Origin of the sequence: Leucobacter luti (assembly GCF_004217175.1) — a bacterium.
GTDB lineage: Bacteria > Actinomycetota > Actinomycetes > Actinomycetales > Microbacteriaceae > Leucobacter > Leucobacter luti.
The window spans coordinates 177,000-233,463 of sequence record NZ_SHKI01000002.1 but is presented as its reverse complement, the minus strand read 5'-3'; the positions used below and the strand labels follow the sequence as shown (position 1 = coordinate 233,463).

The 56,464-nt window shown below is 70.8% G+C and carries 51 protein-coding genes (1 of these 51 running past the window's edge); 27 read left to right on the top strand and 24 right to left on the bottom strand.

Annotated elements, in window-relative coordinates; all coding sequences use genetic code 11:
* The 3 genes from ftsH to tilS all read right to left on the bottom strand — a co-directional run.
* Positions 1-1,775, bottom strand: the 5' portion of a protein-coding gene (ftsH, locus tag EV139_RS01055) for an ATP-dependent zinc metalloprotease FtsH (protein ID WP_130452468.1). Its footprint begins 454 nt before the window's first position; the window shows 1,775 of its 2,229 coding nt (coding positions 1-1,775); it begins with the start codon at positions 1,773-1,775; the stop codon falls past the left edge of the window.
* 143 nt (positions 1,776-1,918) lie between these two features.
* Complete coding sequence (gene hpt / locus EV139_RS01050) at positions 1,919-2,479, bottom strand: hypoxanthine phosphoribosyltransferase (protein WP_130452467.1); 561 nt, start codon at positions 2,477-2,479, stop codon at positions 1,919-1,921.
* 34 nt (positions 2,480-2,513) lie between these two features.
* Positions 2,514-3,665, bottom strand: a complete 1,152-nt coding sequence (gene tilS / locus EV139_RS01045; RefSeq protein ID WP_130452466.1) for a tRNA lysidine(34) synthetase TilS — start codon at positions 3,663-3,665, stop codon at positions 2,514-2,516.
* 118 nt (positions 3,666-3,783) lie between these two features.
* Between tilS and ppa the strand changes: the two genes are divergently transcribed.
* Positions 3,784-4,278 (top strand): inorganic diphosphatase, encoded by a 495-nt coding sequence (gene ppa, locus EV139_RS01040; RefSeq protein WP_130452465.1) that lies wholly within the window; start codon positions 3,784-3,786, stop codon positions 4,276-4,278.
* 82 nt (positions 4,279-4,360) lie between these two features.
* Here the strand turns inward: ppa and EV139_RS01035 are convergent, their stop codons facing one another.
* Positions 4,361-5,749 carry a M23 family metallopeptidase gene (locus EV139_RS01035; protein WP_130452464.1) on the bottom strand — a complete coding sequence of 463 codons (1,389 nt, stop codon included), beginning with the start codon at positions 5,747-5,749 and terminating at the stop codon, positions 4,361-4,363.
* Positions 5,750-5,915: 166 nt separating this feature from the next.
* Positions 5,916-6,368 (bottom strand): MarR family winged helix-turn-helix transcriptional regulator, encoded by a 453-nt coding sequence (locus EV139_RS01030; protein ID WP_130452463.1) that lies wholly within the window; start codon positions 6,366-6,368, stop codon positions 5,916-5,918.
* Between the two features lie 84 nt (positions 6,369-6,452).
* Between EV139_RS01030 and EV139_RS01025 the strand changes: the two genes are divergently transcribed.
* Positions 6,453-6,743 carry a hypothetical protein gene (locus EV139_RS01025; RefSeq protein ID WP_130452462.1) on the top strand — a complete coding sequence of 97 codons (291 nt, stop codon included), beginning with the start codon at positions 6,453-6,455 and terminating at the stop codon, positions 6,741-6,743.
* Between the two features lie 31 nt (positions 6,744-6,774).
* Here the strand turns inward: EV139_RS01025 and EV139_RS01020 are convergent, their stop codons facing one another.
* Positions 6,775-7,950 (bottom strand): acyl-CoA dehydrogenase family protein, encoded by a 1,176-nt coding sequence (locus tag EV139_RS01020; protein ID WP_130452461.1) that lies wholly within the window; start codon positions 7,948-7,950, stop codon positions 6,775-6,777.
* A 120-nt stretch (positions 7,951-8,070) separates the two neighbouring features.
* Between EV139_RS01020 and EV139_RS01015 the strand changes: the two genes are divergently transcribed.
* Positions 8,071-8,985, top strand: a complete 915-nt coding sequence (locus EV139_RS01015) for a carbonic anhydrase (RefSeq protein WP_198677402.1) — start codon at positions 8,071-8,073, stop codon at positions 8,983-8,985.
* Here the strand turns inward: EV139_RS01015 and EV139_RS01010 are convergent.
* The 3 genes from EV139_RS01010 to EV139_RS01000 all read right to left on the bottom strand — a co-directional run bounded on the left by EV139_RS01010 (position 8,913) and on the right by EV139_RS01000 (position 11,513).
* Positions 8,913-9,431 carry an aminoacyl-tRNA deacylase gene (locus EV139_RS01010; protein WP_130452459.1) on the bottom strand — a complete coding sequence of 173 codons (519 nt, stop codon included), beginning with the start codon at positions 9,429-9,431 and terminating at the stop codon, positions 8,913-8,915. The two genes, EV139_RS01015 and EV139_RS01010, sit on opposite strands and share 73 nt — an antisense overlap.
* 179 nt (positions 9,432-9,610) lie before the next feature.
* A complete protein-coding gene (locus tag EV139_RS01005; RefSeq protein ID WP_130452458.1) occupies positions 9,611-10,966 on the bottom strand; it encodes an MFS transporter in 1,356 nt (451 codons plus the stop codon).
* Positions 10,967-11,069: 103 nt separating this feature from the next.
* Positions 11,070-11,513: an Lrp/AsnC family transcriptional regulator gene (locus EV139_RS01000; protein ID WP_241988930.1), complete on the bottom strand. Its 444-nt coding sequence runs from the start codon at positions 11,511-11,513 to the stop codon at positions 11,070-11,072.
* A 172-nt stretch (positions 11,514-11,685) separates the two neighbouring features.
* On the opposite strand from EV139_RS01000, the gene pdhA reads away from it, so the two are divergent.
* The 7 genes from pdhA to paaZ all read left to right on the top strand — a co-directional run bounded on the left by pdhA (position 11,686) and on the right by paaZ (position 20,399).
* A complete protein-coding gene (gene pdhA, locus EV139_RS00995; protein ID WP_130452457.1) occupies positions 11,686-12,795 on the top strand; it encodes a pyruvate dehydrogenase (acetyl-transferring) E1 component subunit alpha in 1,110 nt (369 codons plus the stop codon).
* Between the two features lie 122 nt (positions 12,796-12,917).
* Positions 12,918-13,889, top strand: coding sequence for an alpha-ketoacid dehydrogenase subunit beta (locus EV139_RS00990; RefSeq protein WP_130452858.1), 972 nt, complete (start codon positions 12,918-12,920; stop codon positions 13,887-13,889).
* Positions 13,886-15,346, top strand: a complete 1,461-nt coding sequence (locus EV139_RS00985; RefSeq protein WP_130452456.1) for a dihydrolipoamide acetyltransferase family protein — start codon at positions 13,886-13,888, stop codon at positions 15,344-15,346. Before EV139_RS00990 ends, EV139_RS00985 begins: the two co-directional genes overlap by 4 nt.
* Before the next feature lie 139 nt (positions 15,347-15,485).
* On the top strand, positions 15,486-16,703 hold the full coding sequence (locus EV139_RS00980; RefSeq protein ID WP_130452455.1) for a thiolase family protein: 1,218 nt from the start codon (positions 15,486-15,488) through the stop codon (positions 16,701-16,703).
* A complete protein-coding gene (locus EV139_RS00975) occupies positions 16,700-17,452 on the top strand; it encodes an enoyl-CoA hydratase/isomerase family protein (protein ID WP_130452454.1) in 753 nt (250 codons plus the stop codon). The genes EV139_RS00980 and EV139_RS00975 overlap by 4 nt, the downstream gene beginning before the upstream one ends.
* Positions 17,449-18,330, top strand: coding sequence for a 3-hydroxyacyl-CoA dehydrogenase family protein (locus EV139_RS00970; RefSeq protein ID WP_130452453.1), 882 nt, complete (start codon positions 17,449-17,451; stop codon positions 18,328-18,330). The genes EV139_RS00975 and EV139_RS00970 overlap by 4 nt, the downstream gene beginning before the upstream one ends.
* Before the next feature lie 11 nt (positions 18,331-18,341).
* Positions 18,342-20,399 (top strand): phenylacetic acid degradation bifunctional protein PaaZ, encoded by a 2,058-nt coding sequence (gene paaZ / locus EV139_RS00965; RefSeq protein WP_130452857.1) that lies wholly within the window; start codon positions 18,342-18,344, stop codon positions 20,397-20,399.
* A 222-nt stretch (positions 20,400-20,621) separates the two neighbouring features.
* Here the strand turns inward: paaZ and EV139_RS00960 are convergent, their stop codons facing one another.
* From EV139_RS00960 to paaI, 3 genes are all read right to left on the bottom strand, one after another.
* Positions 20,622-21,248: a TetR/AcrR family transcriptional regulator gene (locus EV139_RS00960; RefSeq protein WP_237465647.1), complete on the bottom strand. Its 627-nt coding sequence runs from the start codon at positions 21,246-21,248 to the stop codon at positions 20,622-20,624.
* A gap of 78 nt (positions 21,249-21,326) precedes the next feature.
* Complete coding sequence (gene paaK, locus EV139_RS00955; RefSeq protein WP_130452452.1) at positions 21,327-22,631, bottom strand: phenylacetate--CoA ligase PaaK; 1,305 nt, start codon at positions 22,629-22,631, stop codon at positions 21,327-21,329.
* Positions 22,632-22,719: 88 nt separating this feature from the next.
* Positions 22,720-23,190, bottom strand: coding sequence for a hydroxyphenylacetyl-CoA thioesterase PaaI (gene paaI / locus EV139_RS00950; RefSeq protein ID WP_130452451.1), 471 nt, complete (start codon positions 23,188-23,190; stop codon positions 22,720-22,722).
* A 184-nt stretch (positions 23,191-23,374) separates the two neighbouring features.
* Here paaI and paaA point away from each other — a divergent pair, with 184 nt between their 5' ends.
* From paaA to EV139_RS00915, 7 genes are all read left to right on the top strand, one after another.
* Entirely contained in the window at positions 23,375-24,361 is a 987-nt protein-coding gene (gene paaA / locus EV139_RS00945) for a 1,2-phenylacetyl-CoA epoxidase subunit PaaA (protein WP_130452450.1), read from the top strand.
* A 44-nt stretch (positions 24,362-24,405) separates the two neighbouring features.
* The gene (gene paaB / locus EV139_RS00940; RefSeq protein WP_130452449.1) at positions 24,406-24,711 is read left to right on the top strand and encodes a 1,2-phenylacetyl-CoA epoxidase subunit PaaB; all 306 of its coding nucleotides are present in this window, start codon (positions 24,406-24,408) and stop codon (positions 24,709-24,711) included.
* Positions 24,708-25,550 (top strand): 1,2-phenylacetyl-CoA epoxidase subunit PaaC, encoded by an 843-nt coding sequence (gene paaC / locus EV139_RS00935; RefSeq protein ID WP_130452448.1) that lies wholly within the window; start codon positions 24,708-24,710, stop codon positions 25,548-25,550. The genes paaB and paaC overlap by 4 nt, the downstream gene beginning before the upstream one ends.
* Positions 25,544-26,053 (top strand): 1,2-phenylacetyl-CoA epoxidase subunit PaaD, encoded by a 510-nt coding sequence (gene paaD / locus EV139_RS00930; protein WP_130452447.1) that lies wholly within the window; start codon positions 25,544-25,546, stop codon positions 26,051-26,053. The genes paaC and paaD overlap by 7 nt, the downstream gene beginning before the upstream one ends.
* A gap of 55 nt (positions 26,054-26,108) precedes the next feature.
* Positions 26,109-27,212, top strand: coding sequence for a 1,2-phenylacetyl-CoA epoxidase subunit PaaE (gene paaE / locus EV139_RS00925; RefSeq protein ID WP_130452446.1), 1,104 nt, complete (start codon positions 26,109-26,111; stop codon positions 27,210-27,212).
* A 31-nt stretch (positions 27,213-27,243) separates the two neighbouring features.
* A complete protein-coding gene (locus EV139_RS00920) occupies positions 27,244-28,065 on the top strand; it encodes an enoyl-CoA hydratase/isomerase family protein (RefSeq protein ID WP_130452445.1) in 822 nt (273 codons plus the stop codon).
* 149 nt (positions 28,066-28,214) lie between these two features.
* A complete protein-coding gene (locus EV139_RS00915) occupies positions 28,215-28,571 on the top strand; it encodes a hotdog fold thioesterase (protein WP_130452855.1) in 357 nt (118 codons plus the stop codon).
* An 84-nt stretch (positions 28,572-28,655) separates the two neighbouring features.
* On the opposite strand, the gene EV139_RS00910 is transcribed toward EV139_RS00915, so the two are convergent.
* Positions 28,656-29,867, bottom strand: coding sequence for a serine hydrolase domain-containing protein (locus EV139_RS00910; protein WP_157992959.1), 1,212 nt, complete (start codon positions 29,865-29,867; stop codon positions 28,656-28,658).
* A 503-nt stretch (positions 29,868-30,370) separates the two neighbouring features.
* On the opposite strand from EV139_RS00910, the gene EV139_RS00905 reads away from it, so the two are divergent.
* The 3 genes from EV139_RS00905 to EV139_RS00895 all read left to right on the top strand — a co-directional run bounded on the left by EV139_RS00905 (position 30,371) and on the right by EV139_RS00895 (position 33,896).
* Complete coding sequence (locus EV139_RS00905; RefSeq protein ID WP_130452443.1) at positions 30,371-32,050, top strand: ABC-F family ATP-binding cassette domain-containing protein; 1,680 nt, start codon at positions 30,371-30,373, stop codon at positions 32,048-32,050.
* Positions 32,051-32,256: 206 nt separating this feature from the next.
* Positions 32,257-32,997 carry an SDR family NAD(P)-dependent oxidoreductase gene (locus EV139_RS00900; RefSeq protein ID WP_130452442.1) on the top strand — a complete coding sequence of 247 codons (741 nt, stop codon included), beginning with the start codon at positions 32,257-32,259 and terminating at the stop codon, positions 32,995-32,997.
* 11 nt (positions 32,998-33,008) lie between these two features.
* Positions 33,009-33,896: an NAD(P)-dependent oxidoreductase gene (locus tag EV139_RS00895; RefSeq protein ID WP_130452441.1), complete on the top strand. Its 888-nt coding sequence runs from the start codon at positions 33,009-33,011 to the stop codon at positions 33,894-33,896.
* Between the two features lie 108 nt (positions 33,897-34,004).
* Here EV139_RS00895 and EV139_RS00890 read toward each other — a convergent pair whose 3' ends face one another.
* A complete protein-coding gene (locus EV139_RS00890) occupies positions 34,005-34,931 on the bottom strand; it encodes an NAD(P)-dependent oxidoreductase (RefSeq protein ID WP_130452440.1) in 927 nt (308 codons plus the stop codon).
* A 164-nt stretch (positions 34,932-35,095) separates the two neighbouring features.
* On the opposite strand from EV139_RS00890, the gene EV139_RS00885 reads away from it, so the two are divergent.
* The 6 genes from EV139_RS00885 to EV139_RS00860 all read left to right on the top strand — a co-directional run bounded on the left by EV139_RS00885 (position 35,096) and on the right by EV139_RS00860 (position 40,733).
* Positions 35,096-36,841 carry a dihydroxy-acid dehydratase gene (locus EV139_RS00885; RefSeq protein ID WP_130452439.1) on the top strand — a complete coding sequence of 582 codons (1,746 nt, stop codon included), beginning with the start codon at positions 35,096-35,098 and terminating at the stop codon, positions 36,839-36,841.
* The gene (locus tag EV139_RS00880; protein WP_130452438.1) at positions 36,838-37,608 is read left to right on the top strand and encodes an amino acid ABC transporter ATP-binding protein; all 771 of its coding nucleotides are present in this window, start codon (positions 36,838-36,840) and stop codon (positions 37,606-37,608) included. Before EV139_RS00885 ends, EV139_RS00880 begins: the two co-directional genes overlap by 4 nt.
* On the top strand, positions 37,608-38,246 hold the full coding sequence (locus EV139_RS00875; RefSeq protein ID WP_130452437.1) for an amino acid ABC transporter permease: 639 nt from the start codon (positions 37,608-37,610) through the stop codon (positions 38,244-38,246). The genes EV139_RS00880 and EV139_RS00875 overlap by 1 nt, the downstream gene beginning before the upstream one ends.
* On the top strand, positions 38,246-39,031 hold the full coding sequence (locus EV139_RS00870) for an amino acid ABC transporter permease (protein WP_130452436.1): 786 nt from the start codon (positions 38,246-38,248) through the stop codon (positions 39,029-39,031). The genes EV139_RS00875 and EV139_RS00870 overlap by 1 nt, the downstream gene beginning before the upstream one ends.
* Before the next feature lie 12 nt (positions 39,032-39,043).
* Complete coding sequence (locus EV139_RS00865) at positions 39,044-39,943, top strand: substrate-binding periplasmic protein (RefSeq protein WP_130452435.1); 900 nt, start codon at positions 39,044-39,046, stop codon at positions 39,941-39,943.
* 106 nt (positions 39,944-40,049) lie between these two features.
* Entirely contained in the window at positions 40,050-40,733 is a 684-nt protein-coding gene (locus EV139_RS00860) for a GntR family transcriptional regulator (RefSeq protein ID WP_130452434.1), read from the top strand.
* A 27-nt stretch (positions 40,734-40,760) separates the two neighbouring features.
* Here EV139_RS00860 and EV139_RS00855 read toward each other — a convergent pair whose 3' ends face one another.
* Positions 40,761-41,447, bottom strand: coding sequence for a TetR/AcrR family transcriptional regulator (locus tag EV139_RS00855; protein ID WP_198677400.1), 687 nt, complete (start codon positions 41,445-41,447; stop codon positions 40,761-40,763).
* A gap of 143 nt (positions 41,448-41,590) precedes the next feature.
* Between EV139_RS00855 and EV139_RS00850 the strand changes: the two genes are divergently transcribed.
* Positions 41,591-43,009, top strand: coding sequence for an MFS transporter (locus EV139_RS00850; protein ID WP_198677399.1), 1,419 nt, complete (start codon positions 41,591-41,593; stop codon positions 43,007-43,009).
* A gap of 43 nt (positions 43,010-43,052) precedes the next feature.
* Here EV139_RS00850 and EV139_RS00845 read toward each other — a convergent pair whose 3' ends face one another.
* The 9 genes from EV139_RS00845 to EV139_RS00800 all read right to left on the bottom strand — a co-directional run.
* A complete protein-coding gene (locus EV139_RS00845; RefSeq protein WP_130452432.1) occupies positions 43,053-43,943 on the bottom strand; it encodes a siderophore-interacting protein in 891 nt (296 codons plus the stop codon).
* Entirely contained in the window at positions 43,940-45,751 is a 1,812-nt protein-coding gene (locus tag EV139_RS00840; RefSeq protein ID WP_130452431.1) for an ABC transporter ATP-binding protein, read from the bottom strand. The genes EV139_RS00845 and EV139_RS00840 overlap by 4 nt, the downstream gene beginning before the upstream one ends.
* Positions 45,744-47,432 (bottom strand): ABC transporter transmembrane domain-containing protein, encoded by a 1,689-nt coding sequence (locus tag EV139_RS00835; RefSeq protein ID WP_130452430.1) that lies wholly within the window; start codon positions 47,430-47,432, stop codon positions 45,744-45,746. Before EV139_RS00835 ends, EV139_RS00840 begins: the two co-directional genes overlap by 8 nt.
* Positions 47,429-48,217: an ABC transporter ATP-binding protein gene (locus tag EV139_RS00830; protein WP_130452429.1), complete on the bottom strand. Its 789-nt coding sequence runs from the start codon at positions 48,215-48,217 to the stop codon at positions 47,429-47,431. Before EV139_RS00830 ends, EV139_RS00835 begins: the two co-directional genes overlap by 4 nt.
* A gap of 11 nt (positions 48,218-48,228) precedes the next feature.
* On the bottom strand, positions 48,229-49,317 hold the full coding sequence (locus EV139_RS00825; protein WP_241988929.1) for a FecCD family ABC transporter permease: 1,089 nt from the start codon (positions 49,315-49,317) through the stop codon (positions 48,229-48,231).
* Entirely contained in the window at positions 49,314-50,582 is a 1,269-nt protein-coding gene (locus EV139_RS00820) for a FecCD family ABC transporter permease (protein WP_237465649.1), read from the bottom strand. The genes EV139_RS00825 and EV139_RS00820 overlap by 4 nt, the downstream gene beginning before the upstream one ends.
* 8 nt (positions 50,583-50,590) lie before the next feature.
* Complete coding sequence (locus EV139_RS00810) at positions 50,591-51,649, bottom strand: ABC transporter substrate-binding protein (RefSeq protein WP_130452428.1); 1,059 nt, start codon at positions 51,647-51,649, stop codon at positions 50,591-50,593.
* 214 nt (positions 51,650-51,863) lie between these two features.
* Positions 51,864-52,718 (bottom strand): AraC family transcriptional regulator, encoded by an 855-nt coding sequence (locus EV139_RS00805; protein WP_130452427.1) that lies wholly within the window; start codon positions 52,716-52,718, stop codon positions 51,864-51,866.
* 237 nt (positions 52,719-52,955) lie between these two features.
* The coding region (locus EV139_RS00800; protein ID WP_206750804.1) for an Ig-like domain-containing protein at positions 52,956-56,464 on the bottom strand (3,509 nt) is incomplete at its 5' end.

The window sequence follows — 56,464 nt, the reverse complement described above, 5'->3', positions numbered from 1 at the left end:
CGGTCGAGGACGTCGCGGTTCTTGACGAGCGCGTCATAGGCCTCGTTGTGCGCCTGTTCGAGCAGCGCGCGCACCTCGGTGTCGACAGACACGGCGACGCCCTCGGAGTAGTCGCGGCTCTGGCCGAACTCGCCCATGAACGCGCCGGGCTGCGCCTGACCGAGCTTCACGGGGCCCACCTTGGCGGACATGCCGTACTCGGTGACCATCTTGCGCGCCGTGCTCGTGGCCTTCTCGATGTCGTTCCCCGCGCCGGTGGTCGGGTCGTGGAACACGAGCTCCTCAGCAACGCGGCCGCCGAGCGCGTAGGCGAGCTGATCGAGCAGCTCGTTGCGAGACACCGAGTACTTGTCTTCGAGCGGGATCACCATTGTGTACCCGAGCGCGCGGCCGCGGGGCAGGATCGTGATCTTGGTGACCGGATCCGTGTGGTTGAGGGCCGCGGCGACGAGCGCGTGACCGCCCTCGTGGTAGGCGGTGATGAGCTTCTCGTGGTCCTTCATCACGCGCGTGCGGCGTTGCGGACCGGCGATCACGCGGTCGATCGCCTCGTCGAGCGCGCGGTTGTCGATCAGCTGCGCGTTCGAGCGGGCCGTGAGCAGCGCGGCCTCGTTCAGCACGTTCGCGAGATCGGCGCCCGAGAACCCGGGGGTCTTGCGCGCGACCACGGCGAGATCCACGTTTTTCGAGAGCGGCTTGCCCTTCGCGTGCACCTCGAGAATCTTGAGTCGGCCCGGCATGTCGGGTGCGTCGACACCGATCTGCCGGTCGAAGCGGCCCGGGCGCAGCAGCGCCGGGTCGAGCATGTCGGCGCGGTTGGTCGCCGCGATCATGATCACATTGGTCTTCGGATCGAAGCCGTCCATTTCGACGAGCAGCTGGTTGAGCGTCTGCTCGCGCTCGTCGTGGCCGCCGCCCATGCCCTGACCGCGGCGCTGACCGACCGCGTCGATCTCGTCGATGAAGATGATGGCGGGCGCGTTCGCCTTCGCCTCCTTGAAGAGGTCACGGACGCGGCTCGCGCCAACACCCACGAACATCTCCACGAAGTCAGAGCCCGAAATCGTGTAGAACGGGACGCCGGCCTCGCCCGCGACAGCGCGCGCGAGCAGGGTCTTGCCGGTGCCGGGCGGGCCGTAGAGCAGCACGCCCTTGGGGATCCGGGCCCCCACCGCCTGGAAGCGGGTGGCGTCCTGTAGGAAGTCCTTGATCTCGTGCAGTTCCTCGACAGCCTCGTCTGCGCCCGCCACGTCGGCGAAGGTGACCTGCGGGGTCTCCTTCGAGACGAGCTTCGCCTTCGACTTGCCAAACTGCATCACCCCGCGGCCGCCGCCCTGCATGGACGAGAGCATCCACCACAGCAGCAGGCCGATGAGGAGCAGCGGAAGCAGGAAGCCGAGCAGCGACCACAGCGGGTTCGGCTGCGGCACTTTGTCGGTAAAGCCGTCCTTCAGTTTCGCGTCGGTGACCGCCTCGACCACTGATTCGCCGCGCTGCGAAACGTAGTAGAAGTAGACCTCGTCGGCCCCGGCCTTCTTGTCCATCTTGGTGAGCGTGAGATTGACGCGCTGATCGCCGTCGATGATCTCAGCCTGCTTCACCTTGCCGTCGGCGAGCATCTCGAGGCCCTGCTGCGTGGTGACCTCGCGCACGTTGCCGCCGGAGAGCAGCGACCAGCCGAGGAGCACGATCAGCGGAGCGAGGATCAAGTAGAGAAGCGGGCCGCGGAACAGCTTCTTGCTCTTCGACGCGCTCTTCGGTGAATTCTCTGCCAAGTCAGGGCCTTTCGAGATAGGCGTGCCAGGGAACCCCGGCCGTTGCAAGCGTAGCCAATACCTCTGACTTCGCCCTGTACACACTCGCTTGTCCGCTCAGGGCGCAGGCGAGAATCGGCCCGGGTGGCCCCGGGCCGAGCGCGCTACTCCCCCGCGCCGTACACGTGCGGTGCGAGCACCGCGACGTCGCGCAGGTTGCGGTAGTTCTCCGCGTAGTCGAGCCCGTAGCCGACCACGAACTCCACCGGGATATCGAATCCGACGTACGCGACGTCGACCTCGACCTTGAGGGCCTCGGGCTTGCGAAGCATGGTGCAGATCCGCACCGACTTCGCACCGCGGGTCTCGAGGTTGTCCTTCAGCCACGACAGGGTGAGCCCGGAGTCGATGATGTCCTCGACGATCAGCACGTCGCGGCCAGAGATGTCGGCGTCAAGGTCCTTAAGGATCTTGACCACGCCGCTCGACTTCGTGCCTGCCCCGTACGAGGACACGGCCATCCAGTCCATCTGCGCGTGGAAGCGGAGCTCGCGGGCCAGATCGGCCATCACCATCACCGCACCCTTGAGCACACCGACAAGCAGCGGCGGCTCGGTCGGGTAGTCGGCCTCGATCTCGCGGGCCATTTCCGCGAGTCGGGCGAGCAGTTCTGCTTCGGTGTGCAGTACAACGGTGAGGTCATCCCCCAGGTGTGTGGCGTCCATGCAGCTATTTTAGACCTGACTACTGGACGAACACTCACTCCCCGGGGGAAGCGACGCCCGGCTCGTCCGTGCGACCCCGACGCGGCGACCCGATCTGCGCGCTGAACCGCAGCTCTCCCCCGGCTCGGGTCACACGAATCCCGGGCACGAACACCGGCCCCTGACCGCGCCAGTCGCTGACGAGCGCGGCGACCGTCGCGGTGTGTTCGCGGCTCAGCTGCGCACCGAATCCCGCGTCTGCCGCGCGCCGGATCACGCGGTTGCGGATCGCGGGCGCGAGCGCGGCGAGCGCGGCGGCATCGAGCCGCACCGTCGCGGCGCCGGGCGCGGACTCACCGGGCACGGCCGCATCGGGCCCGGTCTCGCCGGGCAGGGCCGCACCGGGCACGGTCTCGCCGGACGACGTCACGCGCACCCGGTCGAGCGCGGCCGCCGCGAGGGCGTCGAGCGCCGCCGCGTCCTCCGCCGCGAGGTCCGCGGTGCGCGCGAGCGCGGCGGCGACGCCGGGGCCCAGCTCAGTTTCAAGGATCGGGAGCACACGTTCCCGCGCACGGACGCGGGCGAACGCTGGATCGGCGTTGTGCGGGTCGTGCCAGGCCGTGAGCCCGAGCCGCGCGCACGCCCTGCTCGTCGTCTCGCGGGTAATCTCCGGGGTCGCGACGACGAACGGCCGCAGCAGCACGCACTCCGGGGTGAGCTGCCGCACCGGGGGGATTCCCGCGAGGCTGCGCAGCCCCGAGCCGCGAACGAGCCCGAGCAGCACCTGCTCGGCCTGGTCGCTGCGAGTGTGCGCGGTGAGGATCGCTGCTGCCGCGGTCTCGACGGCGACCTCGGCGAACGCGGCGTACCGCGCAGCACGCGCCGCGTGTTCGGGGCCGCCCGCGCTCGCCACACGCACCTGCCGCACGAGCACTGGATCGAGCCCGAGCTCACCCGCTTGCGCCGCCGCCCGCGCCGCGACGTCGTCGGATCCGCGCTGGAGGCCGTGATCCACGATCACGGCACCGGCGCGCACCCCGGATCCGGCAGCGACCTCCGCGAGCGCTGCGGCGAGGGCGAGTGAGTCAGCTCCCCCGGAGAGCGCGACCAAGACGAGGGGCGGTGCGTCGTCTGCCCGCGGTGGCAGCCCGGCGAGCGCGCGCCTGACCGAGCGGCGCGTGTCGAGGAGCGGTCGATCCGAGTGCATGCGTTCAGCGTATCCGGCGGCGCCCCGAGGTTCAGCCCGCGTCGGGTACCCTGGGGGCTGCACCAATTCGCTGGGTCGGGCGCCGCCCACCCGCAACCACTAATTCGAAGGAGCGCGCATGACCGCAGCATTCGACGCCGTCATCGAGATCCCCAAGGGGAGCCGCAACAAGTACGAGATCGACCACGAGACCGGCCGGGTGTACCTCGACCGCGTGCTCTACACCGGCTTCGTGTACCCGACCGACTACGGCTTCTTCGAGGAGACCCTCGGTGAGGACGGGGACCCGCTCGACGTGCTCGTGCTGCTCGACTACCCGGTCTTCCCCGGCGTGGGCATCAAGGTCCGCCCGGTTGGCGTGCTCAAGATGAGCGACGAGGCCGGCGGGGACGACAAGGTCATCGCTGTGCAGCACAAGGATCCGCGCTGGGCGCACATCCAGGATGTCGCCGACATCCCGGAGTACACCCGCAAGGAGATCGAGCACTTCTTCGAGCACTACAAGGATCTTGAGCCGAACAAGTGGGTCAAGGTTGACGCGTGGGGCTCCGCGGCTGACGCTGAGAAGCTCATCGTGGAGGCGCAGGAGCGGCTCGCGGCCGAGGGCCACTAACCCTGAGAGCACGCAAAAGGGCCCGGGATCGAATGATCCCGGGCCCTTTTGCGTTGCCCCGCGGTGAGGCGTGAGCCGCGGCCTAGTAGAAGTTGATGTAGTAGGCCGGGTTCACGAAGCCGTACCAGCCGTTGTCCTGGTTCGGCCGCATCTCGAAGTGCAGATGGCAGCCCGAGCTCGCGCCCGTGGTGCCCACGTAGCCGAGGAACTGGCCGGGCTCCACCCACTGGCCGGGCGACACGGATGCCCACTCTGCCATGTGTGCGTAGCGGGTCTGCCAGCCGCTCGGGTGGTTCACGGTGACCATGTTGCCGCCGCCGCCGCCGTCCCAGTAGGTCATCGCGACCGTGCCGGCCGCCGCCGCGACGATCGGCGTGTAGCAGCCGGCCGCGAGGTCGATGCCCGTGTGGTTGGGGCGCCCGGGGGGCGCGAAGCTCTCGGACACGTAGCTGTACGCGGTCGGGATGATCCAGCCGTTCGAGGCGCCGCCGCCCCCGCCACCGCCGGAGTTGCCGCCGCCGCCACCGCCACCGCCGCCGGAGTTGCCGCCGCCGCCACCGCCGCCGGAGTTGCCGCCCCCGCCACCGTTATTGGCGTTGTTCGCGGCCTCCTCCTGCTGGCGCTGCAGCTCAGCCTGCTGGCGCGCGTACTCCTCGGCGAGCTTGCGCAGGCGCTCCTCCTCGGCCTTCCGCTGCTCCTCTTCGATCCGGAGCCGCTCCTGGTAGCCGGACACCGTCTTGGTCGTGGTGTCCTTGAGCGCCGCGAGCTGGGCTTCGAGCTCGGTCTGCTGCTTCTCCTGCGCCTGCACCTGTTCGCCCTGGGTGGTCACGGCCGCCGCGGCAGCGTCTTCCTTTTCCTTCTTCTCAATGCGCAGCGCCTCGCGCTCCTGCTCTGCCGCCTTCGCCTGCTTGCCCAGCGTGTCCGCCGTGTTCGCGGCCTGCTCGGCCTCTTCCGACAGGCTCGTGTTGCGCTCGGTCGCCTTCGACATCGAGGCCAGGCGCTCAAGCAGCGCGTCGGCAGTCTCGGCGTCTGAATCGAGGAAGAGTTCCATGCTGCGGTCGACGCCGCCGGAGCGGTACATCTGCGCCACGAGCACACCGGCGCGGTCGGCGGCCTCCTCGGCCTCCTTGCGGCTCTGTTCCGCCTGCGCGTTGAGCGTCTCGGCCTTCTCCGCCGCGGCCGCGAGGTTCGCCTCGGCCTGGTTCAGCTCTTCGATGGTGGTCGAGTGCAGATTGCGCAGCCGATCGAGCTCTTTCTCGCCCTCGGCGATCAGATTCTCAATCTCGGTGACCTTCTTCGCGGCGGTCGACTGGTTCTGCTTGGCGGCCTGCACGTCCTCCCAGGTGGGCAGGTCGAGGGCCTGCGCCGGGGCGCTCGTGAGCTGTCCGCCGATGAGCATGCCGCCTGCGATCGCGCACACTCCGACCAGGCCGACCGCGCGTCTCGCCCAGCCGTTCTTCCGCTTCTGCATTTCGCCTCGCATCCAGTTCCAAGTTCCGAATCCGGGCACCCGCAATGCGGTACCGGGCAGAACATTCCACCTTCACGGTAGCATCCGCATCGGGTCGGGTTCGAGGGCACCCCGAAAAGGACGCGATTCGGCGGGGAGATTCAGCGTTCGCGAGACGCCGGAGGCACTAGCCCGGCTCTTCGAGCGAGCGCTGGCTCGCCTCGATCAGCTCGAGCATCGAGCGGTGCAGTTCGGCGAGCTCCTCGGGGGTTTTCTGCAGCCGCGCAGCCATCTCGATCGGCACCTGCCGCGCGCGCTCGCGCAGCGCTTCGCCCTCTGGGGTGAGCGTGATCTCGAGCCGCCGCTCGTCTGCCGCGCTGCGCTCCCGGCGGGCCAGCCCCTGCGCCTCAAGCCGCTTGATGAGCGGCGACAGCGTCGACGCCTCCTGGTGCAACAGCCGGGCAAGCGTGCTGAGGTCGAGCGTGCGGTGTTCCCAGAGCGCGAGCATGACGAGGTACTGGGGGTGCGTGATTCCCAGCGGGTCGAGCACCGGCTTGTACGCCGCGACGATTCCGCGCGAGGCGACGGTGAGCGCGAAGCACACCTGCCGCTCCAGGGTGAGGGGATCGGGCGAACTCATACTGCCATTTTCGCAGATTCGAACGAGTGGCGTATCATTCATTCGTGCCCTAATGATTGGTGCATGGACTGATGGAGGATGAGCATGACGAACCAGGCTTCCGGCCCCACCGCCGAACAGGCAGCGCCGGCGCACGAAAGCCACGCCACGCAGCACGCGCCGTTCGTCCCCACCCCAAATCCGCCGATCTCAGCAAGCACGATCATCGGCTTCATCATCTCGGCGGTGCTCGTCTTCGGCGGCTTCTACCTCATGGGTCTCGCGTTCAGCGTGCCCGGGGCCGAGATCTGGCTCTTCGCGGGCGGGCTCGGAGTCGACGCGCTCGGGCTCTGGATCGCGTTCGGGATCATCCCCGCGCTCACCGACCGCGAGTAGCGCCGCGCCCAGCGACCGCGAGTAGCGCCGCCTACGCTTCGTCGAGCAGCGCCGCGGCGAACAGGGGGCGCGCCGCGTCTGCGGCGGGCGGGTGGAACATCCCCGCCGCCGCGTCGCGGTACAGGCGACCGGCCTCGTGTTCGCTGTCAAACCCGGCGCCGCCGGTGCACTGCAGCGCGACCTCCGCTGTGCGGCGCGCGAGCGCCGTCGCGTGGAGGCGCGCGGCCACCAGGCGGGGCGACCAGCCGGCGCCGTGGTCCACGAGCTCGTCGAAGTCGCGCGTCGTCGCGTCGAGCAGCGCCGGGACCACCAGGTAGTCGAGGTGGGCATCGGCGAGGCGCACTCGCGATTCAGGCACCGCGTCGAGCGTGGTGCCGTGCTTTGCCGAGCGGCGGCGGCGCAGGCCCGCCGCGGCGACGTCGAGTGCGCGCCGCGCCACCCCCGCATACACGGACGCGATGAGCAGCTGGAAGTTCGCGGCGATCGCGAACGGCAACAGGTCCGGGCCAGGGCCAACGGGCAGCCGCCGGATCACGCGCTCCGCGGTGAGCGGCACGCCGTCGAGCCGGGTGGCGCGGCTCTGCGAGGCACGCATCCCGAGCACATCCCAGTGGTCGGACACGGTGATGCCGGGTGCCGATCGCTCAATGAAGCCGAACACGAGCTCCGGCTGATCCGGGTCCGACGCGTCGACGCCGTGGGTCATGAGTCGTGTCCAGACCGGGGAGAGCGACGTGAAGATCTTGGTGCCCGTCAGCAGGTAGCCGCCGTCCGGTTGCGGCTGCGCCGTCGTTGTCGAGTCGGAGAGCACCCAGTCGTTGCCGGGCTCGCTGATCCCGAACGCAAAAATCTCCCCGGCCATGGCCTCGTCGAACACGCGCGCGAGCGAGTCGTCGCCGCGCTCCCGCATTGCGCGCGCCACCCCCACGCACATCAGGTGCATATTGATCGCGAGCGCGGTGCCCGGTGCGGCTCCGGCGAGGCGCTGCTGCAGACGCGATACCTCGTGCAGCGTGAGACCGGGGCCGCCGAACTCCTCCGGGACGAACAGCGTGAGGTAGCCCTGCGCGCGCAGCTCGGCGAGATCATCCGCAAAGAACGCGTTCTCCCGATCGGTCGCCGCCGCGCGCCCGCGGATGCGCTCGATCAGCGCATCGGGCAGGAACCGCTCCGCGAGTTCTGCGTGCCGCGTCTCTCGATCCGCCATGCCGTGCCTCCCTGTCGTCGCCGCCGGCGCGCACACGGCGCAGACCCGGGCCGCGCGCGGCGTGCGCGCCAGACGCCGCAAGTCTAGCCACCCGCGCCGAGAGTCCTTACGATGCTGTGCATGGGGGAATCAGAGCTGTCACCGTCGGAGCCGCGCGACCGGCTCCTGCAGATCCGCTGGGTCGCGCGTTCGGACCGGCCGGCGCCGATCGAGGCGCACTCGCCGGCCGAGGCGCTCGATCTCCTGAACCGCGGCAGTCGCGGCTTCGGGGCGCTCGGCACGACGGGCGGCTACGTGGAGATGCGACTCGACCCCGAGGCGCTCGGCTTCGTCAACGCGTCAGACGACGACGGGATCCTCAACCAGGAGCCGTTCGCCGCGGTGCTCAGCTGCTCGGACGCCCGCGTGCCGATCGAGCTGGCGCTCGGCCGCGGCGCGAACGACCTGTTCGTGGTACGGATCGCCGGCAACGTGCCCGGCGCGGAGTGCCTCGGCAGCCTGCACTACGCCGCGGCCCACCTGCCGCGCGTGCAGCTGTTTACGGTGATCGGCCACTCGCAGTGCGGGGCGGTCACCGCGGCCGTCGACGCGCTCCTCTTCCCGGAGACGTACCCGGACATCGCCGCGCTCGCGCCGCTGCGCGAGATCGTCGACTCGCTCTTCGGCGGGGTGCGGCTCGCCGCGTACGCGCTGCAGCTCGCGACCGGGACTGCGACGCTGGTCGCGGCCGCCGAATCGCCGCGCCTGCGCGAAGCGCTCATTGGGCTGAGCGCGCTCGCGAACGCGGCGCTCAGCGCGCAGGTGGTGGCGCGCAACCTCGAACGCCCGGCCGCATTCGGGGTCTACAACCTCACCCAGCGCACCGTCGGGTCAATGCGAGCCGGCGGGTGGGAGCCGGGTTTGCGCATGGTGGGCGACGCGGACGCCGGACTGCGCGAGACGCTGCGCGAGGCGGCGCTCGGCTACTTGGCGGCCGCGGGTGTCGACCCCGCCGCCGACGGGTCGACCGAGAGGTCGGCAACGACCGCGTCGTAGGCCGCCGCGAACTCCGCCGCGTCGACGAGCGCCGCGAAGGCGTGTGAGCCGGAGCCGAGCGCGATCCGCCCCGCCGCGAGCGCGGTGTCCAGGTATACGGGCCAGGCGCTGCGCGCCCCGACCGGTGAGATCGTGCCGCGCTCGTAGCCGGTGGCCTCGAACGCGGCGGCGGCGTCCGGCAGCGACACCCGGTTCACCCCGAGCAGCGCGCGCAGCTTGGGCCACGAGAACTGCGCCGCGAGCGGCGCGAGCACCAACGCAAACTCGCCGCCCAGCTGCACCACCACGGTCTTCGCGATGGGTGCCCCACCGACCATCCCGTCGGCCGGCGGCCCGCTCCCCTCGCGCGCCACGAAGTCGACGGCGAGGCCGCGCGCGGCGGCGTCCGCCGCGGCCCGCTCGACCTCGCTCGGGTACGTGTTCTGTGGCCCCACGGTCTCACTCATACGAGCCACACTAGTCGCCGGGCCCGGGGCCGGCCGAGCTCCTGCCGGGGCGGCCGCGGTGCCGGGGACGGTGCCGGGGATCGGCGCCGCGCCGAGCACTGCGGGGGGGGGCACCGCGCCGAGCGCCCCTCGCCCACACGCGGAACGCCCGGGCGAGGTCTCCCCGCCCGGGCGTTGGGTCACCGGCGCTCGTTCGCGGCGACGACCTCGTTGGAGCGGGTGTGCAGGTTGACCCCGCGGGTCTCCTTCACGAGCGACACCGCAATCAGCGAGACGATCGTGACGCCGAGAATGTACGCGCCGATCGTCCACGACGCCCCGGTCGCACCGAACACGAGGTCGGCAATCATGGGGGCGAACGCGCCGCCGAAGATCGCACCGATCGCGTAGCCGATCGAGACGCCCGAGTAGCGCACGTCTGCCGGGAACATCTCCGCGTACAGCGACGCCTGCGGGCCGTAAGAGAGGCCGAGACCGATCGTCATGATGAACAGCGCACCGAAGTACATGAAGATGTTGCCGGTGTCGATCATGAACCACATCGGGATCGCCCAGAGGCCGAGCAGCACGTAGCCGATCTGGAAGGTGCGCACGCGGCCGATGCGGTCGGAGAGGATGCCGCCGTAGAGGGTGAAGATGAGCCAGCCGAAGGACGCGAGGGTGGTCGCGAGCAGCACGGGCGGGCGCTCAAGCCCGAGCCCGCCGGCCTCGACGTCGCGGGTGGCGTACGTCGCGAAGAAGGCGATCAGCAGGTACCCGGCGGCGTTGTTCGCGATGAAGATCAGCGCGGCGAGAATCACCTCGCGCGTGTGCTTCGAGAACAGCGTCTTGAGCGGCGCGGCCGACTCGCCCTTACGTTCCTGCAGCTCCTTGAACACCGGGGACTCCTCAACCGCGCGGCGGATGAAGTAGCCGACGAGGATGAGCAGGATCGAGAGCAGGAAGGGGATGCGCCAGCCCCAGGTGAGGAACTGCTCCTCGGTGAGCACGGTGGTGATGACCCACATGCTCGAGGTCGCGAGGATCATCCCGAGCGGGACGCCGATCTGCGGGTACGCGCCGAAGAAGCCGCGCTTGCCCTTGGGCGCGTGCTCCACCGACATGAGGGCGGCACCGCCCCACTCGCCGCCGGCTGAGAAGCCCTGCAGGATGCGCAGGAGGATGAGGAGCACCGGTGCGGCGATGCCGATCTGCGCATAGGTGGGGAGCACGCCGATGAGGGCGGTGGCGATGCCCATCATGATGAGCGTGAGCACGAGCATCCGCTTGCGGCCCAGGCGATCCCCCAGGTGACCGGCGACGATCGCGCCGAGCGGCCGGAAGAGGAACGAGATGCCGAGCGAGGCCCACGAGACGATCTGCCCGACCGTCTCGCCTGCGGGTGCGAAGTAGAGGGTGGCGAAGACGGCCCCGGCCGCCTGCGCGTAGATGAAGAAGTCGTACCACTCGATCGTGGTCCCCACGACGGTGCCGGCCAGCACCCGTCGCTCTTCGGTGCGGCGCGAGCGCACGCTCGCCTGGGTCGTTTCAGTCATGTGAACTCCGTTGTTCCTGTGCATCCCCCGGGACATCCTAACCGAACGGTCGGACAGTCACCGAGTGTACATGGCCCCCGCCACCGGCGCGCAACTCGCCAATCTAGGCGGCCGGAATGTTTGGGAAGTCCTCAAAGATGAGCAGCGTCCGCGACGTGCGCACCGCGGGGATCGCCTGCACCTCCTCAAGCACCACCCGACGCAGGTCACGATTGTCGCGCGCACGCACGAGCAGCAGCACGTCGAACTCACCGCCCACGAGCGCAATGTGCTCCACCTCGGGGATCCGCATCAGCCGCGCCCGCGCTTCCTGCCAGGCCGGCTGTTCAACCGAGAGCGTCACGTAGGCGGAGGCGTGCTGCCCAAAACTGACCGGATCGGTGCGCACCGTGAAGCCCGTGATCACCCCGCGCTCGCGCATGCGTTTGACGCGCGCGTGCGCCCCAGCGCGCGAAATGTGCACGGCCTCGGCGATGGTGGTCATCGATGCCCGCGCATCCCGCCGCAGCACCTCGATGATCGCCCGATCTGTCTCGTCCAGTTCCACGTCACTCCCACCGTCACCGCACTCCGTTGTGACTCGCAATCGTACACACTTTTTTGAGTTTTGATTCAGATTGTTCACCAAGCAAGCCAAATGACAAGACGATCATTAGCGTTGGGGCCATACCAGCGCGTCGAAGCGTCTCCTCGGCGCGCGCCAGCTCAAGGAGGAGCCAATGCCCAGGCACATCTCGCCGCAGTCAGCCACGACGCTGCTCCCCCGGGACACCCCGGTGCAGCTCGTTTCGGCGACCGGGGAACACACGCCGGACGCCGACTACCCCGCCCCGGACGACGCGGCGCTGCTCAGCGCGTACGCGGGCCTCGTGTCAGGGCGCCGGATCAACGATCAGTGCAACGCCCTCGTGCGCCAGGGGCGCCTCGCGGTCTACCCGTCGTCAAACGGCCAGGAGGCCTGCCAGATCGCCGCGGCGCACGCCCTGCGCGACACCGACTGGCTGTTCCCCACCTACCGCGACTCGGTCGCAATCATCACCCGCGGAGTTGCCCCGGCCGAGGCGATGGTGCTGCTGCGGGGCGACTGGCACTCGGGCTACGATCCCCACCAGTTCCGGGTCGCGCCGCAGGCGACGCCGCTCGCCACTCAGCTGCTGCACGCGGTGGGGTTCGCGCACGCGGCGAAGCTGCGCGGCGAGGACACCGTAGTGCTCGCGATGTGCGGTGACGGGGCCACGAGCGAGGGCGACTTCCACGAGGCAATGAACTTCGCGGCGGTGTTCAACCTCGCCGTCGTGTTCTTCGTGCAGAACAACGAGTTCGCGATCTCGGTGCCCCTGTCGCGCCAGACTGCCGCCCCCTCGCTCGCGCACAAGGCGATCGGCTACGGCATGCCCGGCCAGCGCGTGGATGGCAACGACGTCGCCGCACTGCTCGCGGTGCTCGGCGAGGCCGTCGACCGCGCGCGCCGCGGGGACGGCCCGAGCCTCGTCGAGGCACACACGTACCGGATGCTCGCGCACACGAACGCCGACGACGACACCCGGTACCGCGAGCACGAGGCGGTGCAGGAGTGGGTGGCGCGCGATCCGCTCGACCGCGTGCGGGCCCTGCTGCGCGAGCGCGGCGCGCTCACTGACGACGCGGAGGCGGCGTTCGCCGAGACCGCCGAGCGCACGGCGGCCGAGCTGCGCGAGACGATGCACGCGGAGCCGCAGGTCGACCCCGAAGACCTCTTCGCCCACGTGTACGCCGAGCGCCCCGCCATGCTCGACGCCCAGTGGCGATTCCTACAGGACGAACTCGACCGAACGGAGGCCGGCGCATGAGCACGGCAACGCTCTCCCCAGCACAGCGCACCGAGCAGCAAACCGCGCAGCGCCCCGGCACGCGCGACGCGAGCGCGTCGAGCACCACCCCGGAGGCGACCCCGGCGCCGGCGGTCGAGACCATGACCATGGCGGGCGCGCTCAACCGCGCCCTCGCGGACGCACTCGCCGAGGACGACCGCGTTCTCATCTTTGGCGAGGACGTCGGCGCGCTCGGCGGCGTGTTCCGCATCACCGACGGGCTCACCGCCCGCTTCGGTGAGGACCGCTGCTTCGACACCCCGCTCGCTGAGTCCGGCATCATGGGCACCGCGGTTGGGATGGCGATGAACGGGCTCGTCCCCGTCGTCGAGATGCAGTTTGACGCGTTCGCGCTGCCGGCGTTCGAGCAGGTGGTGAGCCACGTCGCCAAGCTCGGCAACCGCACCCGGGGCGCCACGCGGCTGCCCATCGTGATCCGGATCCCCTACGGCGGGGGGATCGGCGGCGTGGAGCACCACTGCGACTCGTCCGAGGCGTACTACGCGCACACCCCCGGCCTCACGGTGGTGTCCCCGGCAACCCCACAGGACGCCTACTCGCTGCTGCGGGCGGCCATCTCATCCCCCGACCCCGTCGTGTTCATGGAGCCGAAGAAGCTCTACTGGTCAAAGGGGCCGGTCGACACCTCGCTCACCGCCGAGCTGCGGCGCGCCGAGGTGGTGCGCGAGGGCAGTGACGTCACCCTCATCAGCTACGGTCCGTCGATGCCGATCGCCCTCGCCGCCGCGGAGGCCGCGGCGGCGGAGGGGCGCAGCGTGCAGGTCGTCGACGTGCGCACGCTCACCCCGTTCGACGACGAGACCGTCGCCGCCGCCGTGCGCAGCACCGGGCGCGCGGTGGTGATCGCCGAAGCGCCCGGCTTCGCGAGCGTCGCGTCCGAGATCCAGGCGCGCGTGTTTGAGCAGTGCTTCGAGTACCTCGAGGCGCCCGTCCGCCGCGTCGCCGGCTTCGACATCCCGTTCCCGTCCCCCAAGTTCGAGCACTGGCACCTGCCCGATGTCGACCGGGTACTCGACGCAATTGACTCGCTGCACTGGGAGGACGAACGATGACCACGCAGACATTCATGCTGCCGGATCTCGGTGAGGGCCTCACCGAGGCCGTGCTCGTGCGCTGGATCGTCGCCGTGGGCGACACCATCGCCACCGACGAGCCGATCGCCGAGGTGGAGACCGCGAAGAGCATCGTCGAACTCCCCTCCCCCTACGCCGGCACCGTGCTGGCACTCCACGGCGAGGAGGGCGGGCTGATCCTCACGGGCGCGCCCGTGATCGAGGTCGATGACGGGGCCGCGGCACCAGGTTCGGGGTCGGCTGCGGGGCCGTCCGGCGCGGGCTCCGGCGCGGCGTCGGGCACCGGCTCCGGCTCCGCCGAACACGAGGCGTATCGCGCCGAGGAGCAGGCCGGATCCGGCAACGTGCTGATCGGCTACGGCACCGGGGCGGGCCCCGTGAAGGGCCGCCGCCGCCGTGTCGGCGCCGCGGGCCGGCCCCCGGAGCGCCCGGCCGGCGCCCCGAGCCCGGCGGCGGTCCCCGTGACCGTCCCGGCGGGTCCGAGCGCGCTTGCCGGCGCCGCACCGGGCGCCGCACCCGGCGTCGGCTCGGGCGCGCGGCGCCCAGTCGCGGTCCGCTCGCCCATCGTCCGCCGCCTGGCGCGCGAGCTCGGCGTCGATCCCGCGGGCATCGCGGCGACCGGCTCCGACGGGGCGGTGACCCGCGGCGACGTGCTGCGCGCGGCCGAGGCCGAGCGACCGACGCTCGACACGGGGGCGGCGCTCGCCGGAGCCGCTGCGCCCACGACCGCCGCCGCTCCGCTCCGGGTGGTCGAGACCGAGCGGTTCTCGCCGCTGCGCAAGGCCGTGAGTGCGACGCTGAGCCGCAGCCGCAGCGAGATCCCCGAGGCCACCGTGTGGGTGGACGTCGATGTCACGCGGCTGTGGGAGCTGCGCCCGGAGATGGCGGCGCCGGGGGCAAAAGCGCCCTCCGTCACCGCGCTCTTCGCGAGGTACGTGCTCCTCGCGCTGCAGCGCTTCCCGCTGCTGGCGTCCCGGATCGTCGGCGACGGCGACGAGCTTGAGCGCTACGACGGGGTGAATCTCGGCGTCGCCGTCGACACCGAGCGCGGCCTCATGGTGCCGGTGATCCCCCGCGCCGACACCCTCGACGTTGCCGGGCTGGACGGGGCTCTGCGCGAACTGGCCGAGACCGCGCGCTCCGGCCGCATGCCGCCGGAGCGGATGCGCGACTCGACGTTCACCGTGAACAACTACGGCGGCTTCGGGGTCGACGGCTCGGCGGCGATCATCAACACGCCAAACGTCGCGATCCTCGGCATCGGGCGGATCCTCCAGCGACCGTGGGTCGTCGACGGCGAGATCGTGCCCCGGCGGATCGCGCAGCTCTCCCTCGTATTCGATCACCGCGTGTGCGACGGCGGCTACGCGGCCGGATTCCTGCGCGCGGTCGTGGACCTGTTGGAGCAGCCGCTCACCGCGTACCCTCGGGTGTGACGCGCCCCGCACGCCGGGCCCGGACGGGCCCGGCGTTTGCGTGGAGCCGCCTCGGCACCGTATTCTTGATTTCATTACCGACCGATCAGTCACTAATTCAAGTGGCGGGCGGACGGCGCAGACGAGGAGGTCATCGCCCATGCCAGACGCATATCTCGTGGGAGGGGTTCGCACCCCGGTCGGTCGCTACGGCGGCGCACTCGCGGGCGTTCGCCCAGACGACCTGGCGGCGCTCGTGCTTCGCGCCGCGGTTGACCGCTCCGGCCTGAGCACCGAGGCACTCACCGCCGGCGCCATCGACGAGGTCGTGTTCGGCGCCGCAAACCAGGCCGGCGAAGACAACCGCAACGTGGCCCGCATGGCCGTGCTGCTCGCCGGCCTGCCCGACGACGTCCCCGGGTACACCGTGAATCGGCTCTGCGCCTCCGGCATGACCGCGGTCGCGAACGCCGCGCAGGCGATCCGCGCCGGCGACGCCGACCTCATCGTTGCCGGCGGCGTCGAATCAATGACACGCGCCCCGTGGGTGCAGGAGAAGCCGGGCCGCGCGTGGGCCAAGCCGGGCGCGCAGTTTGACACTTCGATCGGCTGGCGCTTCACCAACCCGAAGCTCGCGGCGCGCGACAAGGCAACGTTCTCGATGCCCGAGACGGCCGAGGAGGTCGCGCGCGTCGACGGCATCAGCCGCGAGGACGCCGACGCGTTCGCCGTGGAGAGCCACCGCCGCGCCGTCGCGGCCATCGCCGCCGGCCACTTCGCCGCAGAGATCGTGCCCGTTGAGGCGCCACACGGCCGCCAGACCCGCACGGTCGACACCGACGAGGGGCCCCGCCCGGAGACGAGCGCCGAGGTGCTCGCCGGGCTGCGCCCGGTGGTCGCCGGGGGCAGCGTGGTCACCGCGGGCAACGCGTCCTCCCTCAACGACGGTGCCTCCGCGCTCGTCGTCGCGAGCGCCGAGGCCGTGGCGCGCTACGGCCTCACCCCGCGCGCCAGGATCGTGACGAGCGTTTCGGCGGCACTCGCCCCCGAGATCATGGGCCTCGGCCCGGTCCCGGCGACCGAAAAGGCGCTCGCGCGCGCCGGCCTCACGATCGACGACATCGGCTCGATCGAGCTGAACGAGGCGTTCGCGTCACAGTCGCTCGCGTGCATCCGCCGACTCGGTCTCGACCCCGCGCGGGTCAACGCCGACGGTGGTGCGATTGCGCTCGGCCACCCGCTCGGGTCCTCCGGCTCACGGCTGCTCGTCACGCTGCTCGGGCGCATGGAGCGCGAGAACTCCCGGTACGGGCTCGCCACCATGTGCGTCGGCGTGGGCCAGGGCACCGCCACCATCATCGAGCGGATCGACGCGTGAGCGCCGCGGCTGGCGCGCTCCGGGTGGAGGATCGCGGCACGCACGTGCTCGCCACCCTCGACCGCCCGGAGAAGCGCAACGCGATCGACCAAGACCTGATCGACGCGCTGCACGAGCTCTGCGCCGAGCTTGAGCGCGCGCCGCGCACCCTCGTCGTGCACGGCGCTGGCGGCAGCTTCGCGGCCGGCGCCGACATCGCGCAGCTGCGCGAGCGCCGCGCCGCCGACGCGCGCGCCGGGATCAACACGCACGCGTTTACCCGCGTCGCGGAGCTGCCGATGCCCGTCATCGCCGCCCTCGACGGGTACGCGCTCGGCGGCGGCGCAGAGCTCGCGTACGCCGCCGACATCCGCGTCGGCACGCCGGCCCTGCGCATCGGCAACCCGGAGACGGGCCTCGGCATCCTCGCCGCGGCCGGCGCTTCCTGGCGGCTCCGCGAGCTCGTGGGCGCACCGCTGGCAGCCGAGATCCTGCTCGCCGGGCGAGTCCTCACCGGGGCGGAGGCCCTCGCGGCCGGCCTCGTCACCCACCTGCACGACACGGGCGACGAGGCGCTCGCGGCGGCCGAGGCGATCGCCGCCCGCGTCGCGAAGCTCGACCCCGAGGCAACGCGCGCCACGAAGCGCGTGTTCGCCGCACCGCCGAGCGCGCACCCGGCGATCGACCTCGCCGAGCAGGCGATCCTCTTCGAAAGCCCCGAGAAGATGCGCCGCATGACCGAGTTTCTTGAGCGAAAGGCGCAGCGATGACCCAGCCAGAGGCAACGGTCCCAGACCGCGTCGGCGTGCTCGGCGGCGGCCGCATGGGCGGCGGGATCGCCCACGCGTTCCTGCTCGCGGGCGCGCGCGTCACCGTGGTCGAGCGTGATGAGCCGGCCGCGGCGGCAGCGCGGGAGCGCATCGAGCGCAGCATCGACGCCTCGCTCGCGCGCGGGCACGACGGCGACGGTGCGGCGCTGCGAGCCGCGCTCACGGTCACCGCCGACCCGACCGTGTTCACGGACGCCGCGCTCGTCATCGAGGCGGTCCCCGAGGCCCTCGACCTCAAGCTCGACGCACTGCGACTCATCGAGGGGCAGGTCGCGAGCACCGCGACGATCGCGTCGAATACGTCGTCAATCCCGCTCGGCCAGCTCGCGGGAGCGCTCGCCCACCCCGCGCGCTTCATCGGGCTCCACTTCTTCAACCCGGTCCCGGCGTCCTCCCTCATCGAGGTCGTCGTGTGCGCCCAGACCGATCCGGATCTGCCCGAGACCGCACGCTCGTGGGTTCGCGCGCTCGGCAAGACCCCCATCACCGTGGCAGACGCCCCGGGCTTCGCGTCGAGCCGGCTCGGCGTCGCCCTCGCGCTCGAGGCGATCCGCATGGTGGAGCAGGGGGTCGCCGCTCCCGAGGACATCGACCTCGCGCTCGAGCTCGGCTACCGCCACCCGACCGGGCCGCTGCGCACCACCGACATCGTGGGGCTCGACGTGCGCCTCGGCATCGCCGAGCAGCTGCAGCGCGACCTCGGCGATCACTTTGCCCCGCCGCAGCTGCTGCGCGACATGGTCGCCGCCGGCAAGCTCGGCCGCAAGAGCGGCCAGGGCTTCTACGCCTGGCCAGATTCACACACCCCCACCTCATGAACGGAGCACACATGTCGGGCATCCTGAGCAGCTACGTCGCTGACGCCTGGTGGCAGCCCGCCGCCGAAGACCTCGCGGACGCACCCGCGGCGGAGGTCCGCGATGCCGTGACCGGAGACCTCGTCACGCTCGTGTCGAGTGCCGGCCTCGACCTCGCCGGGGCGATGGCGTTCGCCCGCGACACCGGCCAGGCCACCCTCGGCGCCCTCACGTTCCACCAGCGGGCCGTGATCCTGAAGCAGCTTGCGCTCGCGCTCACCGAGCGCAAGGCCGAGCTCTACGAGCTCTCCACGCGCACGGGGGCCACGAAGACCGACTCCTGGGTCGACATCGACGGCGGTATCGGCGTGCTGTTCACCTACTCGGGCAAGGGCCGCCGCGAGCTCCCCAACGCGCGCGTGCAGCTCGACGGCCCGGTCGAGCCGCTCTCGAAGGACGGCTCGTTCATCGGCCGCCACATCCGCACCACGCTCCCCGGCGTCGCCGTGCAGATCAACGCGTTCAACTTCCCCGTGTGGGGCGCACTCGAAAAGCTCGCCCCCGCGTTCCTCGCCGGCATGCCGACGATCATCAAGCCAGCAACCCCCGGCGCCTACCTCGCCGAGCACATGGTGCGGATCATGGTCGAATCAGGTCTGCTCCCCGCCGGCTCCGTGCAGCTCGTCTCCGGCTCGATCCGCACCGTCTTCGACCACGCGCAGCTCGGCGACGTCGTCTCGTTCACCGGCTCGGCCAGCACCGCGGAGTCGCTCCGCCTGCACCCGGCCGTGCAGACCGGCGGCGTAATCTTCGGGGCAGAGACCGACTCGATCAACGCCTCCGTGCTCGGCCCCGACGCGGAACCCGGCACCCCGGAGTTCGACGGCTACGTGCGGCAGCTCGTCACTGAGATGACCACCAAGGCCGGCCAGAAGTGCACCGCGATCCGCCGCGCGATCGTGCCGGCCCCGCTCGTTGACGCCGTCGCCGACGCGGTCCGCGATCGCATCGCCGCGAAGGTGGTCGTGGGCGATCCCCGCGATGAGGCCACCACGATGGGAGCCCTCGCGTCGCTCGAGCAGCGCGACGAGGTACTGCGGCAGGTGCAGAAACTGACCGACGGCGGCGGGCGCGTGCTGCTCGGCGACGGCCAGGCCGCAACGGCACCCGACGCGGGCGCGTTCCTCGACCCGATCCTGCTCAGCTTCGACGACGCCGAGGCGCCGCGCGTGCACGACACCGAGGCGTTTGGCCCGGTGTCGTCGCTGATCGGCTACGACACCCCGGCACGAGCAGCCGCGCTCGTGGCGCTGGGCGGCGGCTCGCTCGTCACCAGCGTCGCCTCGGCCAACCCCGAGTTCGTGGCGCAGCTCACGCGCCGCATCGCGTCCGGCAACGGCCGCGTGCTCACCCTCGACCGCACGAGCGCGCGCGCCTCGACCGGCCACGGCTCCCCGCTGCCGAACCTCGTGCACGGCGGCCCCGGCCGCGCCGGCGGCGGGGAGGAGCTCGGCGGGGTGCGCAGCGTGTTCCACTACATGCAGCGCACCGCGATCCAGGGCAGCCCCGAAATGCTCACGGCGATCACCGGCGTGTGGCACGCTGGCGCCGCGACGCGCGACGACACGCACCCGTTCCGCAAGTCGCTGCAGGACCTCCGCGTGGGCGACCGCGTGGTGTCCGAGCCGCGCGTGATCACCCTCGACGACATCACCCACTTCGCGAACTTCACGGGCGACACGTTCTACGCGCACACCGACGAGGAGGCGGCCGCGGCGAACCCGTTCTTCCCCGGCCGCGTGGCGCACGGCTACCTGCTGCTCTCGTTCGCCGCGGGGCTCTTTGTGTCCCCGGAGCCCGGGCCGGTGCTCGCGAACTACGGGCTCGAAAGCCTGCGCTTCATCACGCCGGTCTCCCCCGGCGACGCCGTGCGGGTGGCGCTCACGGCCAAGCAGATCGTGCCGCGCGAGACCGATGAGTACGGCGAGGTGCACTGGGACGCGGTGCTCACCAACCAGAACGACGAGACCGTCGCCACGTACGACGTGCTCACGCTCGTGTCGAAGACGCCGGAGCCCGCCGCCGCGTAGGGCCACGGGCGGGGCGGGGCCGCTCCGGCGGCTCCCCCGCTCCGGCCCCGCTCCGGCCCCGCCCCGGCCGCGCCCGCCCCGGCCCCCGCGCAGATCCGACCCGCTCCTTCAGATCCGACCCTGTTCGCGGGCGCGCACGCACCACGAATAGGGTCGGAAACGCGCTCACGGGTCGGATCTGCGGAGCCGCGGCACAAGACCGCGCAGCGCGCCCGCCACGCGCTAGCGGAAGTCGCGCTCCTCGTTGACCCGCAGGCCGGAGCGCACGTACGAGAGCACGCCCTCCGCGAGGGCCTCCGGCTCGTCCGGGCCGTCGGGGCGGTACCACTCGACCAGCGAGTTGACCAGGCCGAACGTGAGGCGGGCGGCGAGCGCCGGGTCCATATCGTCGCGCAGGTCGCCCGCGGCGCGGGCCTCAGCGAACGTCTTGCTTAGGCGCGCGGTGAGCTCGCGGCGGCGCGCCATCGCGCGCAGCTCGACCTCCGAGTTGCCGTGCAGGCGCAGCAGGAGCACGAGGTACTGCTGGCGCTCGCACGCAACGAGCACCGCCTCGCGCACGATGCGGCGGATCCGCACCACGGCTTCGGTCTCTTCGGCCTCCGCCTCGTCGAACACGCGCTCAAGCTCGCCGAGGGCGCGTTCGAGGGCGATCTCGAGCATCTCTGCCTTTGAGGAGAAGTGGTGGTACACCGCCGATTTCGAGAGGCCGAGCCGCTTGGCAATCATGTCGAGCGATGAGGCGTCGTAGCCGCGGTCCATGAACAGCTGCACGATCACCTCGAGCATGCTGTTCTGGTCGTGGCCCGGCCGGCCGCGGCGGGCGGTCTGCGGTGCGTCGACAGTCCCCAACGGTGTCTCCCTTCACCCGGAGCCTTCCCCAGCGCCCGGCGTACTGGTGCGGGCGGGAAACACCCGCCCGCACCAAAGCTACCGCAGGTCGTAGAGCCGCTTCAGCTTTCCTTCGGAGCGGGGCAGCGTGCCGGGCGCCACGAGCTCAACGCCGAGGGTGGTCCCCGCGCGATCCTTGATCCGCTTCTGCAGCACCTTCGCCGCGGCGTCGGCCTCCGCTCCCGTGGCGGCGACCTCGGGCTCGATCTTCACCACGAGGTGGTCCATCGTGCCGCGCTTCGAGAGTTCGAGGATGAAGTGGGAGGTGAGATGCTCCACTTCGAGCGCGATCTCCTCGATCTGGGTGGGGAACAGGTTGACGCCGCGCAGGATGATCATGTCGTCGTTGCGCCCGGTGATCTTCGCGATGCGGCGGTGGGCGGGGCGCGCGGTGCCCGGGTTGAGCGAGGTGAGGTCGCGGGTGCGGTAGCGGATCATGGGGAACGCCTCTTTGGTGAGCGTGGTGAAGACGAGCTCGCCCTGCACCCCGTCCACGACCTGCCGCAGATCCTCGTCGATGATCTCCGGGAGGAAGTGGTCCTCCCAGATGTGCGGACCGTCCTGCGTTTCGACGCACTCGTTGCCGACGCCGGGGCCCATCATCTCGGACAGGCCGTAGATGTCGACGGCCTTAATGTTGAGGCGCTCCTCGAGCTCGCGCCGCATCGAGTCGGTCCAGGGCTCGGCACCGCAGATCGCCACTTTGAGGCTCGACTCCCGGGGGTCGAGGCCCGCCTTCTCGAACGCGTCGGCGATGGTGAGCAGGTAGCTCGGGGTGCACATGATCGCGTCGGGCTTGAAGTCGTTGATGAGCTGCACCTGTTTCTCGGTCTGCCCACCCGACATGGGGATCACGGTGCAGCCGAGGCGCTCGATCCCGGCGTGGGCCCCGAGCCCTCCGGTGAAGAGGCCGTAGCCGTACGCGTTGTGCACCTTCCAGCCCGGCCGCACGCCCGAGGCGTAGAGCGAGCGCGCGATGAGGTCGGCCCAGTTTTCGAGGTCGCGGTCGGTGTACCCCACCACGGTGAGGCGACCGGTGGTGCCCGAGGAGGCGTGCACCCTGCGCACGTCTTCCATCGGCACGGCGAAGAGCCCGAACGGGTAATTGGCTCGCAGGTCGTCCTTCGTGGTGAACGGAAGTCGCTCGATGTCGCTGAGCTGACGGATGTCGCTGGGGTGAACGCCCATCTCGTCGAAGCGGTTGCGGTAGAAGGGGACGTTTTCGTACGCGTGGCGCACGGTCCACTGGAGGCGTTCGAGCTGCAGCGCTTCGAGTTCGGGGCGAGTGAATCGTTCTGCGTCGTGAAGTCCCCGGGCGGCGGTGAGGGGGGAAGTGGCGGACATGGGGGCCTCTTTCAGGTGTGCGGCGGTGAACACGGGGGATGCGCGTGGGGGCGCGCGGTGTGATGGGGGGGGGATGCGGGGGGAAGACTTATGCGGGCTGCGGGAGCGGTCGGTCGGTTGCGAACGATCTGCCGCGGAACTCGGCGACGACCTCGCCGGTCTGATCGGTCACCGTGATGTCGTAGAGTCCGTTGCGGCCGCGGAGCCAGCGTCGCTCGGCGGTGGCGAAGAGCGTGTCCCCCACGCCGCTGGCGCGCGTAAACGTGATGTCGACGCCCGAGGCAACGACGGCGTTGGCGCCCTCGTTGCACGCGTAAGCGAAAGCGGTGTCGGCGAGGGTGAACACCATGCCGCCGTGCGTGATCCCGAAGCCGTTGACCATGTCGTCGCGGACCTCCATGCTGAGCACGGCGCGGCCGCGTTCGAGCTCGGCGATCCTGATGCCGAATGCGCGCTTGGCGGTGTCCGTGCGCAGCATCGCGGTGGCCGACCAGGTGGGATCCAGCTCGACCGAGGATTCGGTGAGGTCGATGTGTTGCGGGTTCGTCACTGAACTCATGTGCGCTCCATTGCGTGCTGCCTCGAGGTGGTGGATCCGAACCGCGGGGGTCTTTGCGGTTGGTTCCCGGAACGAGTATACTCACTGAACATTCGGTAAGTAATTATCTCAACCGAAACACTACCACTTCACCACTCATATTCGGGTGGGAGTCCGCCCGGGCTCTGACGCAAGGAGGCAGCAGATGGCACACACGGCCGCACCAGGGCACACCGCGCAGCGCGAGCTCGACGAGCAGGAACAGCAGGCCCGCTTCGACGAGATCATCGAGGCTGACCAGCGCATTGAGCCGCGCGACTGGATGCCAGAGAAGTACCGGAGCACGCTCGTGCGGCAGATCTCGCAGCACGCGCACTCCGAGATCATCGGGATGCAGCCCGAGGCGAACTGGATCTCCCGCGCGCCCAGCCTCAAGCGCAAGGCGATCCTCATCGCGAAGGTGCAGGACGAGGCGGGTCACGGACTCTACCTCTACTCGGCGGCGCAGACGCTCGGCGTCACGCGCGAGGAGATGACGCAGAAGCTCATCGACGGCAAGGCCCGCTACTCCTCGATTTTTAACTACCACACCCCCACCTGGGCAGACATGGGCGCGATCGGCTGGCTGGTCGACGGCGCCGCGATCTGCAACCAGGTCCCGCTCTGCCGCGCCTCCTACGGGCCCTACGGCCGGGCGATGGTGCGCATCTGCAAGGAAGAGTCGTTCCACCAGCGGCAGGGTTTCGAGATCCTGTACGAGCTCTCGCACGGCACCCCCGAGCAGAAGCAGATGGCGCAGGACGCGGTGAACCGCTGGTACTGGCCCTCACTCATGATGTTTGGCCCGAGCGATGACGCCTCACCCAACTCGGCGCAGTCGATGGCGTGGAAGATCAAGCGGTTCTCGAACGACGAGCTGCGCCAGCGCTTCGTCGGCATGTGCGTGCCCCAGTTCGAGGCGCTCGGACTTGAGTGCCCCGACAAGGATCTCCGCTTCGATGAGGAGACCGGCAAGTGGATCTCGGGCCCGATCGACTGGGACGAGTTCATGGCGGTGCTCAACGGCGAGGGGCCCGCCAACGGCGAGCGCATCGACCACCGCCGCACCGCCCACGAGGACGGCGCGTGGGTCCGCGAGGCCGCCGCCGTGTACGCGCAGAAGCAGCGCGACCGCGCCCGCTTCGCCGCCTGATCCCCACCCACACCCGCTACACCCGCACGAAAGAGGAGACGAAGATGTCGACACCCGGAGAACTGGGGACCGAAGCCTGGCCCCTGTGGGAGGTGTTCATCCGCGCGAACCGCGGCCTGAGCCACGTCCACGCAGGATCGCTTCACGCGCCAGACGAGGCGATGGCGCTGCGCAACGCGCGCGACCTCTACACCCGGCGCAACGAGGGTGTGTCGATCTGGGTGGTCCCGGCCGCCGCGATCACCACGAGCGATCCAGATTCAAAGGGCGCGTACTTCGAGTCGCCGGCGGGCAAGAACTACCGTCACGCCGTGTACTACGCGCGCGCTGAGGGGGTGAAGCACCTGTGAGCCACGATCTCGATACGCAGACCGCCGAGGCGCACGCCGTCGACGTGACGGTCGACGAGCTTCGCCTCGTCGACGAGCTGCCGGGCTCGGGTGAGACCGCGAGCGCTGACGTCGCGGAGTACGCACTCTGGCTCGGCGATGACTCGCTGATCCTGTCCCAGCAGCTCGCCTGGTGGATCTCGCGGGCCCCGGAGCTCGAAGAGGATCTCGCGCTCTCGAACATCACGCTCGATCTGCTCGGCCACGCCCGCGCACTGCTGCACTACGCCGGCACGGCCTCGGGCCGCTCCGAGGACGATCTCGCGTACTGGCGCGACGAGCCCGAGTTCCGCAGCAGCTGGCTCGTCGAGCAGCCGAACGGCGGCTTCGGCGACACGATCGCCCGCCTGTTCCTGTTCTCCGTGTACCAGGTGCAGCTGTACCGGGCGCTGCTCACGAGCAGCGACGCGACCCTCCAGGCGATCGCTGCGAAGGCGGAGCGCGAGGTCAGCTACCACCTCGACCACGCCGCCCAGTGGGTGCTGCGCCTGGCCGGCGGCACCGAGCTCTCGCGCGAGCGGATCGTCACCGGCTTCGAGCGCGCCTGGCCCTTCGTCGCTGAGCTCTTCACTGACGAGCCGCTGAACGGTCGCCTCGCCGGGATCGCGCCGCGCCCGTCCGAGCTGCGCGCGGGCTTCGACCGGGCCGTCGACACGGTCTTCACGGAGGCCGAGCTTGCGGTTCCCGATCTCCCAGCCGCGCGGGCGCGCGGCCGATCCGGCGTCCACAGCACGCGCATGGGCTACATTGTGGCCGAGATGCAGTGGCTCGCCCGCCGCCACCCGGGTGCATCATGGTAGCCGAGCTGCGACCGAGCAACCCGGCGGCCGCCCGCATCTGGGACATCGCCGCGCAGGTGCCAGATCCGGAGGTGCCGGTGCTCACGATCGAGGACCTCGGGGTGCTGCGCGACGCCGCGGTCACCCCCGACGGCGCGCACGTGGTGCTCACCCCCACGTACTCGGGGTGCCCCGCGATCGACCAGATGCGCGACGATGTCACGGCGCGGCTCCGCGAGGCTGGGTACGAGCGCGTAGACGTGACCACCACGCTGTCACCCGCGTGGACCACCGACTGGATGAGCGCCGCCGGCAAGCAGAAGCTCGAGGAATACGGGATCGCGCCGCCGCACGTGCGCTCGGCGCTCGGCGACGGCCCGGTGATGCTCCAGCTGTCGGTCAAGTGCCCCCGCTGCCACTCGCCGCGGACCCGCGAGGTTTCGCGCTTTGGCTCCACCGCGTGCAAGGCGCACTACGAGTGCCTCGCCTGCCTCGAACCGTTCGACTACTTCAAGACCCACTAGCTTCGGGGGCCTCCCCCGCGTTCACCCGGCCGGCACGGCCGCGAAGGGAGCAGCAATGGCTGCCATCAACCTCGGCGCAAAGAAGCGCGCGACGTTCAACGAACTCCGCGTCGCAGAGGTGCGCCCGCTGACCGAGTCGAGCGTGGAGGTGACCTTCGAGGTGCCGGATCACCTCGCCGACGACTACCACTACCTCGCGGGGCAGCACCTCGCGCTGCGCACCACGATCGACGGCGAGGACCTGCGCCGCTCGTACTCGATCTGCCGCCCCCCGGCGGACGGCAAGATCTCGGTCGCGGTGAAGCGCGACCTCGGCGGGGTGTTCTCCACCTGGGTGAACGATTCGTTGCGCGTCGGCGACACGCTCCAGGTGATGACCCCACAGGGGGCGTTCACCTCAAACCTCGACGAGCTCGCGGGCCAGCACGTGGTCGGCATCGCCGCCGGATCGGGCATCACCCCGATCATCACGATGGCGCACCGCGTGCTCGCGCAGAGCGACACTTCCCGCTTCGACCTCCTCTTCACCAACCGCTCCTCCACCGAGGTGATGTTCGTCGAGGAGCTCGCCGATCTCAAGGACCGCTACCCGCAGCGGCTCGCCCTGCATCACGTGCTCTCGCGCGAACAGCGCTCGGCACCGATCCTGTCCGGACGGCTCGACGAGGAGCGGCTGCGCACGATCCTGCGCGACGTGATCCCCGTGGATATTGCTGATGAGTGGGTGCTCTGCGGCCCGTTCGAGCTCGTGCAGCTGTGCCGCGATCTGCTCACCGAGCACGGCGTGCCCGCATCGCGCATCCGCTTTGAGCTGTTCACTACGGGCGAGCCAGCGCCCACCCGCGCTCGGCCCGTCGAGGTGCGCAGCGGCGAGAAGACGGTCACGATCGATTTCACCCTCGACGGCACCTCGGCGTCGGTCGAGAGCCCCGTCGCCGCGAACGAGACCGTGCTCAACGCGGCGCTCCGCGTGCGCCCCGACGTGCCGTTCGCCTGCGCGGGCGGCGTCTGCGGCACCTGCCGCGCACTCGTCACCGAGGGGTCGGTGTCAATGACCGAGAACTACGCGCTCGAAGCCGACGAGATCGAGCGTGGCTACGTGCTCACCTGCCAGTCACACCCACAGTCCGAGCGGCTCGTCGTCAACTACGACGCGTGACCCGCCCCACCCCCGAAACGAGGCCCTCCCCATGAGCACCGCGACCTCCTCCAGCGCAGAAATCGACCTCACCATCACCGACGGCGTCGCGGAAATCACGCTGAACGCACCCCAGCGGCTGAACTCGCTCGGGCCCGATGGCCTCCTCGCGCTCTCGGACGCGTACGCCGAGGCAGAACGGGCCGGCGTGCGCGCCGTGGTGCTGCGCGGTGAGGGGCGCGCGTTCTGCGCCGGGCGCGATATCTCGGGCGTCGATCCGGCAACCGACGACGTGCTCGGCTACCTTGAGGGCCGCCTCCAGCCGCTCATGGAGCAGATGACGGCGTTCCCCGCGCCGACGTACGCGGTGGCCCACGGCGCGTGTCTCGGTGTGGGACTCGGGCTGCTCATCGCCTCGGACGTGGTGTACGTGGCAGATTCGGCGAAGATCGGCAGCCCGTTCGCAAACCTGGGCGCCACGCTCGACTCGGGCGGCCACGCGCTGTTCTTCGAGCGGCTCGGCGCCCACCGCACGCTCGATCTCGTGTACAGCGGGCGGCTCATGACCGGTGCCGAGGCGGTGCGTGCCGGGCTGTTCTCGCAGGCGTTCCCCGACGACGAGGTGCTTGAGCGCACCCGCGCCGCCGCACGCGCGGCCGCGGTGGGCGCCACCCAGGCGTTCCTCGCCTCGAAGACGCTCGTGCATGAGCTGCGCGACGGCCGGATCGGCATGTGGACCTCGATGTGGGCGGAGAACCGCGTGCAGGCATCGCTCCGCGACACCCCCGACTACCGCGAGGGCTTCGCCGCGTTCCAGGAGAAACGCACCCCCGTATTCACGGGCGAGCCGCGCGCGCAGGAGGCCGGGCTGTGAGCGGCGCACCGCTCACGGCCGACGCGGCGGCTACGGTTCCCGGAGCCGTCGCCGCCGACACTGCGACCGCCGCCGCTCCGTCAGCGACCGCCGCACCCGACGCGCACAACTGGGTGGCCGCGAACGGCGCGGGCGAGCTTGCCGAGGCGATGGGGATCGAGTTCACGGAGTACACCGCCGAGCGCACGGTTGGGCGCATGCCCGTGGCCGGAAACCGGCAGACCGTCGGCTTCATGCACGGCGGCGCGTACGTGGTGCTCGGGGAGTCGCTCGGGTCGATGGCGGCGAACCTCCACGCGGGGCCCGGCCGCCTCGCCGTGGGCGTGGACATCAACGCAACGCACACCGGATCCGCCACCGCCGGCTACGTCACCGGGGTGTGCACGCCGGTGCACCTGGGCCGCACCATCACGGTGCATGAGATCGTGGTGACCGACGAGGGCGGGCGGCGCTGCTGCACGATGCGGATCACGAACCTCATCAAGGACATGCCCGGCCCGAGCTGAGCCCGGCAGCGGTGCGGGACCACACCCCCGCCCGCGTCGGGGTCCGCCCCACCAGGGCGGACCCCGCACCGCGCGGCGGCGCGGCTACCCCGCGTCCGCGAGCACCCCGGCGAGCGCACGGAAGGCCTGATCTGCCGGGTGTGCGCCGTCGGGCAGGTTCGAGAGGTTCGCGTACACCACGATGCTGGCTCCGGTCGCCGGGTTGTTGAACGTTGCCGCCGTAAACCCGAGCCCCTCGCCGTTGTGCCCCAGCCAGCCGTCGGTCTCGCCCATCCCCACCGCGTAGATGTCGTAGGGCGGCTTCTCGATCCTGTGCCCAACTTCGCGGAGCGCCTGCGTCTCGGGCCGCAGCAGCGCGCCGGACCCGAGCGTATCCGCCCACACGCGCCCGTCGTCGAGGGTCGAGAACATGGCGCCCGCCGCGCCGAGAATCGACGGGTTCTGATCCTGCGGCAGCGGCGCTGCCCCGTCGGGGTCCGGCATGTACCCGATCGCGTGCGGCGCGGTCCAGTCGGCGACATCGGGGGTGTAGCTCGTGCCGGTCTGGCCGAGCGGGTCGAGGATCCGGGCCTGCAGCGCGGTCGCGTAGTCGTCGCCCGTCACCCGCTCGATCACCGCGGCGAGCAGGTTGGTGTTGGCGTTCGTATAGACGTACTCGGTTCCCGGGGCGAACTGCGCGGGTGCCCCGAGCACGCCGCTGTTGAGCTCTTCGAGGGTGTAGACGTGGGTCTGGTCCTTGACGTACTCGGCAAAGAACTCGTCGGTGACATAGTCGGCGACGCCGCTCGACATGTTCGCAAGCTGCAGCAGCGTGATCTCGTCACCGTTCGTGACCCCGTCGACGTACCGGTCGATCGTGTCGTCAAGCCTGAGCTCGCCCTCGTCGGCGAGCTGCAGCACCATCGTGACCGTGTACGACTTCGTGATGCTGCGGATTGGCCAGCTCATCTCGGTGGTGACCGGCGCGTCTTCTGCGACGTCGGCGACGCCGGTCGCGGTGGTCCACGACCCGGATCCGGGAACCCAGACCCCAGCTGCGGCCCCCGGAACGTCGTACTCGGCGAGCGTGCGGTCGAGCGCGTCCTGCAGCCGCTGCTGCAGCTCCGCTGGCAGCTCGCCGGCCGGGGCTTCCGGCCGCTCAACGGCACCCGCGTCGGCGGCCGCGGTCGGCTGGCCTGCCTCCCCAGGGGCGGCGGCGCAGCCGCTCAGTAGCAGGCCGCCCACCGCGAGGACCGCGAGCGCTCCCGCGCGTGCGCGCCCGCTGCGTGGCCGCTGGGCCTCGGTGATCTTGCTCATCTGGATCATCCCCCGTCCGCAGCGGGGCGACCGCGCCCCGCTGTCCCCGGTATTTTCGCATCGATCGCGGAGCAGCGGAAGAGCTTCTGGTGCGGGAGCAGTGGCCGGCCCGTGCGTCCCCACTCGCAACGGGAAGCCGGAGCGGCTAAGCTGTTCTGCATGGGACTGATTGAGGTGGATGGCCGCTAGCCACCGCACGCCGGTGGCGCACGCACGCAGCACGAGCTGCGCGCGAGCCTGAGCTCACGTTTCCGCACGGATCCGCCCGCACCGGGCGTTGATCCACGGGCGAGCCGCCACCCACCTCTCACCACCGTTCTACTCATCCGACGCAAGCGCACCCTCGGGCACCGCTCGCCTTCCGGACGCCCGGCGACCCGCCGCGGCCCGCCGCAGGCACCCCGCGGGGGCAGGCCGTGGCCGGCCGGTGCCGCACGGACGGCCAGGCCCCGCGCTCCCGGTCGCAGCGCCGCGCGTCTCACACACGCTGAAAGCACACCATCATGTCTCACCACTCCCCCATTTCGCTGCACGAGCTCACCCTCGTGTGGCCAGACGGTACCGCCGCGCTCACGCGCGTCACCGGCACATTTTCGGCCGGCCGCACCGGGCTCACGGGCAGCAACGGCGCCGGAAAATCGACGCTGCTGCGGCTCATCGCCGGCGAGCTCGCGCCCACGTCCGGGCGCATCACCACGGACGGCGAGGTCGGCTATCTCCCCCAGCAGCTCACGCTGCGCGGAGACGCCCCCGTGTCCGAGCTGCTCGGCATCGGAGCGACGCTCGCGGCGCTCCGAGCCATCGAGTCCGGCGACGTCGACCAGCGCCACTTCGACGCGGTGGGCGACGACTGGGACGTCGAATCGCGCGCCGCGGAGGCGCTCGACCAGATCGGGCTCGGCACCGCCTCGCTCGACCGCCGGGTCGCCGAGCTTTCGGGCGGAGAGGCGATGCTCGTGGCGCTCACCGGCCTGCGGCTGCGGCGCACCCCGATCACGCTGCTCGACGAGCCCACGAACAATCTGGATCGCGCCACCCGAGCGCAGCTCGGCGAGTTCGTCGATGCGTGGCCGGGCACCCTCGTGGTCGTGAGCCATGACCGGGAGCTGCTCGAGCGCATGGACCACACCGCCGAGCTGTTTGCGGGCCGCCTCGAAACCTTCGGCGGGCCATACAGCGCGTGGGAGCAGCACCGCGAGCAGGAGCAGGCGGCTGCCGAGCAGGCGGCGCGGGCGGCGCAGCAGGCCCTGAAGGTGGAGAAGCGGCAGCGGGTCGAGGCGGAAACCAAGCTCGCGCGCCGGGCACGCACGGCGGCGAAGACGCAGCGCGACGGCGGGATCCCCAAGATCATCGCCGGCACCCGGGCGAACCGCGCGCAGGCCTCGGCCGGAGCGCTGCGCACCACGCTCGACGACAAGGTCGTATCGGCGCAGGCCGCCGTCGACGCCGCGGACGCGCGCGTGCGCAGCACCAGCCGCATCAACCTGACGCTCCCGGATCCCGGGGTCGCGCGCGGCCGGCGGATCGCCGAGCTGCACGCGGGGTCCCGGGACGACCGGGCAGGCGGCAACAGCAGCAGCAGCAGCAGCCAGTCGATCGTGGTGCAGGGCCCGGAGCGGGTGGCGCTGATCGGCCCGAACGGATCCGGCAAGTCGACCCTGATCGAGCAGCTCCGCAGCGGCGGAGCTGCGGTGCCGGGGCGCGCGTCCGGACAGCTCCTCACCGACCGCGTGGGCTACCTGCCGCAGCGACTCGACGGGCTCGACGAGGACGCGAGTGCGCTGCACAACGTGCGCGCGGTGACGCCCGAGGCGACCGACGGCGTGATCCGCAACCAGCTCGCCCGGATGCTGCTGCGCGGCGACGCCGCGGATCGGCCGGTGCGCACGCTCTCCGGCGGCGAGCGCTTCCGGGTGTCGCTGGCTCGTCTGCTGCTCGCCGATCCGCCGGCGCAGCTCCTCATCCTCGACGAGCCGACCAACAACCTCGATCTCGCCAGCGTTGAGCAGCTCGCCGAAGCGCTCGATGCGTACCGGGGGGCGCTGCTCGTCGTGAGTCACGACTTCGCGTTCCTCGAGCGGATCGGGATCGACACGGTGCTCGCACTCGACGCGGACGGGAGGCTCACCCAGCGCCGCGGGCTCACGGAGGAGGCGGAACCGGGCGGCCCTCAGCGACGCTGAGGGCCGCCGAGCAGCCCCGTGCAGCCGCGCCGAGCAGCCCCGTGCGGCGACGCCACACCGCGCTGAGATATATGGATGACATATCTTCGAGCGGCTGAAACATATTCGCTATCGTGGCTGGGGAGCGCACCGATGCGCCCACGTGGGACGTCGGTGCGCGGGAGCTCCCGCCGGGACTCCGATCCCCACGCAGAACGAGGTCCCGCATGCCCCACGCTCAGCCTGATCCCGCACCCGTCGCGATCGTCACCGGGGCCACCGGGGGCATCGGCCGGGCAATCGCGCGGCGCCTCGCGGCGCGCGGCTTCAGGATCGTCGCGCACGGCTGCGGCACGCAGGAGGCCGGGGACGCGCTCTGCGCCGAGCTGGGCGACGCCCGGTACGTTGAGGCGGATCTGTCCGATCCGGCGCAGGCGGCCGAGCTCGCCGAGGCCGCGCGCGCCGCGTTCGGGCGCATCGACGTGGTGATCAACAACGCGGGGATCGGGATCCCGGTGCCGCACGCCGATCTCGCCGCGGTCACGCCAGACTTCTTCACGCGAATGCTCTCGGTGAATCTCGCCGGACCCTGGTATCTCGTGCAGGCCTGCGCGTCAGATCTCGCCGCCGCGCGCGGCAGCGTGATCAACATGACATCCCTCGCGGCGAGCACGGTGAGCGGGAGTTCGATCCCGTACGCGGTCAGCAAGGCCGGGCTTGAGCACCTCACACGGCTCCTCGCGGTGGCGCTGGGGCCCGAGGTGCGGGTCAATGCGATCGCGCCGGGACTTGTCGACACCGAGCGCACCCTTGGCTGGGACCAGATCCGGGACCGTGTCATCGAGACGAGTCCGCTGCGGCGCTCGGGCACGCCGGAGGACATCGCCGCGGCGTGCCTGGCCCTGCTCGACACCGACTATGTCACCGGGGCGATACTCCCCGTCGACGGCGGGCAGCGACTGATCTAAAGGAGGCACACATGACCGGCACCAGTTCCCCGGCCCGCGTGGGGTTCATCGGGCTCGGCGCGATGGGTGCGCCAATGGCGCACCGACTCCTCGACGCCGGACACGAGCTACACGTGTGGAATCGCAGCCCCGAGCGCGCGGCGCCATTCGCGGCGCGCGGCGCGCGAGTGGCCGACGGGCCGGCAGAGCTGGCGGAGTCCTGCGACATCGTGCTCGGCTGCGTGCTCGGCTCCGCGGCCGTGCGCGAGGTGTACCTGTGCGAGGGCGGACTCGTCTCGGCGGCGAGGCCCGGCCTCGTGCTCGTCGAGCACGGCACCTTCGACCCGGGGCTCGCGAGCGAGCTTGGTGCGGCCGCGGCCGCGCGCGGCGTCTTCTTTGCAGACGCCCCCGTGAGCGGCGGCGCGGTCGCGGCGGCGGCCGGGACGCTCGCCGTGATGGCCGGCGGCCACCCCGAGGCCCGCCAGCCCCTGCTGGAGGTGGCCGCCGCGTACGCCGGTGTGATCGAGTGGCTGGGGCCGGTGGGCAGCGGGCTCGCGCTCAAACTGGTGAACCAGATGCTCGTGAGCACGCACGTCGCGATCGCGGCCGAGGCCGCGAACCTCATTGACGCGCTCGGCATCGACCCGGCCGCGGCCACCCGCGCGCTCTCGGGCGGGTGGGCGCAGAGCGCGATGCTCGAACGCTGCCTTCCGCTCGCGCTCGCGGCAGACTTCGAGGCGCCCTCAGACGCGACAATCGGGGGGCTCGCCGAGGCGCAGCGGCTGCTCGCCGAGCTCTCGGCAACCACCGCCACGCCGCTGCCGGTGTTCGCGAGCGCTGCCGAGCGCTTCGCGGCGGCGCGCGCGCTGGGCTGGGGCGGTCGGGATCTCGCCGCGCTCGCGGCGCTCACCCGACGCTAGGGCGCGGCAAAACGCTGGGGCGGGTCCGAACGCGGTCCCGCGGCGGGATGCGGTCCCGCGACAGAGTGCGCACCCGGGGCAAGACGCTGGGGCGGAGCCGACCCCCGCTCAGTACCCCGCGGCCGGATCCACGAGCCCGACGAGCTCGCGGCCGGCGCGGCGGCGCGCCACGTTTTCGCCCACCCGCGCGGCGTAGAGCGGCCTGATCATCTCGAGCGTGTCGGCGGCGTGCGGCGTGATGAGCGCCCGCGGCTCCTCCCAGAGCGGGTGCCCGTCGGGGAGCGGCTCAGGATCGGTGACGTCGAGTGCGGCGCCGGCGATCCGGCCGGCCCCGAGCGCCGCGACGAGCGCGTCGGTGTCGACGAGCGCCCCGCGCGCAATGTTGATGAGGACCGCGTGCGCGGGCAGCGCCGCGAGCGCCGCAGCGTCGATCAGCTGGCGTGTGTCGGGGGTGGCCGCGGCCGCGAGCACGACGACATCGGCCGTGGGCAGCACCGCCATGAGCTCCGCGTCCGTCACCGTGCGATCGGCCGCGGCGACCGGCTCACCGCGGCGGCGCACCACCGTGACCCGCGTGTCGAAGCACTTCATCAGGCGCACGATCTCAAGCCCCACCCCGCCGGCTCCCACGACCACCACGTGGAGCCCGTGGAGCGAGGTCCCGCTCGCCGGGGCCCACGACCGCGCGCGCACCCGCTCGGGGAGCTCGCGCAGCAGGGCGAGCGTGAGCGCGAGGGCGTGCTCGGCGACGGGGAGCGCGAACGCCCCCTTCGCGCTCGTCCAGATCAGCCCGGGGTGATCGCGCAGTGACGCGGCAAACGCCTCGATCCCGGCGCTCGGCAGCTGCACCCAGGGGATGCCCGGGTGCGCAGCGAGCGTGTCGTGCAGCTCCGCGGGCGTGCCACCGTAGCTGCAGACAATTCCCTGCGCGTCGGCCGCGTCCTGCACCGCCTCGGCCCCGGTGGCCGCGAGCTGCTCGGCGAGCTCCGGGAAGAGGTCCCCGATCACCCTGATTCGGAGTGCGGTGTCGCTCATGTGTGACTTCCCCTCGGTCGCGGCCCGGCGACGCCGCCGGGCTCACCTCAGCGTACGAAACCACAAGATATATCACAAATATATCTCTCATATGGAGTAAGAGATTTCTTTCTTCGGTAGATTCCTATGTGCCCGACAGAGTGGTTGGGCACCGAAGGAGAACAATGTCACAGCGAGGCATCACCGGCACCGGCGGGGCGCTCTTCAGCGATCCGGGTCAGGACGGTCTCATGCACCGCGCGTTTCTGCGCGGCGGCGGCGCGAGTGCCGAGGACGTGCGACGCACCCCCGTGATCGGGATCGCGAACAGCGCGTCAGACCTCAACCCGTGCAACAAGGGGCTCGCGCTGCTGGTGCGCGAGGTCAAGCGCGGGGTGCGCGACGCCGGCGGGCTCCCGCTCGAATTCCCCACCATCTCGATCTCCGAGCCGTTCACCCGCCCGACAAGCCTGTACCTGCGCAACCTCATGTCGATCGACGTCGAGGAGATGATCACCGTCTCCCCCATCGACGGCGTCGTACTCATGGGCGGCTGCGACAAGACGGTGCCCGCGCAGCTCATGGGCGCCGTGAGCGCGGGCAAACCGGCCACGATGGTGGTCGCGGGGCCGCGGCCGGTGTCGTGCCACCGCGGCAACTCCTCGGTCACCGTGGACGACGCCTGGCCCATGTGCGACCGCCGCCGCGTTGGCGAGGTTGACGACGCGGAGTGGCTCGAGTTCGAGGGGAACCTCAACACGGACGTTGGCACCTGCAACGTGCTGGGCACCGCGAGCACCATGGCCGCGATCGCCGAACTGCTCGGCTTTGCACTCCCGGGCAGTGCGTTCGCGGAGTCGGTGAGCGCGCGGCGGCGCGAGATCGCGTACCGCACTGGGGTCGAGGCGGTGGCCGCGGTGCGGCGCGGGACGAGCCCGCGCGATCTCGTCACCATGGCGTCGCTCGAGAACGCGTTCCGCGCGGTCACCGCGCTCGGCGGCTCGACGAACGCGGTGATCCATTTGGAGGCGATCGCCGGCCGGGCCGGTGTGATGATCGGGATCGACAATTTCGCGGCGTGGTCGCAGAGCACCCCCTACCTCACGAACGTGCGCCCCGGCGGGAGCGAGACACTCCCCGAGATCGAGGCCGCCGGCGGCGTCCCGAGCGTGCTCGCCCAGATCCCGGACTTGCTGCACCTCGATGCGCTGACCGCCCTCGGCACGAGCTGGGGCGACGAGCTCGCCGCGGTCACTCCACCGGCGAGCCCCGCGATCGCGGACCGCGCCGCTCCGCGCGCCCCGCGCGGCGCGCTCGTGATGCTCCGCGGCAACCTCGCGCCTGGCGGGGCGGTACTCAAGACGGCCGGGGCCGGCGACCCGGCGCTGTTCACGCACCGCGGCAGGGTCGTGGTGTTCGACGGCCTCGACGATTTGAACGCGCGCATCGACGACCCTGATCTCGACGTTGACGCCCAGAGCATCCTCGTGCTGCGCGGCCTCGGCCCCGTGGGCGCGCCCGGCATGCCGGAGGTGGGGCACATCCCGATCCCCGCAAAGCTTCACCGGCGCGGCGTCACCGAGATGGTGCGCATCTCCGACGCGCGCATGAGTGGCACCTCGACCGGCGTGGTCGCGCTCCACGTCTCCCCCGAGGCAGCCGTCGGCGGCCCGCTCGCGTACCTGCGCGACGGCGACGAGGTACTGCTCGACGCCGAGGCCGGACGCCTCGAACACTTCGTCGACCCGGCAGAGTTCGCGGCGCGTACGCCCTACCGCCCAGCCCCGCCCCCCACGCGCGGCTTCGCCAGCCTGCACGCCGCGCACGTGCTGCAGGCAGAGTTCGGCTGCGACTTCGACTTCCTCCGCGACCCTGCGGCGCCCGGCGCCGCACCGATCCGCCACCACGATTCAGGAGTACCCACACCATGACCACAGATACCCCGCCCCTCGCGCTCTCCGCGCGCAACATCCACAAGAGCTACGGCGAGAAAGAAATCCTGCGCGGCATCAGTGTCGATGTGCGCAAGGGCGAGCACATCGCCATCATCGGGCCGAGCGGGTCCGGCAAGAGCACGTTCATCCGCTGCCTGAACGCGCTCGAAGTGCCCGACGCCGGCACCATCGATCTGCGCGGTGAACGCGTATTCGACGCCGAGCGCCGCACCCCCGTGGCGTCGGTGCGCGAGCTGCGCAAGCGCGTGGGCATGGTGTTTCAGTCGTTCAACCTCTTCGCCACGCAGACCGCCCTCGAAAACGTGAGCCTCGCGCAGCGACGGGTGCTCGGCCGCAGCAAGGAGGAGGCCGCGCAGCGCTCCGAGGAGCTGCTGGAGCGGGTCGGCCTGCGCGAGCACACGCACAAGCTGCCGCGCCAGCTCTCGGGCGGCCAGCAGCAGCGCGTGGCGATCGCCCGCTCCCTCGCGCTCGACCCAGAGGTGATCCTGTTCGACGAGCCCACCAGCGCGATCGACCCCGAAATGCGGGTCGAGGTGCTCAAGGTGATGAAGGAGCTTGCCGAGGGCGGTATGACGATGCTCATGGTGACCCACGAGATCCAGTTCGCGCGGGAGGCCGCCGACCGAGTCATGTTTATCGCCGACGGCGAGGTCATCGGCCTCGATACCCCCGAGGCGATGCTCGTCGACCCCGCGCACGAGCGCGTTCGGCGGTTCGTGAACGCCCTGAGCGGGGTCGTCTGATGCTTGATCCCCGCTACATTGCCGAGGGGCTGCTCGTCACCCTCCAAATTTGGGGCGGCGCGCTCGTGCTCTCGCTCGTGCTCGGCATTCCCGTCGCGATGCTGCGGCGCTCAGCCAACCCGGTCGCGAAGGCGGTCGGGGCGTTCTGGGCCTGGATCGCGCGCGGGATCCCGCCCGTCGCGTGGCTCATCATCATCTACTTCGGCCTCTCGCTCGGCATCATCTCGGAGGTGCCAGTGCTCGCCGCGATCGTTGGGCTGGGGATCATCAACTCGGCCTACATCGGAGACAGCATTCGCGCTGGCCTCGACGCGGTCCCGCTCGGTCAGTGGGAGGGCGCCGCGTCGGTGGGGCTCGGCCGCTGGGACACGCTCACCCGCGTGGTACTTCCGCAGGCCGTCCCCGTGATGCTCGCCTCGGTCGCGGCGTACTCGATCACGCTGCTCAAGAACACCGCGATCGCCTCGATCATTGGAGCCAACGAATTGGTCTTCTACGCGTACAACGCCGTACAGATCGGCGCTGATCCGGTCCTGTCGTTCCTCACCATTGGCGCCGTCTACCTCGTGATCACGGTGCCCATCGGAATCCTCGCCCGCCACCTCGGCACGCGCAGCGCTGCGGGGGTGACCGGCTGATGCAAGAGTTCTTCACCCTCGTGGTCGCCCTGCTCCCCGGGCTCGGGGTCAGCATCGCGATGGCCGCAGCGAGCATCGCCGTCGGGATCCCGCTCGGTTTCCTGGCCGGGCTCGCGCTCAACGGGAAGCGCAAGTGGCTGCGCGTCCTCGCCATCGTGCTCGTCGAAACGTTCCGCGGCTTTCCCGCGCTGCTCACCCTCTACCTCGTGTACTTCGGGCTCGCCAGCGTGGTCACCCTCGACCGCTTCACGTCGATCATGGTGGCGTTCGGGCTCACCACCGCCGCGTACACCGCCGAAATCTTCCGCGCGTCGATCGCGAGTGTGCCGCGCGGGCAGATCGAGGCGGCCGAGGCGCTTGCCCTGTCGCGCTCAGACGTGACCCTGCGCATCATTGTGCCGCACGTGCTCAACATTGCCGTGCCACCGCTGATCGGCATCGCAATCATCACCTTCCAGGGCACCGCGCTCGCATACGCGATCGGCGGCAAGGAGCTCCTCGGGTCCGCGTACTCGATCGGTATGACGAACCTGCGGGTGCTTGAGCCGCTCCTGGTGGCGGGGTTCCTGTACCTCGTGGTGACGTCGCTGCTCGCGTGGATGGAGGTGATCGCGGACCGCCGGGCGGAGCGCATCACCGGCAGCATCGCGCACCGCAGGCCGCCGCGCAAACGCGGCCGTGGCCGCGGCGAGCGCGTGGCGCTGAGCACCCGAGCCGTCAACATCGCCGCCGCGGCACCACCCGTTTCTTCTCCGCGTTTCACCACAGCACACCCAACCGAATAGGAGCACCACGCAATGCGATCACTCACCGGATTCCGCATCACCGCCCAACGCTCCGGCGTTGCCATCGCCGGCACCGCCGCCGCACTCCTGCTGCTCACCTCCTGCGCCGGCTCAGGCGAACCGGCGCAGGAGGCCGGGGCCGCAGTCGCCGAAGACTGCACCCCGCTGCACGAGTTCACCACGATCGAACCGGGCGTCCTCACCGTCGCCGCGATGAACGCGGCGCCGAAGTTCCACGCGCTCTCGGACAGCGGCCCGTTCACCGGGATCGATGCCACGCTGATCCCCGAGTTCGCCGCGGAGAACTGCCTCGAGGTGAAGTTCAAGCCAATGACGGGGGCCGCGGCCCAGCTCGATCTCCGCGAGGGCAAGTCGGACATGTTCGGCGGCCTCATCCTCAAGACGCCCGAACGGGCCGAGGTGTTCGCGCAGACCGAGGGGAGCATCCTGTATGAGACGCTCGGGATCACGTCGGCGAAGGACGCCGCGTACGACACGGTCGACTCGCTGCAGGGCAAGCGTGTGGGCACCCTCTCGGGGTCGTACTACGTCGAGCCCCTCAAGGCCGCGTACGGCGCGAACAACGTCGAGGAGTACCAGAGCGACGCGAACGCGTTCGAGGATCTCAAGGCCGGCCGCATCGACGCGGTGGCGTGGCAGAGCATCCAGGGTTTCAACTTCACCGACCGCGACGACGACTACGTCACGAAGATCCTCGACGACGACCAGAAGTATCCGGAGCTCACCGTGCTCCTCGAAAACAACTGGCCCCACACGAAGGGGAACTCCGCGATGACCGCCGCGATCGACGACTACTACGAGCGCGCGAAGGCAGACGGCACCGTTGCCCGCGTGCTCGAGGAGAACGAGATCGGGGAGGAAGCCGCCGAGCTCTACGTCAACGGGCGATAGCCCGGCCCGCGGCCGGCTGTGCGGCGGGAGCGATCCCGCCGCACAGCCGGCCGCTTTTGGGCAGAACTGGCAGTTCGCGGCGGCTCTGAGAGTAATATCACACAGGATGGACCTACACATGGAGCAGAGCTGGAGCGGCTCGGCCGCGCCCGCCGAAGACCTCTCGGTGACCCAGCGCGTACTCGCTGAGTTGCGCACCGAAATCGTCACCGCACGGCTCGCTCCCGGCAGCGTGATCCGCGAGGCGGACATCGCCGCGCGCTTCCGCGTCTCGAAGACCCCGGTCCGCGAGGCGCTCCAGCGGCTCCTCGCCGAGGACTTCGTGATGGTGTTCCCCAGGCGCGGCTACATGGTACGGCAGGTCGGCATCAGCGACATCAAGAACATCATGGCCCTGCGCATGTACATCGAGCCGCCGCTGTCTGCGGTCGCGGCGACGCGGCGCACGCCCAAGCTGCTCGACCGGCTCGGCGCCCTGCTCGACCTGCAGCGCGACGAGAGCCTCGACCACGCGTCGCGGCTCGCGGTGGCACCCGAGTTCCACGGGCTCATCGCCGACGTCTCGCGCAACGATCGCGTCAACCGACTCCTCCGCACCTACTTCGACGAGACCACCCGGATGCACTACCTGTTCCCAGAGGCCACGGCGCACGTCACCTCCGAGGAGGAGCTCACCGCGCACCAGGAAATCCTCGATGCGATCGCCGCGCAGGATCCGGATCGGGCCTCCGCCGCGATGGCGCACCACCTCGCCGAGTCGAACGAGGCGCTCCTCCGCTCCTTCTACTAGTCGCAGTGCGGCGCGCCGGCTGCAAGGCTACCGCCCGGCGTCGGTCGAGTTGAGGCGCAGCCACTCGTCCCACGACGAGGGCGCGCCGGAGAGCACGGTGTCACCGGCGGCCTCGGCCGCCGCCGCCGCGCGAAGCCCGAGGAGCACGTAGTCGAGCTGGCGCAGGTGGATCTCGTTCGCGCGCTGCCGGTCGACCGCGAGGGGCGGCCGGAGGTGCGTGATCGTGAGCATCAGGTCGGCCGGGCCGTAGTGCGCGGGCACGAGGCCGCGCTCACGGTCCGCGCCGACGAGCGCCTCAAGCCCGAGCCGCAGCCGCTCCGCGAGCGCGTCGATCTCCCCGGTGGTCTCCACGTAGCGGCCGAACGTGGTGAGCAGCGGCGTTGACGCCGCGACGATGTGGCGGCGAAGGAAGCGCTCGACTCGTGAGGCCGGTGCGGGCGCCTCCGGGTCGGGCACGGCGCACGACTCAACGAGCTCGCAGATCTGCTCAAGGGACAGCACCCGGATCGCGTTGACCAGCTCCGTTTTGCTCGGGTAGCGCCGGTAGATGCTCGCCACCCCGGTCTGCGCGCGGGCGGCGATCTCGGCCATCGGCGCGCCCCAGCCGTACTCGCTGAAGACCTCGCGGGCAGCCTGCAGGATCGACGCGTCGTTGCCCTGGGCTTCGCGGGCGCGACCGCGCAGCGGCGGGGGCACCGGCTCGGTCGAATTCACCCTTTCACAATAGCGCTCGATCCAATACGATTCTATCGGAACGAATGATTCCGTTCCGATCGGCCTCGCGCCGCGCGGCCTCCGGTGCCCCGCCGCGCGCGGCCCCACCCGCACACCACGTCACGTCACAGATTTGAGTCGCTTTGCCCGCCGCATCATCCGACACCGCCCCGTCCCGGGTGGTCCCCCCAGTCCCCCGCTCCCGCGGACTCGTCTTCGCCCTCGCGCTCGCCGTGCTCGCGTTCTCGATGATGCAAACGCTGCTCGTCCCGGCGCTCCCCACACTCACTCGCGAGTTCGGGATCGACGCCGCGCTGGCCGGCTGGATCCTCACGAGCTACCTCCTGTGCGGCGCGATCGCCGCCCCGATCCTCGGCGCGCTCGGCGATCGGCACGGGCACCGCAAGATCCTGTTCGTCACCCTGGGGCTCTTCATCGCGGGCGGGGTGCTCGCCGCGGTCGCCCCGTCGTTCCCCGTGCTGCTCGCGGGGCGGGTGCTGCAGGGGGCCAGCACCGCCACGTTCCCGCTCGCGCTCGCGATCGTGCGCCGGCACACGACCGGCCCCGCGCAGTCAGCAGCGATCGGCTGGCTCAGCGGCACCATGGGTCTCGGGGCCGGGGCCGCGCTCGTGGTCGGCGGCGTGATCGTCGAATCCCTCTCGTGGCACTGGCTGTTTGTCACCGGCGCCGTCATGGGCGCGCTCGCGCTGGTGCTCGTGGCAGCGTTCGCCCCGGCATCGGCCCGCGGCCAGGCCACGCGCACCGACTGGCCGGGAACGATCCTGCTCACGGTCGGCCTGCTCGCGCTGCTGCTCGCCATTTCCCAGGGCGGGCGCTGGGGCTGGACGTCCGTGCAGGTGCTCGGCCTCGCGGCGCTCGCCGTCGCGGCGCTCTGGGCGCTCGTGATCGTCGAGCGCCGCACGGCCGCCCCGCTCCTGGACGTGCGCACGCTCGCGCGCCCAGCGCTCGCCATCACGAACGGGATCACTTTGTTCCTCGGCTTCGTCCCCTACCTCTGCTACATCGGCCTCCCCGTGCTGCTGCAGGGGCCGGGCGAACCGGGGTTCGGTCAGGGCTTCAGCGTCACCCAGACCGGCATCGCGCTCCTCCCCGGGGCGATCCTCGTGTTCCTCGGCGGCCGCTTCGCGCCGTGGCTGATCAGCCGGGTCGGCCCGCGCGCCACCGCGTTCGTGGCGCTCGCGGCGATGGGGGTCGGCGGCGCCGGCATCGCGGTCGCGCCGGGCAGCCTCGCGGTGATCGTGGTGTTCTTCGCCCTGGTGGGCCTCGGCAACGGGATCGGCTTCGCCGTGGTCGCCGAGCTGGTTGCCGGCCTCGCCCCGCGCGACGAGGTCGCCGCCGCGCTCGGCGTCAACGGCGTGCTCCGCACGGTCGGCTCCGCGCTCGGCGCGCCCGTGGCGACCGCCGTGCTCGCGAGCGGTGCCTGGGCGGTGGGCGGCGCGCCCTCGGCCGCCTCGTTCACGGCGCTCTTCGTGCTCGGCGCCGTGGTGAGCATCGTGGGAGCGTGCTTCGCGCTGACGCTCCGCCCCGGCCCCCGCCGCTAGGCGCGGCTTGGGCCGGGGTGAGTCCGGCGGGCTGGGCGTCCGGTTAGAGGCCCAGCTCGTCGAGCCGCGTTTCGAAGCGGAGCTGCACGTCCTCCGGGTCGGCATCGGCCCCGTCCGCCCAGATCGCGTCGAGCTCGCCCTGCACCTCGGCCGGGAGCGCCTCGTACTTGCGGCTCCAGTTCGCGATCGGCGTCCAGTACCCCACAACCTTGAAGTTGGCGGTGGGCAGCTCGAGCTCGCGGCGCAGATACTTGCGCGCGTCGCGCAGCGCCACGGTCTCCCCGGCCACCCAGACGTAGCCCTCGGTGAGCGGGAGCCGCGCGTCGACCACGCTGCGCACGATCTGGCCGAGCGCACTCGGCCCGTGCCCGTTGCCCCCGACCACCCAGGACACCTCAACGTGCGGCCCCACGGGGAGTTCGATGCGCTCGTTCTCGTCGGCAATCTCGATCACCACGCGGGTGCGCACCTCGGGCGGCGCCTCCGCGAGGATGCGCGCCACCGCCGGGATGCCGGTCTGGTCGGCGGCGAGCACCTGCCAGCTGATCCCGGGCGGCGGGGCGTAGAGCCCCGTCGGCGAGTTGAGGCCGAGCACGTGGCCGGGGGCCGCACCTGCCGCCCACGGGCCGGCCACCCCCGCGGCGTGCACCACAAAGTCGATGTCGAGCTCGCCCCGCTCGGGCCGCACCCCGCTGATCGTGTACGTGCGCATGGGGGCGTCCGGGGCACCCTCGGGAGTCACCCACCAGTCGCCGTCGGGAATCGGCAGCGACACGTCGGTGGGGTCGGCGCCGTGCGGGAAGAACACGCGCACGTACTCGTCGCCGATGCCTGTGCTCAGAAACTCCGAGATGCCGGCGCCGCCGAGCGTAATGCGGACGAGCGATGGGCTGAGTTCGGCGGTCTGCGTGACGATACCGCGGTGGATGCTCACGGGGTCTCCGTTTCTGGTGGGGTGGTGGGTGGGTCGTTCGGGGAGGCGTGGGGCGGCATGACACCGCGGGGGCCGGTCTGGGCGAGCCAGAATCGCCGGTAGGCCCCGCCCGCGGCGATGAGTTCTTCGTGCGTGCCGCGCTCGATCACGGCGCCGTCGGCGCACACGAGAATCTGGTCGGCCGTGGCGGCGTGCTGCAGCTGGTGGGCGATGAGCACGGCGGTGCGACCGCGACGCAGTGCGGCGATGGCGCGGTCAACTTCGGCGCGGTGCTGCAGACCGACGTCGGCGGTCGCCTCGTCGAGGATCACGAGCGCCGGATCGGCGAGGATTGCGCGCGCGACGGCGAGCTGCTGGATCCGGCCCCCGTCGAGGTCCGGGTCGAGGTCGAGGTCGCTCCCGGGAGCCGCCGCGACAAGCGGTTTGGCCCAGTCGGCGCCGGCCGCGGTGAGCGCGGCTCCCAGCTCAGCATCGCTCGCCCCGGGCGCCGCGAGCCGCAGGTTCGCCGCGACCCCGCCGCGGAACAGGTGCAGCTCCTGCGACAGCGCGAACGGGATCGCCGGCGGCGTGAGCCGCAGGGTGCCGGCGGCCGGGGCGTCGTGCCCGGCGATGAGCCTGGCGAGCGTGCTCTTACCGGACCCCGAGGCCCCCACGATCGCGGTCGTGGTGCCGGGCGCTCCCCGCATGCTGACGCCCCGCACCCCGCGCGCGGTGCCGGGGTAGGCGAAACTCACCTCGCGCAGCTCGATCGCGGTCCGGGCGGTGGCCGCCGCCGGGGTGGCCGGGTGCGGCAGCGGCGCATCGGCGGCGAGCCCGATGACGCCGACGAGCCGCGCGAGCCCGATCGCCGCGCGCTGCACGTCGTCGAGGCCAAAAATGAGCTGGCCGATCGGGTCGAAGAGGCGGTGGAACACGAGCGCGGCGGTGGTGACGGCGCCGACGGTGAGCGCGCCCTGTGCGTGCAACAGCCAGCCGGCGGCGAGGATCCCGATGAGCCCTGCGGCCTCGCCCCCGTTGATGGATCGGAAGAGGCGGTTGCGCAGGCCCACGCCGACGATCTGCACGCGGATCGACGCGCGGGCGCGCTCCGCGACGAGGTCGAGCGCGTGCCCCTGCTCGTTGAGCGCCGTCAGCGTCTCGTGACCGTCGATCGCCTCAAGTACGGCCTGGCTGCGCGCGGCCTCGCGGGCGCGCACCTCGCGGAACACGACGCGCGAGCGGCGCAGGAACGCCCGCGTGCCCAGCACGTAGAACGGCACGCACGCGAGCCCGGCGAACGCCAGCCACGGGTTGAGCACGGTGAGTGCGGCGAGCGAGACCACAATGGCGAAGCCCGCCGAGAGCAGCGCCGGGACCACGTTTCCCCCGGCCTCGGAGACGGCATCGACGTCGCCGGTGACGCGCGAGAGCAGGTCGGCGCTTTCGGCGTCGTCGACGCGCCGCGCCGGGAGCCGCATCGCCGCGGTGAAGACATCCTCCCGCAGCCGGGCCAGGAGGTCCTGCACCAGGCCGACCAGGATCCGCGCCCCCCACAGGGCGACGAGCGCGGCCCCGATGGCGCCCGCGGCAACCCCGGCCACCCACACCGCGACGACCGGCCAGGCGGCCCCGGCGGTGACCGCGTCAACGATCCGGCCCAGGCAGGCGGGCATCACGAGCCCGAGCGCCGCCGCGACGAGGAATAGGACCGCGACGCCGGCGAGCCGGCCCCGCTCGCGTCGCAGGTGCCCGCGCAGCGCGCCCCACACCTCGGCCCCGCTGGCGATCGGCAGGCCGGGGCCGTCGCCGGGGTGCGGTGCTTCAGCCACGTCGCTCACCACCGTCGCCGCCCGCCGCGGCGCTCGCCTCGAACACCACGCGATCGCAGGCGGCGAGCAGCACGGGCGAGGTGGTGATCGCGATCACGGTGCCGCTGTGGCGCGCGAGTCCCTCGGCGATCAGCGCCTCCGTGACCGCGTCAACGGCGGAGGTCGGCTCATCGAGCACGAGCACCTGCGCATCCGAGTGGAGGCCGCGCGCGATGCTGATGCGCTGCCGCTGGCCGCCGGACAGCCGGCGCCCGGCCTCGCCCACCTGCGCGTCCCAGCCGCCGGCCTGGTGCACGGTGTCGTGCAGCGCGGCAGCCGCCACCGCGCCCGCGTGCGGCACCGCTTCGGGGTGCCCGCCCCGCCCGCGCACCGACTCGCGCAGTGTGCCGCTCGCGATGACGTGCCGGTGCGGCAGCGAGACGACGCGGCGCCGATACGCCACGGGATCGAGCTCCCGCGCGTCGTGGTGCTCCCCGGCGACGGCGAGCGTCACCGCGCCGGTGGCCCCCGCGGCCCGCAGCCCAAGCCGCCGGGAGAGCTCCCGGGCCGACTCGCTACTGGCCGGGCGGACGCCGAGCAGCTCGCCGCTGCGCACGGCGACGCGGTCGGAGCCGAGGCTGAAGGTGAGCACCGCGCCGGTGGCGTCGGCGGAGCCAGGGGCACCCGCGGCGTCCAGATCCGCGGGTCCGGCCGCACCGGCGGCGGGCACCCCGAGGAGGTCATCGGCGTTGATCACCTCGGCGAGCCGCCGCGCCGAGGCGAGCTTGTGGATCCAGTTCGACGGGAACGATCCGGCGTATGCGAGGGCACCGCTGATGAACTGCGCGAGGCCGAGCACGGTGATCAGCTCGCCGATGCTGATCTGGCCGCCCGAGGCGAACCAGGCCGAGGCGCCAACAAAGCTGCTTGTCACGAGTGCGGCGAGGACGCCGCTGACCGCCTCATACCCGGCGAGGGAGCGCCCGGCCGCGGTGGCGGCCACGCGGGAGCGGTCGCTCGCGCGCTCATAGCGCCGCGCAGCCTCGGCGCGCGCACCGATCCCCACGAGCACGCGGTACCCGCTCATAAAGTCGGCCGCGACCGCGCCGGCCTCGGTGGCCGCGCTCTGCTCCGCCCGCCCGCGCCGCTCAAGCGGCCGCGAGACCCCGCGCATCGCGAGCATCATTGCGACCGCCGAGAGCAGCACCGCGGCCGTCGCGATCGGCGAGATGACGAGCATTGCGAGGGCCGCACCAGCGAGCGAGGCGAGCGTGGCGCTCTGCTGGGCGACAGACCACGCGACGCCGGCGACGCGGTAGGTGTCCGAGGTGACGAAGGTGAGCGCCTCCCCCGGCGTGAGCCGGGTGGCCGACAGCCGCGGCCTGAGGAGGCGCGTGAGCGCGAGGTGCCGCAGCGCCTGCTCGCCCACGCCGTACACGGTCACCATGAGCCGTGAGGCGGCCTGGTAGCTCACGGTGAGGACCACGAAGACGCCGAGCAGCGCGCCGAGCCACAGCGCGAGCGCCCCACCATCGACGGGGAGCACGGCGCGGTCGATCGTGATGCCAATGAGCACGGGAACGGCCGCCTCGGCGAGCGCGTGCAGCATGAGCAGCGCGGTCGCCCCGGCGAGCGCCACGCCGCGGCCGTCGCCGGCGAGCGCGATCCCGAAGAGCCGACCCGGGGTGTACGCTTCGGTCACGGCCGCCGCCGCCCGAGCGGAAGCACAAGCGGGGTGCCCGAGACGGGATCGGTGATCACGGTGCACGGGAGGTCGTACACCCGCTCGACAAGCTCGGCGGTGATGATCTCGCGCGGATCGCCCTGCGCCACGATCTCACCGTCGCGCATCGCCACGAGGTGCGTGGCGTAGCGCGCCGCGTGGTTGAGGTCGTGGAGCACCGCCACGAGCGTGGTGCCATCGCGGTGCAGCTCGGCGAACAGCTCAAGGAGGTCGATCTGGTGGGCGATATCGAGGAAGGTGGTGGGCTCGTCGAGCAGCAGGTGGCCGGTCTGCTGCGCCAGCGCCATGGCCACCCAGACGCGCTGGCGCTGGCCGCCCGAGAGCTCCTCGACGAGCCGCTTCGACAGTTCGGTGATCCCGGTCGCCGCCATCGCCTCGGCGACGGCGGCCTCGTCGGCTCGACTCCAGGTGCGCAGCGCGTTCTGGTGCGGGAAGCGGCCGCGGCCCACGAGATCGGCGACCGTAATGCCGTCTGGCGCGAGCGACGACTGCGGCAGCAATCCCAGCTCGCGCGCCACGTCCTTCGGCTTGCGGGAGCGCAGTTCAGCCCCGTGCAGCAGCACCGAACCGGTCGAGGCGCGCAGCAGCCGTGCGAACCCGCGCAGCAGCGTTGACTTACCACACGCGTTCGGGCCGATGATGATCGTGAACGAGTGGTCGGGGACCTCGAGTGAGAGACCGGAGACGATTGGCGTATCCCCGTAGCCGAGGGTGATGTCGCGGGCGAGCAGCGAAGCGGTCACGAGTGTTCCTTTCAGGCGCGGCGCGCGTACTGGGCCGCGAGCAGCCAGGCGAGGTAGATGCCACCGACCGACACAGTCACGACCCCCACGGGGACCGTGGCGAGCTGGGCGACGGCGTCGGAGACCACCACGAGGGCGGCGCCGGTGAGCATGACGGGGAGCGTGCCCATCGGGCTGTTCGAGCGGGTGAGGCGCTGGCTGATCTGCGGCGCCGCGAGCGCAATGAACGAGATCGGACCGGCGGCCGCGGTGACGAGTGCGATCAGGGCGACACCGAGCACCACCGCCGCGAACCGGGTGCGGCCGGCGTCGATCCCGAGCGCGGCCGCCGCGTCGTCCCCCATTTCGAGCACGGGGAGGCGCCGCGTGAGCGGCAGGGTGAGCACGAGGATCACCGCGAAGACGAGCGCGGCCGGGGCGAGCTGGTCGAAGCCGAGCGAGGCGATCGATCCGGCACCCCAGGTCGCCGCCATCATCGCCTTCTCCACGCTCACGGTGATGAGGATCCACGAGGTCAGCGCGCCCAGGCCGGCCGAGACGCCGATGCCCACGATGATGAGCCGAAAGGCCGAGGTGCCGCCCTTCGACGCGAGCGCGTACACCAGCAGCGCGGTGAGGAGGCCGCCGACGAGCGCGCCCGAGGCCTTCCACAGGTACGTGTTGAGCTCAAGCACGATCATCACGAGGGTCACGCCGAACTGCGCGCCCACGCCGAAGCCGATGATGTCCGGTGAGCCGAGCGGGTTGCGGGTCAGCGACTGGAAGATGCCGCCCGAGAGCGCGAGGGCCGCGCCGCAGAGCACCGCGAAGAGGACGCGCGGGAGGCGCCACTCAAACACGACCTGCCGGGCGTCGGGGTCGCTCGCAGGATCGAAGATCGCTCGGATCACAGCCCCAAAGCTCACCTCGTACGCGCCGAGGGTGAGCGAGGCGAGGCCCGCGCCGAGGATGACGAGGGCGAGCGCCGCGCAGACGATCATGGTGCGCCGCGGCGTGCGGCCAGCGAAGCGTGGCGTCTCGAACGTGATGTAGCGGCGCCCGAAGTCGACGGCGGGCCGCTGCGGGATCGCCGCGCCCCCGGCGGGCTGCTGCGCGGTCACAGGCCACTCGCCCGGGTGCGGCGCACGAGCGCGATGAGCACGGGGGCGCCGAGCAGCCCCGTGACGATGCCGACGCGCAGCTCACCGTTGGGCAGCGCGATGCGGCCGAGCACGTCCGCGAGGAGCAGGAAGGTGGGGCCGACCACCATCGAGTAGCTGAGCACCCAGCGCTGATCCGGCCCGGTGAACCAGCGCACCACGTGCGGGATCATGATGCCGACGAACGCGATGGGGCCGGCCGCGGCCACGCTCGTGCCGGCGAGCAGGGTGACCGCGATGATGACGAGGAGGCGGGTGACCGCCACGCGTGCCCCGAGCGCCTGCGCGAGGTCGTCGCCGAGGGCGAGTGCGTTGAGCGAGCGCGCGCAGACGAGCCCGATAATGAGGCCTGCGAGGATGAGCGGGAGCGCCCAGGCGAGCTGGTCGAGCTCGCGACCCCCCACCGATCCGACGCCCCAGAAGCGCATGACCTGCAGGGTGCTGTGGTTCTGGAGCACGATCGCGGTGGTGAAGCCGGTGAACGCGGCGCCGAGGGCCACGCCGGCGAGCGTGAGCTTCATCGGTGTCGCCCCGGATGGGCCGAACGAGCCGAGGCCATACACGAGGAGGGTGAGCACGAGCGCACCGAACAGCGCGAACGGCACGTAGGCGCCGGGCGCGGTGAGGCCGAGCACGCCGACGGCGAAGGTGACGGCGAACGATGCGCCGGCGTTGACGCCGAGAATGCCGGGATCGGCGAGCGGGTTGCGAGTGAACGCCTGGATCAGCGCACCGCAGACCGCGAGCGCGGCCCCCACCAGGATCGCGAAGACCGTGCGCGGCACGCGCAGCTCCATGACCATCACGTGCAGCGGGTCCGACGCGTCGTGCGCGGTGAGGGCGGCGATGACGGTGGCCGGGTCGATGGCGCGGTGCCCCACCCCGAGGGACAGCACCGTCGCGAGCGCGAGGGCGACGAGCGCGACCGCGAGCCCCGCGACGCGCGCGCCGTTGCGGGCGAGCAGCCCGGTGCGGGCGCGGCGCGGCGCGGGCGCACCGGACGGCGCGGTCGCGGTCGCGGTCGTTGCCGCTGGTGCGTCCGCGTCCGCCCGCGGCGCGGCCGGGGCGGCGGAGGCGGAGGCGGAGGCGGAGGCGGAGGCGGAGGCGGAGGCGGAGGCGGAGGCGGGCGGGGCCGCCGCTGCGCGGGGTGCCGCTGGCGCGGTACCGGCGGCGCTCCGCACGACGCGCGGGGCCAGGCGAGCCGGCCCCGCGGTCGCTTCGGGCATCGGCCTGATCACTTGCCGTTGATCGTCGGCTCACCCTGCAGTGCGCCGGCGAGATCCTCGACGTACTCGGGCAGGATGTACTTCAGTGAGAGCACGGTCGGCGCGCTGATGGCGGAGGCCTTCGCCTCGTCGGCGTAGATCACGTACGAGTTCTTGGCGATCGGGTTCCACGCGGCGACGACCTTGTTGGCCACCGTGTACTCGCCCTCGGCGGCGCTTCCGCCCCACGCCGCGAAGAGATCCGCGTCGACGTCTGGCAGCTGCTCGAGGCTCACGCCCGTGTACCAGTTGTCACCCTCGGCGGTGGAGAGGAACGTGTCCATCGCAGACGTCGAGGTGAAACCGAGCGCCTCGGTGATGCGCACGCGGGGGTCGTAGTCGAGGTAGACGCCGAGGTCGGTGCCGCCCTCGTTCAGCGTGAGGCCCCAGACAAATGACTTGTCCTTAAACTCGGGGTGCTCCGACGCGTACGACTCGATGAGTTCCTCGGTCTCGGTCACCAGCTCGGTCGCGCGCTCGTCAGCCCACATCGCCTTGCCGATCGTGGTGGTCATTTCCTCCCACGTCCCCGGGTTCCACGGCCCGGTGATGTAGGGCACCGTGGGCGCGATCTCGCTGAGCCGCTCGTACTCCACATCGGTGATCCCCGAGTACAGGCCCAGGATCAGGTCGGGCTTAAGCGCCATGATCGCCTCGTAGTTGGGCCCCTCTTCCGCGTAGGGGATCACCTCGGGCGTCTCACCGTACTCGGCGGTGACGAAGTCCTCGAACCACGGCTGGTAGCCGCTCTCCCCGGCACCCCACACCTCCTCGATCCCGACCGGGTTGGTGCCGAGCGCGGCCACCACGTCGGGCGACATCCAGCCGAGGGCCACGATCCGCTTCGGCTTCTCGGGAATCGTGGTCGAGCCGTGCGCGTGCTCGATCACGACGCCGTCGCTTGACGCGGGCGCAGCCGTGGCTCCGCCACCCGCGGAGCACCCGGTGACGGTGAGGACGGCGGCGAGGGCGACCGCGGCGAGCGACGAGAGTCGCCGCGCTCGGGGGCGCGCGTGAGTGTGCGGCATGGTTCTCCTTACGAGAGGTGGGACGGTGGCCGCGGCAGTACGGCTCTGGGTGTCAGTGCGGCGGTCGGAGAGCCAGAGCGGCAATCATCCGACGTAGGAAAGCCTCACCTAACGAAACGATGCTAGGCGGAGATCGCCGCCCGCGGTGTCGCGAACCCGACGACTTGTGTTCCAAACTCGACACCGGCCCGCCACGGGCACTCCGCCGGAGTCCCTACCGCCAGTAGCTCTGCCGGGCCGAGTCGGCGCGCACCCGCGACACGTGCTCGCGCGGCGTCACCCCGAAGCGCTCCCTGAACGCCGCGGAGAACGCGCTCGTGGTCGCGTATCCGCAGCGGAGCGCCGCGGAGCCCACCGGCGTCCCCTCTGCGATGAGCCGCGCCCCGAGACTCATGCGCACCCCGGTACGCCACTGCCGAAAACTCATGCCGATCTCGGTGGTGAACACGCGCAGCACCGTGCGCTCGTGCAGGCCGTGCGCCGCGAACAGCTCGCGCGCCGTGCGCGCTGCGCCGGGCTCGGTGAGCACGGTCTCCACGAGCGCGCGCACCCGCTCGTCACTGGGAACCGGAAGCTCGGTCCACCGATCCTCCCGGCGGGTGTCGGCCTCCTGCGACGGCAGCTGCAGCAGCTCGATCAGCACCTCCTGGATCCGCACGCGCAGCCCCGGATCCATGTCGTTCACCCCGAGGTGCAGCAGCATCTCCTGCACGGCTCGCGGTACGAGCACCCGCGCCACCTCAGCGATCGGCTCGCGCAGCGCAGCGTCAGAGACGTAGGTGTAGCAGCCGGTCGAATCGCGGTCGTGCCGCGCCGTGTGCGGCGTGCCGGCCGGGATCCACACGCCCTGCCCCGGAGCGAGGCTCCAGAGCGCGTCTTGCAGCTGCACGGTCACGGTGCCGCGGTAGCACCAGGCGAGCATCGCCTCGGGGTGGCTGTGCGGCGGCGAGATCGGCCGCAACGCGGCCGCCTCCCCCGACACCACACCGGTACCCATCAGGTACGGAGCCACGACGGCCGCGGGTTGCTCCCCGCTCACGTCCCAGTCCGCACTCCGATACAAGTTCATCAGATGAATAGCGTAGCAGGGGCGTTGGGGCCATCCTCAGGCGGCCGCTTGACGGCCCCCAGGGCGGTCACACGACCGATCACGGAGATCGCCGGGGAGGCTCCGCCCGCACCGCGCACCACACTGCAGCGGCACCCGGGCTGCCAACGGTGTCGCGCACGATGCACCCAGCCGTGAAACGCCACAGCGGGGCCCGAGATCAGATCCCGGGCCCCGCTGCTTCACGCATTCGAGGGGTTAGTGCGCCGCAGTGGCGGCTTCCTCTTCCTCGGTGTGCCGGCGACGCTTCCGCGCCACCAGGAACACCCCAGCGCCGAGCAGGAGCAACAGCCCCGCAAGGACCGCCGGCTGAGTGAGCGCAGCACCGGTTACGGCGAGCACCTGCTCAACAGGCGTCGGGGTCGCCTTCGGCTTCTCGGTCGGCGGGACGACAGCCTTCGCCGCCTGCACCGTCACCACGGTCGGATCCGACACATTGCCGGCGGCGTCCGTCGCGGTCACCGAGAGCTTCGCTCCCGGCTTCTGCGGCGTCGTCAGCGTGATGCTGAACGAACCGTCGGTGCCAGCGGTGCCGGTGCCGATGACGTTGCCGTCAGCGTCCGTCACCGTCACCGTCGAACCGGGCTCGGCGTGACCCGTGACGGTCTTGCCGTCTGTCGGATCAACGGTCGGCGCGTCAGGAGCGATTGAATCAACCGTCACTACTGTCGGAGCCGAGTTCGTACCAGCCTCGTTCGTGGCAACCACCGAGAGCTTCTCGCCCTCAGCGGCCACACGATCCAGGGTGATGCTGAACTTACCGTTCTTGCCTGCCACACCGCTGCCGATGACGTTGCCGTCAGCGTCAGTCACGGTGATCTTCATGTTCGGCTCAGCAGAACCAGACACGGTCACACCATCGGTCGGGTTCACCTTCGGCGAGGTCGGGATTCCCGAGTTCACTTCCACCTTCGTGGCAGCGGACTCGTTGCCTGCGGCATCGGTCGCGGTCGCGGTGACGATGTCACCGGTCTTCGCGGCCGGCTTCAGCGCAACGTTGAATGCACCATCGGTGCCAGCAACGCCGGACCCGATGACCTTCCCGTCCTTGTTCTTGATCATGATCGTCGCACCGGGCTCAGCAGAACCAGTGACCTGCTGACCGTTCGACGGGTTCACCACGGGCGCGTCAGGAGCAACCGCGTCAACGGTCACCACGGTCGGGTCCGAGACGTTGCCGGCAGGATCGGTCGCGGTGACCGTCAGCTCAGCACCCTCGGGCGCAGCCGGGCTCAGTGAGAACTCGAAGTTCCCCTCAGCATCAGCCGTGCCAGAACCGAGCACCTTGCCGGTCGTGTCCTTCACGGTCACAACCGAACCGGCCTCAGCCTGACCCGACACCTGCGTGCCATTGGTCGGGTTCACCACGGGCGCGTCAGGAGCGGTCGAATCAACAACCACCTCAGTCGGCTCCGACGTGTTCCCAGCAGGATCAGTGACCTCAACGGTGATCTTGTCACCGTCGTCCGGGATCGGACTGATCGGGATAACAAAGTTGCCATCCTTATCAGCTTCGCCCTCGCCAATGATGTTGCCTTCCTTGTCCTTCACGACGACCTGCGCGCCGGGCTCAGTCTGGCCCGTCACCTCAGAACCATCGGTCGGGTCAACGATCGGCGTCGTCGGAGGAACCGAGTCAACGGTCACCACCGTCGGATCCGACACGTTGCCAGCAGGATCAGTTGCCGTCACGGAGAGCGTTGCACCGTGATCAGCAGCCGGGCTCAGTGAGAACTCGAAGTTCCCCTCAGCATCAGCCGTGCCAGAACCGAGCACCTTGCCGGTCGTGTCCTTCACGGTCACAACCGAACCGGCCTCAGCCTGACCCGACACCTGCGTGCCATTGGTCGGGTTCACCACGGGCGCGTCAGGAGCGGTCGAATCAACAACCACCTCAGTCGGCTCCGACGTGTTCCCAGCAGGATCAGTGACCTCAACGGTGATCTTGTCACCGTCGTCCGGGATCGGACTGATCGGGATAACAAAGTTGCCATCCTTATCAGCTTCGCCCTCGCCAATGATGTTGCCTTCCTTGTCCTTCACGACGACCTGCGCGCCGGGCTCAGTCTGGCCCGTCACCTCAGAACCATCGGTCGGGTCAACGATCGGCGTCGTCGGAGGAACCGAGTCAACGGTCACCACCGTCGGATCCGACACGTTGCCAGCAGCATCAGTCGCGGTGACCGACAGCTCCATGTCGTGCGCGGCTGCCGGGGTCAGCGGGAGAACGAAGTTGCCGTCCTTATCCGCAGTGCCCTCACCAATGACGATGCCGCCCTTGTCTGTGACCGTCACAACAGACCCTGGTTCGGCCTTGCCGGTGACCACGGTTCCGTTTGTCGGGTCAACGGTCGGAGCAGCTGGAGCAGCGGAATCCACCACAACCTCAGTCGGCTCAGACGTGTTCCCAGCCGGATCAGTCACCTCAACGGTGATCTTGTCACCATCACCCGGCGTGGGATCCAACGGAAGAACGAAGTTGCCGTCCTTATCCGCAGTGCCCTCACCAATGATGTTGCCATCCTTATCCCGCACAACGACCTGCGCGCCGGGCTCAGTCTGGCCCGTCACCTCAGAACCGTTCGTGGGATCCACATCCGGCGCGATCGGAGCAACCGCGTCAACGGTCACCACGTTCGGCTCAGACGTGTTCCCAGCAGGATCAGTCGCGGTGATCGACAGCTTGTCGCCGTCCTTCGCCGCGGGATCCAGACTCACCAGGAACGAACCATCAGGCTGCGCAACCGCAGTTCCGAGTACGTCACCGGCCTGGTTCTTCACAGTCACAGTTGAGCCAGCCTCAGCAGAACCGGTGACATTCTGACCGTCAGTCGGGTTCACCTCTGGCGCATCCGGTGCGAGAGCATCAATAACCACCACGGACGGAGCAGACGAAACGTCAGCCTCGTTCGTCGCGACCACAGCGATCTCGTCACCGTGTCCGGGAGCAGAGTCCAGCTTGACGCTGAACGCGCCATCCTTGTCCGCAACACCGGAACCAATCACATCACCGGCAGCATCTAGCACCGTGATCTTCATGTTCGGCTCGGCAGTACCCGACACCACGGTGCCGTTCGACGGGGCAACCGTCGGCGACTGCGGAATATCCGAGTTCACCGAGACCGTCGCCGGAATCGATACGTTCCCGGCCGCATCCGTTGCGGTCGCGGTGACAACGTCACCGGTCTTCGCAAACGGATCCAGAGCGATGTTGAACGAACCATCGGTGCCAGCAACGCCGGTACCAATCACGGTGCCAAGGGCATCCATGATGTTGACCGTCGAGTTCGGCTCAGCCGAACCAATAACCACCTGACCATTCGACGGGTTCACGAAGGGCTCGTCCGGAGCGATCGAGTCAACGGTCACGATCGTCGGATCCGATTCGTTGCCAGCCGCATCAGTCGCGGTCACCGAGAGCTCAGCGCCCTCGCCAGCAGGAGTACTCAGAGCGAACTCGAAGTTGCCCTCAGCATCAGCCGTGCCAGAACCCAGGATCGTCCCGTTCTTGTCACGAACGATCACCTTCGAGTCAGCTTCAGCCTGACCCGACACCTTCGTACCATTCGTGGGATCAACCGTCGGAGCATCCGGCGCAGCGGAGTCAACGATCACGATCGTCGGATCCGATTCGTTGCCAGCCGCATCAGTCGCGGTCACCGAGAGCTCAGCGCCCTCGCCAGCAGGAGTACTCAGAGCGAACTCGA

Excerpts from the sequence above, each read along its gene's own strand:
- paaB (WP_130452449.1), top strand. The coding sequence starts at position 24,406 with ATGTCGACACCCGGAGAACTGGGGACCGAAGCCTGGCCCCTGTGGGAG.
- hpt (WP_130452467.1), bottom strand. The coding sequence starts at position 2,479 with ATGGACGCCACACACCTGGGGGATGACCTCACCGTTGTACTGCACACC.
- EV139_RS00905 (WP_130452443.1), top strand. The coding sequence starts at position 30,371 with ATGTCTCACCACTCCCCCATTTCGCTGCACGAGCTCACCCTCGTGTGG.
- paaE (WP_130452446.1), top strand. The coding sequence starts at position 26,109 with ATGGCTGCCATCAACCTCGGCGCAAAGAAGCGCGCGACGTTCAACGAA.
- tilS (WP_130452466.1), bottom strand. The coding sequence starts at position 3,665 with ATGCACTCGGATCGACCGCTCCTCGACACGCGCCGCTCGGTCAGGCGC.
- EV139_RS00875 (WP_130452437.1), top strand. The coding sequence starts at position 37,608 with ATGCTTGATCCCCGCTACATTGCCGAGGGGCTGCTCGTCACCCTCCAA.
- EV139_RS00885 (WP_130452439.1), top strand. The coding sequence starts at position 35,096 with ATGTCACAGCGAGGCATCACCGGCACCGGCGGGGCGCTCTTCAGCGAT.
- EV139_RS01010 (WP_130452459.1), bottom strand. The coding sequence starts at position 9,431 with ATGAGTGAGACCGTGGGGCCACAGAACACGTACCCGAGCGAGGTCGAG.
- EV139_RS00865 (WP_130452435.1), top strand. The coding sequence starts at position 39,044 with ATGCGATCACTCACCGGATTCCGCATCACCGCCCAACGCTCCGGCGTT.
- EV139_RS00870 (WP_130452436.1), top strand. The coding sequence starts at position 38,246 with ATGCAAGAGTTCTTCACCCTCGTGGTCGCCCTGCTCCCCGGGCTCGGG.
- EV139_RS00915 (WP_130452855.1), top strand. The coding sequence starts at position 28,215 with ATGGGGATCGAGTTCACGGAGTACACCGCCGAGCGCACGGTTGGGCGC.
- EV139_RS01015 (WP_198677402.1), top strand. The coding sequence starts at position 8,071 with ATGGGGGAATCAGAGCTGTCACCGTCGGAGCCGCGCGACCGGCTCCTG.
- EV139_RS01035 (WP_130452464.1), bottom strand. The coding sequence starts at position 5,749 with ATGCAGAAGCGGAAGAACGGCTGGGCGAGACGCGCGGTCGGCCTGGTC.
- EV139_RS00860 (WP_130452434.1), top strand. The coding sequence starts at position 40,050 with ATGGACCTACACATGGAGCAGAGCTGGAGCGGCTCGGCCGCGCCCGCC.
- EV139_RS00980 (WP_130452455.1), top strand. The coding sequence starts at position 15,486 with ATGCCAGACGCATATCTCGTGGGAGGGGTTCGCACCCCGGTCGGTCGC.
- paaZ (WP_130452857.1), top strand. The coding sequence starts at position 18,342 with ATGTCGGGCATCCTGAGCAGCTACGTCGCTGACGCCTGGTGGCAGCCC.
- pdhA (WP_130452457.1), top strand. The coding sequence starts at position 11,686 with ATGCCCAGGCACATCTCGCCGCAGTCAGCCACGACGCTGCTCCCCCGG.
- EV139_RS00820 (WP_237465649.1), bottom strand. The coding sequence starts at position 50,582 with ATGCCCGAAGCGACCGCGGGGCCGGCTCGCCTGGCCCCGCGCGTCGTG.
- EV139_RS00805 (WP_130452427.1), bottom strand. The coding sequence starts at position 52,718 with ATGAACTTGTATCGGAGTGCGGACTGGGACGTGAGCGGGGAGCAACCC.
- EV139_RS00810 (WP_130452428.1), bottom strand. The coding sequence starts at position 51,649 with ATGCCGCACACTCACGCGCGCCCCCGAGCGCGGCGACTCTCGTCGCTC.
- paaD (WP_130452447.1), top strand. The coding sequence starts at position 25,544 with ATGGTAGCCGAGCTGCGACCGAGCAACCCGGCGGCCGCCCGCATCTGG.
- EV139_RS00920 (WP_130452445.1), top strand. The coding sequence starts at position 27,244 with ATGAGCACCGCGACCTCCTCCAGCGCAGAAATCGACCTCACCATCACC.
- EV139_RS00890 (WP_130452440.1), bottom strand. The coding sequence starts at position 34,931 with ATGAGCGACACCGCACTCCGAATCAGGGTGATCGGGGACCTCTTCCCG.
- EV139_RS00985 (WP_130452456.1), top strand. The coding sequence starts at position 13,886 with ATGACCACGCAGACATTCATGCTGCCGGATCTCGGTGAGGGCCTCACC.
- EV139_RS00880 (WP_130452438.1), top strand. The coding sequence starts at position 36,838 with ATGACCACAGATACCCCGCCCCTCGCGCTCTCCGCGCGCAACATCCAC.
- EV139_RS01025 (WP_130452462.1), top strand. The coding sequence starts at position 6,453 with ATGACGAACCAGGCTTCCGGCCCCACCGCCGAACAGGCAGCGCCGGCG.
- paaK (WP_130452452.1), bottom strand. The coding sequence starts at position 22,631 with ATGTCCGCCACTTCCCCCCTCACCGCCGCCCGGGGACTTCACGACGCA.
- EV139_RS00910 (WP_157992959.1), bottom strand. The coding sequence starts at position 29,867 with ATGAGCAAGATCACCGAGGCCCAGCGGCCACGCAGCGGGCGCGCACGC.
- EV139_RS01020 (WP_130452461.1), bottom strand. The coding sequence starts at position 7,950 with ATGGCGGATCGAGAGACGCGGCACGCAGAACTCGCGGAGCGGTTCCTG.
- paaI (WP_130452451.1), bottom strand. The coding sequence starts at position 23,190 with ATGAGTTCAGTGACGAACCCGCAACACATCGACCTCACCGAATCCTCG.
- EV139_RS01005 (WP_130452458.1), bottom strand. The coding sequence starts at position 10,966 with ATGACTGAAACGACCCAGGCGAGCGTGCGCTCGCGCCGCACCGAAGAG.
- paaA (WP_130452450.1), top strand. The coding sequence starts at position 23,375 with ATGGCACACACGGCCGCACCAGGGCACACCGCGCAGCGCGAGCTCGAC.
- EV139_RS00970 (WP_130452453.1), top strand. The coding sequence starts at position 17,449 with ATGACCCAGCCAGAGGCAACGGTCCCAGACCGCGTCGGCGTGCTCGGC.
- EV139_RS01030 (WP_130452463.1), bottom strand. The coding sequence starts at position 6,368 with ATGAGTTCGCCCGATCCCCTCACCCTGGAGCGGCAGGTGTGCTTCGCG.
- EV139_RS00895 (WP_130452441.1), top strand. The coding sequence starts at position 33,009 with ATGACCGGCACCAGTTCCCCGGCCCGCGTGGGGTTCATCGGGCTCGGC.
- EV139_RS00990 (WP_130452858.1), top strand. The coding sequence starts at position 12,918 with ATGACCATGGCGGGCGCGCTCAACCGCGCCCTCGCGGACGCACTCGCC.
- ppa (WP_130452465.1), top strand. The coding sequence starts at position 3,784 with ATGACCGCAGCATTCGACGCCGTCATCGAGATCCCCAAGGGGAGCCGC.
- EV139_RS00900 (WP_130452442.1), top strand. The coding sequence starts at position 32,257 with ATGCCCCACGCTCAGCCTGATCCCGCACCCGTCGCGATCGTCACCGGG.